The following is a 56,606-nucleotide window of genomic DNA, read 5'->3' on the forward strand; positions in this document are numbered from 1 at the left end:
AAAATGCAGCAATCTCCACTTCTTTTGGTTGCTAAAATAGGTCGTCTTATAGGAGTAAATGGGGGATTAAAGCTACATATTATGAGTGATTTTCCTTCAATTTTTGTTCCCAAAGCTTCTTTTCATACAAAATCTTTTGGCACACTTTGTATTCACTCTTTTCATTCTGCAAAGAATCTTGTGCAGTTTGAGGGATATATTTCACGCGAAAGTGCCGCTAAGCTTGTCCATTGTGAGCTTTATTCTACGCTTGAGGAAAGCAAGGCTATGTGTGAATTAAAAGAGGGCGAGTTTTTGTGGGAAGAAATCATAGGTGCGAATGTGTGCGATAGATTTGAAAATGGAGAGTTAAGGCTAGGTAAAATCAAAGACATAGAGCGCATTGGCACACTTGATTATCTTCTTGTGGAGACAGATTTGGCACTTGTAGATAAGGGTTTAAACAAACAATTCTTTATCCCAAACATTGAACATTTTGTACTTTCTCTTTCTCCTCAAAGTGTTTTTACGCGCAATGCTTTTGGTATTTTAGAACAGAGTTAAGTTATGAAATTTTCTTTTTTAACACTTTTTCCTGCACTTATAGAATCTTATTTTACAGATTCTATACTTAAAAGAGCACTTCAAAAGGAGCTTATTAGCGTGGAAGCACTGAATATTCGTGATTATGCCTGTGATAAATACCAAAAGGTTGATGAGCCACCAATTAGCGGTGGTGCAGGGCAAGTCCTAAGAGCCGATGTGCTAGGCAGAGCATTACAGACATTAAAAGATTCTCATATTATTTTTTTAAGTCCCTGTGGCAAGCCTTTTTGTCAAGATGATGCTTTGCGCTTGAGTCAGAAGAAACATATCACTTTTGTCTGTGGGCGATATGAGGGTTTTGATGAACGTTTGATAGAGCAATATGCCGATGAGGTAATGTGTGTGGGCGATTTTATCCTTACAGGAGGCGAATTACCCGCATTGATGTTGTGTGATAGTATTGCGCGGCATATTCAAGGTGTGCTTGGCAACGCAGATTCTTTGCTGGGGGAGAGTTTTGAGGATTACCTCCTTGAAGCGCCAAATTTTGCTAAAATTTTTAATCAAAAAACAAAATTTTCTGCTGTGCCTTCAGAGTATTCAAAGGGAAATCATAGTAAAATCTCGGACTTAAAAAAACGCTTAGCGATATGCAAGACAAAATATTTTAGACCAGATTTGTATCAAGCCTATCGTGTCTTTATTGAGCAGGAGCAATTAAACAAAAGGTTGTAAAATGAGGAATAGATATATTCAGAGTTTCCAAGAAGCACAAATTGGCAAGAAGCAAGTGCCACAATTTAAGGCGGGAGATACGCTTAGATTGGGGATTAAAATCCAAGAAGGCGATAAAACAAGAATCCAGCACTTTGAGGGCGTGTGCATTTCTATTCGTGGTAATGGGGTTGATAGGACTTTTACTACACGAAAAATGGGTGCAAATAACATAGGCGTAGAAAAGACTTTTCCGCTGTATAGCGAAAGCTTGGAGAATATAGAAGTATTGCGTATAGGGCGAGTTCGCCGAGCAAAACTTTATTATCTGCGCTCACGAAGAGGCAAAGCCGCTCGTATTAGGGAGCTTCGTAAGTAATTTTCTATAAGCCCATATCTAAACAAAGTCAGCAGTTTTGCTTTGGTTTTAGACAGAGCTGTGCAGATTCATTTATTAAAAATCCCACCATATTTCCCTTTTAGGTGGGGTATTGAGTTCATACACCTCGCCTATTTTTGGGACACTTATGGGCAAGCAATGTGTATCACAGAGAGAAATAAGATTTTTCAGTGGCTCATTCCACGCGTGGCTTCCTGCAGCAAATCGTCCATAGTGAATTGGCATAATCATTTTGGCTTTTAAATCAAGAGCAGTCTGAAAAACTTGAGGCGTAAAAGAATGTGAATATTGCCACGCGAGGTTATATTGTCCATTTTCTAAAATGGCTAAGTCAATAGAGCCAAATCTCTCTCCAATTTGTTTAAAATGCGTGTAATATCCTCCATCGCCACTTAAGAAAATCTTTTTGTCTTTTATGTCTAAAACATAAGAAGTCCAAAGTGTCCTATCCCATTGTATTCCCCTACCAGAGCTGTGTTGTGAGGGGGTAGAAGTGATTTTAATAGAAGGAGTGAGGTTGAGGCTTTGCCACCAATAGAGCTCTGTAATTTGAGTAAATGGCACACCCCAAAAGCGTAAATGAGAACCCACACCTAGCGGAACAATAAAGTGTTTGACTTTATCTTTAAGTGCCATTATTGTGGGATAATCTAAATGGTCGTAATGGTCGTGGGTAATCACAAGCGCATCAATACTCTCAAAATCATCGCTACTCCAAGAGACATTAGATTCAAAGGCACGATTAATCCAAGCTTTAGGCGAAGCATAGGAGCTAAAAACAGGATCAATAAGAATCTTAAAATATTCATCATTTATAAGGAGTGATGAATGCCCAAACCACACAACAGCAGGATTTTTTGTATAGAGGCTTTTAAAATCAGTTTTTATAAAAGGCAGAGGATATTTGGGCTTAGCATTTTTAGGTTTAAAAAGATAGAATCTAAGCACTTCCCACAAAGATGCGCGTTTGATATGGGGCATTTTGGGATTAAGGTTTGTAAAATAACCTTTTTTGTGTGTTTTTTCCCATTTAAAGTTGGGAGCTTTTGTAAAAGCTTGCATTTCTTGTAGAGAAGGGTTACAACCTTTTGCTAGATTCACAAATAATCTCCGCAATATTCAAAAATGTGCAAATGAATAAAGCTAAATTGCTGATGCTTACATTTGGCAGCAATGTGGCACTTGTGTGCTAAGAGGCAGATTCATATCTTTCCACGCATTTTGTCCGCCTATAAGACGATAAAGATGAGTATAGCCTAAATGTTTTGCCCATAATAATCCCAAATGCGCACTTCCCACAGGGGAGAATATATTTTCCCCACTATCGTAAAAAAGAATTTTTGCTTCTTTGTTCTCGCCTAAGAGTTTGATAAAATCTTCTTGCGCTCTCCCAAGTGCATCAGCTGTCCAATTCCAATCGCTCCCATCTTCATTGAGCGATGGACTTAAGGCAAATTCAAAATGTCGTGCTTCAGGGATAAGTCCGAGATTATAAATACCTCGTGGCAATGTGGCTATGATGATATATTCATCAAGGTGTGAAGAAAGTTCTTTTGGCGTAATAAGCTCATATCCTGAAGTATGCGCACGAGAGACAAGCGCGCGTGCATCTTCGGATATATTTGCTTGAGAATCTAATGTATGCGCTTTGGGTGTGTCATTTTGTATTGTTTGTCCTTGAAGGGCTGCAACTTCTTCTACAAGCTGTGTGTAATAAGTTTGTTTTTGTGAAGAATCTCCACAACCACTCAGATAAAAGCATAATGCGAGCAAGAGTATTTTTTTCATTTCTTCTCCTTTGTGTTTTAAGATTGCAAACCAAGTGCAATAAGTTCAGCATTAATTTTATCAAATTTTTCTTGTGCATTGCACAACGCACTTTGATTTTGTTCCATTATAGCCTTTGGAGCATTTTTTATAAAATTTTCATTACTAAGCATAGCTTGAAGTTTGGCGATTTCTTTTTCAAGTTTTTGACGCTGATTATGCAAGCGAGTGCTAATGGCTTGCAAATCAATCTCACCAAGTTGTATATAACATTCACAATGCTTACTTACATCTCCTACGCAGTCTTTGGGCTTTTGCTGTGTGATACAAAGGGTTTTGACTTTAGCAAGTTTGCATACAAACTGCTCAAGGAGTGAGTGTTCAAATGGCGCATTGAGTTTAACAAAGATACACTCAACACTTGTAGAGCCAAGCTCAAGCATTGCTTTTAGTCGGCGAATAGAAATAATGACATCTTGAATAATCTCAAATGTCTGCTCTAATTGCAAGTCTTGCTCATTTTTTTTCACAGCTTTTGGATAAGGAGCAATCATAATAGAATCACAAGTGTGTATATCGCTTGCATTGAGCGTATGCCAAAGCGCATCTGTGATAAAGGGCATATAAGGGTGTAGCAGTATAAGCGCAGCTTTAAAAATTGCTCCTAGTTCATAAATAGAATCTTTACTCGCTTTTGCAAGCTCAATACCCCAATCACAAAATTCACCCCACAAAAAACGATAAAGAATGCTTGCTCCATCATTAAAACGATAACTTTCAAGTGCTGCTCGGACTTCGTTTGTAGTAGTATGAAATCTTATAAGCATATATTGTCCAAGCGGTGTATTTATGTGCATATTGGTAATATCGCTAAAACCTTTTTCTAAAGCTTCCTTGCCGCCAATTTGTTCCAAATACATATGAAGGAAATTTGTAGCATTATAAAGTTTATTTGTGAAGTTTTTAGAAATTTCAAGAGATTGAGTGGAAAGCTTCACATCACGTCCTTGTGCGCATAAAATCGCTAGAGTGAAACGAAGTGTATCTGCTCCATAAGAGGATATAATATCCATAGGGTCAATAATATTGCCTTTACTTTTACTCATTTTTTGTCCATTTTCATCACGTACAAGCGCGTGAAGATAAACATCTTTAAAAGGTAGTGCGCCGAGTAAAGATTCTCCGCTTAAAATCATACGCGCTACCCAAAAGAATAAAATATCAAAACCTGTGATAAGTAATGAATTAGGGTAAAATTCTGCCAAAGCATTTGTATCCTCATCGCCCCAGCCCAAAGTGCTAAAAGCCCATAATCCAGAACTAAACCAAGTATCAAGCACATCTTCATCTTGCTTTGTGATAGTGGTTTGACATTGAGGGCAGATAGGATTATCAGATTCTGAAGCGACTTTATTACCGCATTCACAATACCATACAGGGATTCTATGCCCCCACCAAAGCTGACGCGAAATACACCAACCTTTAAGCTCTCTCATCCACGCATTATAATTATTAAGCCATTGTGCAGGATAAAATTGCAATTCCCCATTATTGACGCGTTTAATGGCATTATGTGCTATTTCTTTTTTGACAAACCATTGTTTGGAAATATAAGGTTCTACAATATTGCCGCAGCGATAGCATTTTCCAACTTGATTTGTATAGTCTTCTATTTTTTCTACAAAGCCATTTTCTTGTAATTTTTGGACAATAAGAGGACGAGATTCCAAACGTTCTCCTCCAGCAAATATTCCTGCATTTTCATTTAATATACCTTTTTCATCAAAAATTGTAATAAACGCAAGATGATGCCTTTTGCCTACTTCATAGTCATTTATATCGTGGGCAGGTGTTACTTTTACGCAACCACTCCCAAAGCTCATATCAACGTGAGAATCTGCAATAATAGGTATCTCACGCCCAAGTAATGGGAGAATCACACTTTTGCCAACAAGATGTTTATATCGTTCATCATTTGGATTGACCATTACGGCACTATCGCCAAAAAATGTTTCAGGGCGCGTGGTAGCTACGATAAGAGACTGAGCGCAATCTTTAATAGGATAGCGTAAATAATAAAGTTTGCCCTGATTTTGTTCATATTCTACCTCAATATCTGAAAGCGCACCATCATTTACGCACCAATTTACCATATAATTATCTTGCACGATGAAGCCTTGATTATACCAATGCACAAAAGCCTTTTTCACAGCTTTTTGCAATCCTGTATCCATCGTAAAACGCAAGCGCGACCACGCAGGAGTGATGCCAAGATGACGCATTTGATTGAGAATCTCTCCTCCACTTTTTTCTTTCCATTCCCATACTTTGGCTATAAATGCGTCTCTACCTAAAGATTCTTTATCTATGCCTTGTGCAAGCAGTTGTTTTTGCACAACATTTTGAGTAGCAATGCCTGCGTGGTCTAAACCGGGCTGATAGAGTGTTTTAAAACCATCCATTCTTTTAAATCTTGTGATAATATCTTGAAGAGTAAAAGTAAGTGCGTGCCCTATGTGAAGCACTCCTGTAACATTGGGCGGGGGCATCATAATACCAAAACATTGTGGTGTTGGACTTTGCCATAGGGATTTATTCCCCTCAATTTCAAAATAGCCTCTCTCCTCGCATATAGTATAGAATCTAGATTCTATATCTTGTGGATTATAGCCTTTTTTTTGCCCTTGCTTTTCTTGTGCTTTGAACTCCATAAAATGCCTTTTGGTATTTAATTTGCTTTATAAATGTATTATAATACCAAAATGCTAAAAATAAATGGAGGTGATTATGACTTATGAGCTAAAGATGCCAATTTTAGGGTTTGATGCGACAAAAATAGAGTTAGAAAAAATTGATGAGACTTTCAGCAAAATACGTGGTCTTGATGGGAAACAACCCTTTGAGATTACACTGATTAATCCTTTTTCATTGTGCGATTACGCTTTTACTATCCCAACAGCCGATGAACGATTACTTGACTTAGATGAGTCGCGAGGAGATAAGGTTGAGGTGTATTGTGTGGTTGTGCTTCAAAAACCTATTGAAAATTCGGTTGTGAATCTGATGGCACCTTTTGTATTTAATCCTGCAAATGCTTGCGCACTCCAAGTTACAACCTTGCCCGTAGCTGAATATCCTCAATTTAGCAAAGTTTTGCCTTTAAAAGAGTTTTTGTCAAAAGAGATTCTAGAAACACTCAATAGATAAATAGCCACTCTCTTATGCCGCTTTCCCAACTCAATGCTCAACAAGCAGAGGCAGCCACCGCATCAAGTGGGCATAATCTTATAATTGCTTCAGCTGGCACGGGTAAAACTGCTACGATTGTAGGGCGCATAGCTTATCTTTTACATCAGGGTTATGCACCACAAGATATTTTGCTTCTTACTTTTACCAATAAAGCAAGTAGCGAAATGATTACGCGTGTGGGGAAGATTTTTGGTGAAAATTTGGCAAAAAACATTGAATCTGGCACATTTCACGCTGTGGCTTATCGTTTTTTACGCGAACATCAGCATATCCATCTTAAAGCCCCCAAAGAACTTCAAATGCTTTTTAAAAGTCTCTATGATAAGAGAATCTTCGCAAATAATGATGTTAATCCTTATTCTGCACAATATCTTTATGAGAGCTATTCACTTTTTGTCAATTCTGCTTTTGGTGGAGGATTTGGAGAATGGATTATACAAAGAAATCCACAGCAAGAGCCCTATATTCCAATTTATGAAGATGCTTTGGCAAAATTTGGAGCACTTAAACGCCAACATCATTATGCGGATTATAATGATTTGCTTTTGCTCTATAGAGAAGCATTAAAAGAAAGGCAAAATGCACTTTTTAAAGAGGTGCTGTGCGATGAATATCAAGATACTAATCCCTTACAAGATTCTATTCTTGATGCACTTAATGCCCCAAGTCTGTTTTGTGTAGGGGATTATGACCAAAGTATTTATGCTTTTAATGGCGCGGATATAAGTATTATTAGCAGTTTTAGAGAGAAATATAAAGATGCGCGGGTTTTTACACTAAGTAAAAACTATCGTTCAAGCAAACATATTCTACATCTTGCAAATAAAGTTATCCAAAATAATGAGCGCATTTATCCCAAGCATTTAGAGGTGGTAAAACAAGGCGATTTTGCTCCACCTAAGTTGGTATGCTATGATGAGCTTTTTTTGCAGTATCAAGGGATTGCAAAGCGTATTGCTTCAAGTGGTTTTTCCTATGAGGATACAGCGATTATTTTTCGCAATAATTCAAGTGCCGATGGGATTGAGGCGAGCTTAAGGGAGCTGAATATACCTTCTAAACGCAAAGGAAGTGTAAGTTTTTTTGATACCAAAGAAGTTCGGCTTTTGCTTGATATTTGTTCTTTAGTGCATAATCCACGCGATATGATGGCGTATATTCATACATTAAGCTATGGTAAAGGCATAGGCGAAGCCATAGCAAAAGATATTTATGAAGCACTTTTTGCGCTAGGTGAGGGGAATTGCTTGAAAGGTATGTTTGAGCCAAATAGTGCAATAAAGGCATATAGGCAACGCAATAAAAATACACAACTGGGGCTTTTTGATGATTTTTTTATCTTAGAATCCCAAGCAAGATTCAATGAGTTTATCTCACCTCAATTTGCCTCTCATCTGATTTTGCAACACCCTAAGCTTAACAAACAAAGCGCAATATTTTTAAGTGATTTTTATGATATGCTTCATTCTATACATACATTGCGTAATCCAAAAATGCTTATTTTGCACATTATAAATGCAAAGTTTTTTCAAGATATTATGCGCACTCTTGCCCACACACGCGCAAAAAACAAAGATGGCAGCATTGATGAGGCGCGTTTAGAAAATGCTTTAGAATCTATTAAACGCAAAACTACTCTTTTGTCTGATTTATCAAAAAACTATGATGATTTGGGTAAGTTTTTAAATGCGATGATTCTAGGCTCAAGTGAGGCGATTGAGGGAAGCGGCGTGCATTTGTTGAGTGTGCATGCTGCAAAGGGATTAGAATTTCAAAATGTATATGTAGTGGATTTAATGGAGGGGCGATTTCCTAACCGCAAACTTATGAGTAAAGGTGGTAGCTTAGAAGAAGAGCGGCGGCTTTTTTATGTGGCAATCACGCGCGCAAAGGAGAATCTTGTGCTTTCTTTTGCCAAAAAAGATGCAATAAAAAATATAGATTATACTCCTTCCATATTTCTTTATGAGGGGGAATTGCTCCATAAAAATAGCGTGATTTAGTGTATGTTGCAGCTTTCAATAAGCTTTTTATGCTCTTGGAGTTCTTGTTCTTTTTTTATCTCATCTTGGGGGATAAGTTTGAAAGTTTGCTTCGCATTGTTGCAATCTTTAAGTTTATAATACCCCCACGCTAGAGAATCCAAATATGCAGGATTACGAGGGGAAATTTCAAGCGCTTTTTTGATATGTCCTACTCCTTCTTTGACATCAATTTCATAATCAATCATTAAATATCCCAAGAAATTTAAAAAAAAGCCCATATCGCTATTTTGTGAATTTTGCAATGAAGCATCAACGCGACTATCTTTGGGCGTATCTTTATGGGGAGTTTGCATTAATGTAAGAGCTTTTTGGAGATTTTGCGCTATGTTTTTTATTTGTTTTATATCTTGTTTGTTTTTTAGAGATTCAAAAATATAAATTTGTTCTAATGCAAAGAAGTAGGGATTATGATTTTCTTGATAGAGTATTCGCGCTTGTTTAGAGGCATTAAGATAATCTTTTTGTGCGATATAGAGTTCTAGGAGAATCTGTGGCTTAAATGGGAATTGTTTGGCAATTTGCGAGGCTTGTTTAAATTTTTTTTGATGAGCATAAATAAGAATAAGATTTTGTGCATTTTCAATAGTAGGATTTTTTTCAAAAGTGCTTTTGAAAATGTGCTCAATTTTTGCACTTTGAGAAAAACGAGTATAAATTTCAATGCTAAATTTACAAAAATTTCCTATGCAGCCATATTGTTCAATATGAGAATCCAATGCTTTGAGTGCTTGATTATTGTGCCCTTGCGTGAGATGCACAGCAACTATTTTTTGCAAAACATCTTGTGATTGAGTGCGTTCATATGCACGATTGAGGGCTATAAGAGATTCTTTAAAATCACCTTTTGAAGCATAGAGTGAGCCCAAAATATCATCTAAAAGAGGAGAATCTTCACTTTTAGCAATGATTTTCGCTTCCTCAAGTGCGCGCTCACTCAGCCCTAGTTTTAAGTAACAATCTAAAAATACCTTATGAATCACTAAATCTTTTGCGCCACCTTGTGCAATATATTCATTGGCAAAATCAAGTGTGGCAGAGGGATTATCAAGCGTAGAAGAAAGCAAGATAGCTTCTTTAAGGTATTCAAGTTTGCGTGTTTCCTCATATAATACAAGATACATATCACGCGCCTTAGCAAATTCGTTTTGTGCTTCAAATTCAATGGCTTCAAACAAATAGCTATCTTCATCAAATGCTCCATAGCTAAGTGTGGCACAACCAAAACACAATATAAATAAAGCAGTAAAAAAATATTTCATTTAATTCCTTTTTTAGTGCGTATGCCTTGGCATTCGTGCATAAGGATAGCAAGAGCGTCTTTATCAAGGGACTTATGTGCTTCCCAAAAAGGAAAATCGCGACATTGTTTAGGGCGATGCTTGTATATACTGCATTTTTTTGTATATGAATCAAAAAATATGCACGATAACGCACCATTATCGGCTTTTTCAATAAGTGAGAATCTATATCCTACTTTGCGCACATATGAACGCGTAAAAGCTTCAAAATCAAGTTCTAATGATGAGGCAATTTCTAGCATTTCATCAATATTCACAAATACATAACCACTCTCACCCGTGCAGCACTTTCCCCCGCAACTCTTGCAAGCGTGGGATTGAAATGTAAAAGGATAGTCTTTATTAATATTCATAGAAATTTTTTGTATCACTCTTAAAGATTTTATTGATATATTCTACTTGCGAATCTTTCACATTTTCTTTAAAGAAACGATTATTTTGTGCAATTTGCGAAGCTATGAGTTGTTCTACTCCTATGGCAGTAGAATAATTTACCCAATCATAGCGCAAATCTCCTCCTAATAGCGAAGCATACTCTACAAGATGCTGATTTTGATTGTTGATGATATTTGCAATAAATAAATTCTTGCGTTCGCTTTTTTGGATAAGCAGAAGGAGTGAAGGATTGAAATTAATCTGCGTGGAGAGAAGTTTATCTGGTTTTTGTTTAGAGAGGGCAAGTTGTGAGGCTATAAGTCCTGTTTTGACTACTGGGGTATTGAAAAATACAGCATTTCCACCAATAAATCGCCCGTATGTGCCAAGTTTTTGAGTAATAGTTGTGGCTGATTTAGCATCTATAACTTCTTCAAATATAACACGTTTGCTTTTGTTTTTCAAAATTTTTCCTAAATTACGCCCAATGAAGCTATTGTCATTATAAGTAGCAATAGATTTTCCTCCTGCGAGAGAGAGGAGAAGTTCAATTTGTGCTTCATAATCAATGCCTCCAAAGATAAGGTTTTTACTGATAACGCTGCTTTTAATTTGTTTTTTGTTGATAGTGGGGAGATAAGTGGGGAGGCTTATATTGAGATTAACAAATTCCTGCGCACCATTTTCTGTAAGGATAGCAATAACAAAATCATAATCATTTTGTGTAATTTGTGCGTAAGTATCGCGCAAGTTTGCCGCACTTTCATTGCCTGTATCAAAAATCTCAAATACAAAATCGTTTCCACGTGCCATAAGATAAGCCAAAATTGTATCAATGCTACTTGCAGAATAGCGCCCAATGATTTTTTTTGGCATTAAAAGGGCAAGTTTTATTTTGGCATTACCCTGCAATGTAGGAGGGAGCATTTGATGAAATATGCCCAAATCGCTTAAGACTTCTGAAAGTTTTGAGCGTAATTGGGTATTATTTGTTTGTGGGTCAAAAAAAGCGACAAATGAAAAAAATTGCCCCTTAGCAAAAAAGTCAAACAAGCACGAATTACTACATTTGCGTGTATCAATATTAATGATTTCTTGTTGGGGCAATGGAAGAGGGGAGATGATGTAGCTTTTGGCAAAAGTATTGAGGGCAAATAATGCAAAAAAACATATAAATGCGGTGAGTTTAAAACGAAAAGTTTGTATCATAGCTGTCCTTTTGCAATTAAAAAGTCATTATGTGCTTCTTTTTTTAAAGATGGATTGCGCACAAGTTCATTGAGTGAATGAGTAATTAAAAATTTTTTGTTATTGTGCCATAAAATTCTACTATGTTCCAAATGTTGCCCTAAAATATGTTCAGCAACTTGATTGCCGAGTAAAATACATACCTTTGGTGTAATTTTTTGCAGCTGCGTAAGGCAAAAACCCATACAAGAGAGTATATCGCTTTTATCAAGATAGGGATTATGTGTATCGCATTTTACAAGCGATAGAAGCGATATATGCCCCATTTGGAGTTTGAATACATTATGAATGATGTTTTGAAGCATAAGCGCGCTTTTGTTTTGGATAAATACTCCTTTTTCATCAACTAGAGGAATTTCGGTTATAAAACAAAGCTGACTTTGGGGATTTAAAATGCCAAAAGAGGGTTCTTTGCAATGTTTAATACGATTACATAATGAGCAATGTTTAATGATAGATTCTAAGTTATTTTTTAAAGCAGGTTGTGGTTGAGCAGGATTATAAAATGCGTTTGTGTATTGCTCACCACAAGATACGCGTTTGTAGAGTTGTTTGAGCGTAAGAAGTTTTAGAATCTGTGTTTTCATTGTTATATCCCTCCGCTTTATTTTATAATTGTTTAAGTTCTAAACTCACTGGACAATGGTCGCTACCAAAAATGTGAGGGTAAATATTTGCATCTTGAAGAGAAGGAGCAAGGGCACGGGAGCAGAGAAAATAATCAATTCGCCACCCTGTATTGTTTTCTCGTGCTTTGCCCATATAACTCCACCAACTATAAGCTCCTGTGAGCGTGGGATAAAAATGTCGGAAAGTATCAATAAACCCAGCATCTAAAAGCGCAGTCATTTTATTTCGTTCTTCATCTGTGAATCCTGCGTTGCGGCGATTTGTTTTTGGGTTTTTTAAGTCAATTTCTTGGTGGGCTACATTGAGGTCGCCACAAATAATAACGGGTTTATGTTTTTCAAGGTTTTTGACAAATGCTCTAAAGTCATCTTCCCACGCCATACGATAATCTAGTCGTTCCAATTCGCGTTTAGAATTAGGTGTATAGACATTGACAAGGTAGAAATGTGGATACTCTGCTGTAATAATGCGACCTTCTTTATCGTGATGAGTTATACCCATATCATAAGCGACATTAAGAGGTTTAGCTTTGCTTAAAATTATGACGCCTGAATACCCCTTTTTTTCTGCACTATTCCAATACTCCTCATAACCTTCAAAGCGGAATGTAGCTTGTTCTTTGCACATTTTAGATTCTTGAATACAAAATATATCAGCATTGATTTGATTAAAAAAATCCATAAAGCCTTTATTCATGCAGGCACGCAAACCATTGACATTCCACGAGATGAGTTTCAAAATTTATCCTTAAACAAAACTAATGGCGACCCTTGAAAGATTTGAACTTCCGTTTTCACCGAGAAAGGGTGATATCCTTGGCCAGCTAGATGAAAGGGTCAATAAAAGTATAGCAAACTTTATTTAAGATTTGCTACAATACATCTCCAATAGGGAAACCTTAAAATATTACATACAAGGGGAAGAATATGTGTATATGGCGACATATATTAATATGTGGAGCATTGCTTATGGCTTTAAGCGGCTGTTTTGGTGGTAAGATGGCACAGATAGAAACAACCACACCATCAAAGCAAAGTAATATACTTACTTTAAGTTTTGTGGGCGATAATGTGCTTGGAGATTATTATGGAAGCAATGGGGAGACACTTAATTGGTATTTTGAAAATAAAATAGGAAAAGATTATGGCTACTTTTTTGCAAAAGTCAAACATATTCTTGAAAATGATGATATGACATTGGCTAATCTTGAAGGACCACTTACTACATATAGTGGTGATAGATTGATTAAACCTTTTGCTTTTAAAGGCGATCCAAGTTATGTGAAGATTCTAAAAAAAGGAAGTGTAGAAGCTGTAAATATTGCAAATAATCACACACGTGATTATGGGATAAAAGGATTTGAAGATACACAAACACATCTAAAAAATGCACAGATTTTTTACAGCGGTGAGGGGATTTTAAGTATTTATGAAATCAAGGGTAAAAAAATCGGTATGGCAGGACATCGCGGTTGGAGTGTAGCTGTTAAAAAGCAAGTGAAAGAAGAGATTGCAGCATTGCGTCAAAAAGGTGCAGATATTGTGATTTTTACATTTCATTGGGGCGAAGAGCGGGAGCATTATCCTAATGCAACACAAAAAGAAATAGGCAGATTTGCCATTGATAATGGCGCAGATATTGTGATTGGACATCATCCGCACGTATTGCAGGGCATAGAAGAATATAAGGGTAAAAAAATTATTTATAGCTTAGGAAATTTCGTATATGGCGGAGCAAAAAATCCTGCCGATAAGGATAGTATTATTTATCAAGTGCGTTTTGTGTTTAATACTTCACCATCACAATTAGATGCTATGAGTAAAGATTTAATTTTTATAGAGAATAAAAAAGTGCGTCAAATAGGGAAAATGCCTCAATGGAGCGAATTGCATAGCTTTATCCCTGTGCGCATTAGTGGCGCAACATCATACAATAACTATCAACCTGTTGTCGCACAAGGTGAGGATAAAGAACGTATTATCAAGCGAATGAATACTTATAGCGCATCTTTAAGCCAATAGAATCTATTGTATCAGATTGATATGTTCTAAAATCTCTTGTGCGCCATTAGGTTTTATTTTGCTCATTAGCAGATGAGATTTTTCGCTGAATGCATTTTCTTGTTTTTGCAAAGATTCTATAAATGCAAGAACTTGTGGCACATTTAGTTCAGATTCTCTAAGGAGCAATCCTAATCCTTGTTTGGTAAAATATAGAGCATTATGGTATTGATGATCTTTTGCTGCATAAGGATAGGGGACAAATATCCCAATAAGCCCATTTGCGCTCATTTCCCATAAGCTTGAAGCGCCAGAGCGCGCAATGCAGACATCTGCTTTGTGTAAGCGTAATACAATTTCTTTATCAAAGGCAAAAATATCAACTTTATCTAATATGCCAAGATTCTCATAAGCTTTTTTGACGCGCTCAAAGTCTCTTTCTCCACATTGATGAGCGATGCTAATGCCTCTTTTTAATAATTCTGGCACGATTTGCAAGGCAAAGTCGTTAATGCCCTTTGCTCCTTGAGAACCACCCAAAAAGAGTAAATGCTCTACTTTTTCTCGTACTCGTGAGTGTGCAAAAAATTCATCACGTACAGGATAAGAGGTGCGAATAAAGTTTTTACTTTTGCTATCAAAGCTACCAAATATAGCTTTTGCAAAGGGTGTGAGAATCTCATTGAGTTTGCCTTTAATGGCATTTTGTTCGTGGATAAAAAATGGTATTTTGCATAAAATTGCCCCGATAGAAGCTCCTGCTGCACTAAATCCTCCTACACTGATAACGCATTGTATGTTGTGTTTTTTAAGAATCTTTGCTGCATTCCAAGCTGCTTTGAGCTGTTTAAAAATAGCTTTGATTTTGCCTATATATTTTTTATTTACAACTCCTGTTGAATCTAAAAAATAACAATGCGTAAAAAGAGGGCTATTTTCAAACCAAGCTCTATCTTGTCCTATTTGTGAGCCGATATAAATCGCTTGTTGATTATTTTTTTGGATTTGTTCTGCAAGTGCTTTGGCAATAGCTAAATGTCCGCCTGTTCCACCGCCTGTAATTGCAAACATACTATGCTCCTTCATAATGCCTATTTTGTGGTATTGTAGCATAAGTAGAGTGATATTTGGCAATATATAATGCTCTTTGTATTTAATGATTTGTGCCATAATATCAATTTGCCTCGCTTATTATTCACACATCTTGACACAAATTTTGATAAAGGGGAAAAATGGATAAGATTGTTACACGTTTTGCGCCTTCACCCACAGGATATTTGCATATTGGAGGCTTACGCACAGCATTGTTTAATTATCTTTATGCGCGGGCAAATGGAGGAAAGTTTTTGCTTCGCATTGAAGATACAGATTTGGCACGCAACTCTATGGAGGCGACAAAGGCGATTATAGAATCATTTAAGTGGGTGGGGTTAAACTATGATGGCGAAGTGGTGTATCAAAGCCAACGTTTTGAACTCTATAAAAAATATATTCAGCAGCTTTTGGAAAGCAAAAAAGCCTATTATTGTTATATGAGCAAAGAAGAACTAGATAAATTGCGCAAGGAGCAAGAAAAAAATAAGCAAACACCGCGTTATGATAATCGCTATCGCGATTTTACAGGCATACCTCCACAGGGAGTAGAGCCTGTGGTGCGAATAAAAGCCCCACTTGAGGGAAGTATAGAGTTTATAGATGGTATCAAAGGGCATATAAGTATTAATGCTAAAGAAATTGATGATTTTATCATTGCGCGTAGCGATGGCACGCCTACTTATAACTTTGTTGTAGCCGTAGATGACGCACTTATGGGTATTACAGATGTGATTCGTGGTGATGATCATTTGAGCAACACGCCAAAGCAGATTCTTATTTATAATGCACTCGGCTTCGCTTTGCCTAGATTTTTTCACGTGCCGATGATTCTCAATCCTCAAGGGAAAAAGCTAAGCAAACGAGATGGGGCAATGGGTGTAATGGATTATGCCAAAATGGGTTATTTGCCAGAGGCGATTTTGAATTTTCTTGTGCGGCTTGGTTGGAGTTATGGCGATAAAGAAATTTTTTCACTCCAAGAAATGCTTGAGCTTTTTAGTCCAAATGAGCTTAATAGCTCGCCAAGTGCATATAATGAAGACAAATTACTTTGGCTCAATCAGCATTATATGAAGCATACACCTAATGCTGTGCTTGAAGAGCTTTTAGGATATTTTGGGGTAGCGAAGTTATCAGAATCTAAACGCGAGATTCTCTATCCTGCACTCAAAGACCGATGTAATACATTGGCGAGTTTTGCACAGAGTTTTGTTGAAGTGATGAACGCACCTTGTAGCTATGATGAAAAAATGCGCTCAAAGCTTGATATAAATGCAACACAATGGCTTAATGAGCTGTGCGAGAATCTCAATGCAGCTTCGTGGGAGGATAATCCACACATCATTGAATCTTACTTGCATCAGTTTGCTTTGGAGCGTCAAATAAAAATAGGAAAGCTTATGCCGATATTACGTTGTGCTTTGTTGGGCAAAAGTGGAGGCATTGGTGTATGTGAGACTCTTGCTGTGCTTGGCATAGAAGAGAGCAAACACAGAATCCACGCATTTATAAGGTATCAAAATACTATTTGACACATTCATATAAAAGTTAAATAATACCTTGTTAAATGATTCCAAGCTTTATAATTGACGAAAAAATAAGTATGGAGTAAATTATGCTTCAAAGATATATTCTTATGAGCATCTGTATTTGTAATTTTGTTTTTGGAGGGTGGTTTTCCAAGCAGTGGAATATAAATAACCCACCAAGCCTTGAAGAAAGTCTCCAATCTTTGCTTAAAATAGATTGTCAAAAAGTGAATACCCTTAAAGGTATTACACCACATTCTCATTACAAAAACAAAGATGCGGTTTCACAATGTATAAAAGAGCAAAAATTTCTTAAAGCCATTATTAATGATGATGTGAGTGCTTATAAAAAAATACTTGATGCCAATGAGTGGAGCAGATATTTTTTATTTTATACAACTTATTCTCCACGCATTGAAATTACGCCTCTTATGGTATCTATTGTATTTGATTCTTCTAAAGTATTTAAGGCTATTCTTGCGGATTCTGGGCATATAGATATTCTCTCACAAAAAATATCTCCACGTTTTAATATTGATAGAATGATGTCTGATGATTATGCTTCTCTAGGAGCTTTTAAGCTGGGAAATAGAATCTATGATGTCAATGGTGTGAGCGCGCTTGATTTAAGCGCTATGTATCATCGCTATGATATGTTTTGGGAGTTACTCGCTCAAGGCGCAACTTATAATAATCCTAAATATCCACAAACTAATGGCATAGTTACTTTTGGAGATATAAATATTTTAGAGCTTATGTTGTATTTTGATGAGAAGTTTCTGAGCAATTTTGGCGGCGGTAATATATTGCATTTTGTTACGCGCGATGGAAATGTGGAGCTTTTAGAATATCTCGTTACGCAAAAAGATATGCCTATTGATGCTCTAAAAGCTGGAGAAACGCCGCTTGATGTTGCACTAAGTGGTAAAAACTTTCAGCGCAAACCTCAAATTCAAGCTGCGCAAAAACTCATTGAACTCGGAGCAAAAGTAAGTGAAGCAAATCAACATCGTTTAAATAAGCTTATGCAAAAAAAGTAAAAACAGCGTGTTAAAATGTCTTTGTAACACTTGCGCCAACGATAAGTGGAGCGAGAATCTGTGGTTTTTTGATACATAAAGTGATACGCGTTATTACATTAAATTGTGTTTTAAGTTCATCAATAACACCAAGAAGTGCAGATTCTAAAAGTTCATAAGCATTTATTTGGAGATGATGAGAAATCATCTCGCTTATAAGTGTATAATCAAGATATTGTTCTTGTTTATACATATAAGTAATATGTGCCTCTACAAGGAGTTGTTGGGGTGTATGTCGTTCATTTTCTAGCACTCCGATGATTGCTTCACAGAGGAGATTTTCAATATGTAGTGTGATGTGTTCCATTACAGCACTTTATTTTCCTCTCCATTAAAAAGTCGTTTAATATTAGGGATATGTGTATAGATGATAAATACTCCTATAAGCACTATGGGTGTGTGAGTATGAATTTGTTGAATAATAGATATGGAATCTGGAAGTGGCAAGACATAAGGAATGACAAAAGTTAATCCAATGCAGCCCAAAACACCTAAAAGTGAGGAAATAGAGGAGATTTTAAATACTTTTCCCACAATGCCCCATATAATCAAACCACAAATACTTTCACAGGGGATAAGCAATAAGACAGAACCAATCGCCGTAGCCACCCCCTTGCCTCCTTTAAAGCCTAGATAGGGGCTATAACAATGCCCTAAAATGGCTAAAAGAGCAATGCTCCATTGTGTTTCATAACTCACATCTAGGATTTTTGCCCCAAGCACGACAATTAAACCTTTTGTTGCATCAAGGATAATTGTTAAAATAGAGAGAATCTTTGCCTTGGGCTCATCAAGTGCTTTAACAGCACGATAGACATTTGTTGCGCCAATGCTTTTTGAGCCAATATCGCGAATATCCACTTTATAGAGGATTTTAACCAAAAGCCAACCAAAAGGGATTCCTCCAAATAAAAATGCTACGATATAAAAAATCATATTGATGTTTGATAACGTATAAAGCACACTTGATAGAAAACTCATAATATTCCTTCCTCTTGGTATGATTATGTAATTATAGCATTATTTGGTGATGAGTTGGATATTTGCATTCTCAAGTGTAGCAAACTCATCATCATAAAAATATATATTCTTTAGTCCCTCTTGCACAAGCTCCGTGCCTAGAATGCTTGCCATATGCCCAGAGTAGCACACAAGCACACATTTTTTATCGGGGTGTTTTTTTGCAAGCGCATAGACATCATAAGGATTGTTGAGCTGATGTGAATTATGGATATGACAAAGTTCATAATCTTCGGGGTAACGCATATCAATAATACAAAAACTTTCATCTAAATCAGCTGCATATACAGGTGTAGCGAGGCTTAAATTGTTTTTACCTTTGAGTTGCATAGTATCTCCTTTTGAAAAAGGCATTGTATTTTAAAATACATTAGAGAATCTTGATTATTTTAATTGAGGAGGAGCAATCTCAATGACCCTATTATCAAGAGGTTGCACATCTCTTGCATTATGGTGGAGGATTGCTTGAAACGCCATAATTTGTCTTTTGGAAGCTTGAGTGGGATTTTGAAATACTACCCATTGGACATTTTCGCTACAAGGTGGCGTGGTTAAGCTCCCATCAAAGGCGTAATATCCGCTTTGTTCAGGCAAAATGCCATTCATATCAAGTGTGCTAAAGGACTTGCTTTGATTTGTTTTTGTAGGCATAGAATCAATAATCTTTTGAAGTGAGGGATTTTCTTTTCCCTCTTCAAAAAGTGCTGCGATGACAAGAGTATCACCTTTTTTATTTTGATGCACGATGTGCATTTCCATTGGAAATATTTTGCCCTCAATCTGCATTTCAGAAGGAGTATGAAAATGCAGCTGCACGAGGGAATAGTGAATGTTTTTAAAACTCACTTCGCCACCATTTTGAAAATTAATTTGCACAGAGTGCCCATTGTTTGTAATATTTTTTGCTACTCCTTTTTCTGTTTTATATGCGAGAGTGAGGTAATTATCTGTGTTCATAGTGCGAGAGCGAGTGATATTGATAGGGGATTGGTGTTTGCCATTTTTGCAAAGGGTATAGTTTGGACTAAGAGAAGCCCATTTGTCTGGTCCATCATCTATATCATAGCCCCAGTGAGCTGCTTGTAAAACACTTGTTATCAAAAGTAATACAAATTGTTTTTTCATAGAAGTTCCTTAATGTGAGTTTTGCGGAGGAATTATAATGCGTGTGTTATATAAAAATGTAAATGAATAAAGATTTACTACGATTTATGCAATAAAAGCCCAGTATAGGCTTTTATTGAGAGGGATTTTGTAATTTGGGAATCTTAGGCGTCCTTAGTAGTCGTTGAAGTAGCCTTGCTTTCTGTTTTTGTGGGCTTGGTTACTATTTTGGCAGGAGTAGTTTTATTGAGTTTAGATTCACTCTTCACTTTTTCAGCCTTAGTTTCTTCTTTTGCAGTCTTTTCAAGTTTAGCTTTTTCTTTTAGTTCTTTTGTAGCTTTTTTTGCCTTTTTTTCGGCTTGTTTGGCTTCTTTAAGCTGTTTTTGAACCTCTTTTGTAGGGTCCATATCGTTGTTTGATTGACGTTGTGAATAAGCCCAAACAATGCTTGGATCTGGCAAAAGACACACAGCAGTTTGGTCTTTACCCTCATAATCAATTTTGCTTAAAATATCGCGTGCAATATTTAATCGTGCGCGTTTTTTATCATTGGTATTAACAATCGTCCAAGGGCAAATATGCGTATGTGTGCGGGCAAACATTTTTTCAAATGCTTCAGTGTATTGTTCCCACAAATCAAGAGATTTGCCATCAATAGGGCTTAGTTTCCACATTCTAAGAGGGTCAGTTTTGCGGCGTAAAATGCGGCGTTTTTGCTCATCTCGTCCAACATCAAGGAAATATTTAAAAATCATCGTGCCACTTGCTATAAGCATTTGTTCAAGATTAGAGACTTGCGTAATAAACTCTTTATATTGCTCCTGTGTGCAAAAATCCATTACTCTTTCTACTCCTGCGCGATTATACCAACTCCTATCATAAAAAACAATCTCTCCACCGCTTGGCAGTGTGGTAATATAGCGTTTGAAATACCATTCTGTTTTTTCTGTTTCAGTAGGTTTGTTTAGTGCTACTACACGGCAACCTCGTGGATTCATATGGCTTGTAAGAGCCTTGATTGTGCCACCCTTACCCGCTGCATCGCGCCCCTCCATAATGATGACGATTTTTTGGTTTGTGTCTTTTACCCAATTTTGTAGTTTAAGAAGTTCTATTTGAAGTTTTGTCAGCTCCTCAAGATAAAAATCCTCTTTCATACGCCCATTTTTGGATTTATAAATCTCCCGAATATTGCCCTCGCTTTCCGGTCTAATGACAATTTGTCTTTCTTGCTTTCCCATATTTACCCTCCTTTTGGTTTTAAATTCCTAGCATATTAGCATATTTTTTAAAAATATGCGGCAATATTAAGGCATTTTGTATTCAAGGAGTTACCAAATGAAGCCAAATTACACAAAAAAGAGCATAGATATATGCACAGATTTAGCCCAAAACGCACTTATTTTACTTCAAAACAAAGGATTAAAGGTGGGCATAGCAGAGAGCTGCACAGGTGGGCTTTTGAGCTATCATTTTACTGCACTTGATGGCGCTTCAGCGGTGCTTGATGGCGCGATGATAACTTATGCAAATGCTATCAAAGCCTCTTGGCTTGGTGTGAGTGAAGAGAATCTGAAACTCTATGGTGCGGTGAGTGAGCCTGTGGTGAGGGAGATGTGTGCAGGGATTCTCTTTCAAAGCAATGCAAATATAGCATTGGCGACAAGTGGTATCGCTGGTCCAAGTGGAGGGAGTGTTCAAAAGCCCATAGGAAGCGTGTATATCGGTGTGCAGCGCAAAGGAGAACAAGCACAAATAGAATATTGCCATTTTCAGGGTGATAGGCATTTGGTGCAATTTCAAAGCTGTGCTAAGGCACTTGAGATGTTAATCGCTCTGCTTCATTGCTCTTGACAAATTACGCCAAACTCATTATAATGTCGCTCCTTTGTGTCAAAGCATATAAGGGCATTAAGGAATAAAGGCAGATGACCCGTTAGCTCAGTTGGTAGAGCAATTCCCTTTTAAGGAATGGGCCGTTGGTTCGAATCCAACACGGGTCACCACCAAAGATAAAAGTGGCCCCGTCATCTAGCGGTTAGGATACCACCCTTTCACGGTGGCTACAGGGGTTCGAGTCCCCTCGGGGTCACCACTTTTATTTTTGTTCTTTTTTTAAGCTTCAGGTTTTGGTCGCTTAGCTCAGTTGGTAGAGCGCCACCCTTACAAGGTGGATGTCATAAGTTCGAGTCTTATAGCGACCACCATTTTGTTTTAGAATCTGCTTATATTCAAATTATGGAGCGGTAGTTCAGCTGGTTAGAATACCTGCCTGTCACGCAGGGGGTCGCGGGTTCGAGCCCCGTCCGCTCCGCCACTTTTTCTACGCTTTTTGTTGGCTTTTTTGGATTCAAAAATAAAACTCCAAATTATATCTTTTCAATAATATGATTCAGTTCTTGTGTTTTGTGTTTATAGCTTGTGAGCGTCCTCTCAAGCGTTTCAAGGGATTTTGGACTGATGTATTCTAGGAGTTCTACAATATGGCTGTATTTGGCAAAAATGGGATTTTGCAGATAAAATTTGCGCAAGATTCTCTTAGAATCTTCACTAAAAAGCTCCTGTTCATATACACCGAGTGCATCAGCGATAAAAGGCAACATATCGGCTTTTAAATCAATATTGCCATTGAGATAAGCATAAATGCTTGAGATTGTAGGGCTCTCTCCTGTTTTATTTGCGCGCAAACCTAAGTCAATCAAGCGATGTGCAAGCTCTTTTTTACTTAGGTTTTTCTCTTTCAAAATCTCATTTATTCTCTCTACAACTTTCATTGCTTACTCTTACATTTATAAATATTCAATAATTCTAATCAATAAATTATTGAAAAAGAGTAATTTAAGTATTGATTTCATATAATTTTGCTCATTTTTAAACAAAGGAGACATAAATATGAACTTTATAGTTGCATATTTGTTTAAATTTTCTACCAATTTTTTGGGGAATAGCGGGAATGATGTTGAACATAAATTGCGTTCAGCTAAACAGATAGATGTTATTCTAAGAGCATTCGTTTTGGCATTGGTTTTGTCTATAGTTGCTGGTATTGTTACTACTATTTTTTCAAGTGAAAGCGAATTTGTAAAGAATATTGGGATTTCTGAGGTGAAAGCAGGAATTATAGGTGGAGTTATGTTTTTAATCATATCCTATTTTATAATTTATCGCATTTTTAAGAATTATTGCCTAAAAGGTTCGGCTTGTCCGCAATGTGGCGAGAGTTTCTGCACAGAAATAATAAATGAAAAAACACTTACAGAAAGTATAGCGAGAGAAAAAAATAACTCTGGAAATGGTTATAAAAATTACCGAGTAGGACGCAAACTTGTTGGACTAGAATGTCAAAAGTGTAACTTTAAAAGTGAAGTTGAAGTTCGGTTTAAAGAAGAAGCATAACACCCAAAAGGAATAAATTTACTCTTAATCTATATGAAATCTAAGGAGAAGACAATGCTTACGAGAACAGCATTATTTGTAGCTGCAGCAATTTTTGTAGGATGTGGAGGTGGAGATAGCACAGATTACTCCAAATTAGATAAAAATAAAGAACCTTTTTTTAAGGATTTTATTAATGAACCAGTTAAAGATGGGGAGTTATTTGCCTATTATCCAGCACCTTATAAGGATAGTCAGTTAGTGTGTAATAATGACTTGGCGACTGAAGCACTAAGGAGGCAAAATATTCCTTTTATTCAAATATTCAAATATTTAGATGAAGAATCTAAACGAGAAGGGACTCTAGTTGGAATACCAATGTCTTATAATTTTTACAAATATCCTGAAGTTAAAAGAGCATTTGCTACTCCTCTTAGAGTCACTAAACAAGGGTCTGGCTATGTCAGAAATAATAATACTGATAAAGGCATTAAAATAAATAGGGAATACTTTAGTATTGATGCTTTAGAAAAGCGCGCACAAGTTCATCAAAAATCAAGTATTACTTATGTAAATAAGTTTATCAAAGACAAGCCAGAAGCAGAGTGTCGCATAGTGGAATAAAAGCAATGACAAAACTACATCAAAGGAGCAAAAATGAAATACACTTACGACATTGACAAACGATTTAATGGCAAGAAGCTTTATGAGTATCGGTTTGAGGATTCTTACTATAAAAGCGATAGGTTGATGAAAGAGGGTGGCAGGAAGTTTAAGGGCTTTTATGATACTCTTTCACGCCATATTTTTGACATTAACCTTCAGATTAGAGAAAAAGCACACGAAACTTACCCTATTGCGAGAAACGAGCGTAGCAATTCCGCTACTATCGCTATGGCACTCTCTTTGCAGACGCCTTATGTCATTAGCGAGTATGGATTTGGCTGTAAAGATGTGGATTTACACCCAGATACAGATGACACAGATGATAGAAAAAAGCAGCAGAGACGCTCTATTGACTTTTGGTGTGCGACAGAGGATTTTAAGCTTGAGATGTGGATAGAATCTAAGCATTGTTGGATCAATGTGAGCAAAAATCTGAATGCGAAATGGGAGTTTGATGTAAGAAACAAAAAACGCATACAAGACGCATTAAAGCAACTTCGCGATATTAATGCTTTAATAGAGAGTGGCAAGGCGGTTGAAGGCGTGAGAGTCGCACTTATAAGTGTCAATATCTTTTGTAAAAAAGAGCAACTTGTAGAGGATTTGAGTGAGTTAGATTCTATCCCGCGCGATGTGGCGAGTATGCTAGAATCCCAAGCGAGAGAATATCTCAAGCAAGATGTGGGTGTGCTTGTGAGCGCCCTTGATTTACGCCCGAGCATTAAGACAGATAAGCAAGACACTTATCATATTTATAGTGCGGAATATCTCCCCTATGTCCTACTTGGTGCAATCGTGTTGCCTTAAAAAGCGTATAGAATCTCATCTAAACTAAAATAAACGCAACAAGGTATAACAGAACCACAAACTATAAAGGAGCAAACAATGCAAAAACTAATCTTAACTTTAGGGCTAATTGGAGTGCTGTTCATTAACTTGAAAGCTGATGAGGTAGAGTGGGAGACTATAACTATGGACAAGGTAGATGGCTCTTATGGAACAGGAACTAATTATGTCTGCCCCTTACCTGTTAAAAGTTTGTTAAAGGACTCTTTATACGACACAGGGAGAAGTAGTGGTGCGATAGAAGTGTTAGTCTATGAATCTGGTAAATATGCAATATCGGATAAACCTATAACAGCTATGGCTAAAGAAGTTGAAGCTTACGGGTATGTTCAAAAGTTTAAAAAACTAGATGAGAAAATAGGACAAGAATTTATAGAATATGCGAAAAAGCTTAGAGCAGTGAAGTTTAAAATAGCCCAAGATGTTTGTGTGAGCGAGTCTAAAACGAGATATGATTATAAAGGTGATGTAGGGGTTTATACATTCTTTGAGCAACCAAAGAAAACCCTAGACGAGTTTTTTAAAACCATTGACTCCTACTTTGAATAACAACAAAGGAGAATTGTTTTCATACAATCCAACATCTTTTTTGGCACGATAATTTTGATGATGACTTTGCAGGCAAAATACATAAGGGCTAAACCAATGGCGATATAATCCTTATGCGCCTTTTGTATGCCTTTTAGCTCTTGTGCAAAAAGTGGCGTTTGCAGTGCTATATCCCACCATTGCTTATAATATGGGTGGAAGAAAACAAGCTTGTTGTGAGATGTGATATGTTCTTTTGGGCTTTTCCAAGGCTTTGCACACGCATTATAATGAGCGATTTTGGTAAGTGGCAAAATCTCAAAGTAGTCTTTTGTGTAATCTTGGCTAAGCTTGTTGTTATCAAGGTGGCACAGGAAGTGCATTGCTAGTCCATATTCTGGGGGTAAAATCTTTATCTTGCCATTGAGGGCGACATTGAGCGCATCTTGGTCAGCGCACAAGGGCACATACGCTTTCAAAAATGCCAAGCATTGAGATTCTATATTATTCGCGCGATAGAGTGGCATATTTAAGAGCATAAGCCCCGAACAAAAATAATAAGGTATATGGGCTTTCCCTATATCAAATCCCACAGAATCTTTATGCGCGCTTGTAGATTCTAAAATAAAGCTCTCATCGCGCAAAATATTATTTGCAGGATATGCTTCATTTACCCCCGCGATACACTCTCCTAAATCAATCGCAAAAAGTTCTCGCACATCGCATAAAACAAGCATATCCACATCTAAATAAAGGCATTTTGCCACATCTTGTGGGATATATTGTGAAAGTATAAGGCGATAGTAGGCGCAGTAGTTTTGCTCCTTTTCAAATCCCCATTTAGGGACGCCCACAAAGGCACTTTCATCAACAAAATGAATGTGAATCTCACAAGGATAAGTCAAAGAGAGTTGTTTTTGTAAGGTTTGAAGTTTGTCTTGGCACTCTTGGGAGAGTGCATTGCTTAGGATATGAAAGATATAGCCCTCGCTCTCCTGATGTTGTGGGCTTTGATAGTTTTCACTTTGCCCCCCCCCCCATATAATCTCTAAAAGCTTTGCTTGTATCTGTGTGTTTAATGATACTCGTTAAAAGAACGCTTAAGTATTTGATATAGTTTTCATCGCTGCTAAAGACAATGTGAAACATTATTTTTTCCCTCCCTCTATGTATTCCTCATAACTGCCACGAAAATCAATAATCTTAGCCCCTTTATTATCAGAATCTGCAATAATTTCAATGATTCTATTCGCATACGCGTCAATAAGCTCTCTATCGTGGCTTACACAAATCACATTTCCGCTGAATTTATAGAGCGCCTCGCCAAGCGCGATAATGGATTCTAAATCTAAATGATTTGTCGGCTCATCAAGCACTAAGAAATTCCCTCCCTCAAGCATAAGTTTGCTGAGCACCATTCTATGTTTTTCACCTCCACTAAGCGCATTTATAGGCTTTTCTTGCTCCTCTCCACTAAAAAGCATTCGCCCAAGCGCATTGCGTATCTCACCACTCTCTTTTTTCTTATCAAAGCCTCTAAGCCACTCATATAGGCTCTCCTCTCCTTTTATCTCCTCACTCACATTTTGCGGGAAGTAGCCTCTTTGTGTAGTTGCACCCCATTTGATTGTGCCACTATCTGGCGCGAGCTCCTCTACTAGAATCTTGCACAATGTAGATTTGCCTACGCCATTCGCGCCGATGATAGCGATTTTATCACCGGGCAAGATTTTAAGATTCACATTTTTTAGCACACACAAATCGCCATAACTCTTTGAAATATTTTCGCACTCTAGGGCTTCGTTGCCAATGGAGCGATTTGGTTTAAAAACAATGCTTGGGTCTCGCCTTGAGCTGACTGCGAGACTTTGAATATCAAGTTTTTCAAGTTGTTTTTGTCGGCTGGTGGCTTGTTTTGCTTTGCTCGCATTTGCCGAAAATCGTGCGATAAAAGATTCTAACTCCTCTTTTTCCTTAAGCTTTTTGTTGCGCTCCATTTCTTGTTGCTTAGCAAGTAAAGTACTTGCGATATACCAATCATCATAATTACCGCTAAATTCACGCACAGAGCCAAAATCCATATCTAAAATATGAGTGCAAACGCTATTTAAAAAGTGCCTATCGTGGCTGATGACTACAAGTGTGCCATCGTGTCGCTTTAGATTCTCTTCTAGCCACGCGATAGAATGCAAATCAAGGTTGTTTGTCGGCTCATCAAGGAGTAAAATATCTGGCTTTGGGAAAAGTACTTGTGCAAGGAGAATCTTAAATTTATCCCCACCTGTGAGCGTTTTCATTAGTTCATTATGCACAGCACTTTCAAAGCCCAAGTCCTCTAAAATTTTCTCTATTATCACATCACATTCATACATTGGGTCTTCTTCGGCACATATCATTTCTAGCTCACCGAGCTCTTCATTGACTTTTTCATCGCTTAAATCACCATTTTCATAGAGGTATTCTTTGCGCTTGATTGCATCATAAAGGCGTTGATTGCCAATAAGGACAGCATCTTTTAGGCTTAGCTCCTCAAAAGCGTATTGGTCTTGCCCCAATACACCCATTTTTAAACCTTTTTCAATCACAATTTCTCCACTGCTTGCTTCATATGCACCGCAGAGAATCTTAAGCAATGTGGATTTACCCGCGCCATTTGCGCCAATAAGCCCATATCGTTTGTGTGCATCAAGCTTGATATTGACATTTTCAAAAAGCTTTTTTGTCGCATAGCGCATTGAAAGGTTGATAGTTTGAAGCATAACATTCCTTTTAAAACTTTGGATTAATTTTAAAAAATGATTCTACACTAGATTTTATAAGATAAAAGTTAGAGTAATTTTTAAGTTAAAACACTTTATAATTTGTGCTTTTATTGTTGGAGACATAACTTTTAGGAGGAATTAGATGCAAAATAACACTCAAAATTACAGAATCAAGCGCTATATTGTGTATAGTATAGCAACTTTATTCTTGTTGATATTTCCTTTCATTCAAATCAATGGGAATCAACTTTTTTTGCTTTCATTTGACCATAAGCAATTACATCTTATGGGGGTGGTATTTGATATGCAAGAGCTTTATCTTATGCCATTTTTGCTTATCCTTATGTTTGTGGGAATCTTTTTTATGACTACTCTTGCAGGGCGTATTTGGTGTGGCTGGGCGTGTCCGCAGACAATTTTTCGTGTGCTGTATAGGGATTTATTGCAGACAAAGATTTTTGGTTTGCGCAAAAAGATTTCTAATAAACAAGAAAAAATGGACTTAAGCACCTTTGGCAATAAAATTAAAGCAGTTTTAGCATTTTTGATTATCGCTGTACTTTGCCTTGTGGCATCAGCGAATTTGATGTTTTTCTTTACGCCTCCGAGTGATTTTTTTGCCTATATAAGCGACCCGCTCAATCATCAGATATTACTTGGATTTTGGCTTGGATTTGGGCTATTTTTTATCCTAGATATTGCTTATATACAAGAAAATTTTTGTATTTATATGTGTCCATATTGTCGTGTGCAAAGTGTGCTTTATGATAATGATACGCTTATGGCTCTTTATAATTATAAACGCGGTGGGGCAGTGTATGATACAAAAGGTATGAAGTTTGCGCTTGCACCCCAAAAGCAAGATTCAAATAATGAATGCACAAATTGTCTTGCTTGTGTGAGAGTTTGCCCTACGCATATTGATATTAGAAAGGGTATGCAGCTTGAATGTATCAACTGCCTTGAATGTGCCGATGCTTGTGCAAAAGTAATGGGCAAGCTTGGCAAAGCCTCACTTGTGATATGGAAATCTTCAGCTTCGCTTGATAATGCGCTCAAGGTGCGTTTCTTGCGATTTAGGACAATTGGCTATGTAATAATCCTAGCTCTTGTGTTTGCACTTCTTCTTTTTATGAGCACCACCAAAGAGAGTATGTTGCTTAATATCAACCGCACATCAGAGCTTTATGAGGTAAGAAGTCATCATATCGTGGATAATCACTATACGATGCTCTTTCACAATACAGATGTAAATGACCACGAAATGTATTTTGAAGTGTTTGATGTCAAAGGGAATGATATTGCTCATTCATTAAAGATTATTACGCCAAAAGCACCATTTAAAGTCAAAGCAGGCAAAAAGGAGAAAAAGGTTGTAACACTCCGCACAGATGAGATTTTGCAAAAAGGCAGTTATGATATTATTATCCGCGCTTTTGCTACAGATGATAAAGAGCGTATTTTTGTTGAACGCAAAACAAATTTTGTTTATCCAAATGAGAAAATGCTCAAAGAGTAGATTCTGTGGTTTAGCTTAAGGAGCAAAGCTTTTTTAACCCTTATGGAAAATTTTTTGCTTCGTTAGTAAATTGTGGTAGAATACCACTTCAATTTTCAATTACAAGGAGAAAATAATGGGACTTTATGATAGAAATTACACTAATGGAGCGCAGTTTGCAAATGAAGCAGTAGCAGAGCGCGATAGTGCATTAGTAAATTTTGTAAAGACAACTTACAAATTTTTTGGTGCGAGTTTGTTTTTTGCTTTCATTGGGGCAATGATTGGGTTTTACAATCTTCAACTCGTGTTTGAAAATCGTATGTTGATTTTCATTGCTGAAATTGCTGCACTTTTTGGTTTGATGTTTTCACGTTCTAAGCCGGGCTTAAATATTGCTATGCTTTTTATCTTTACCACGCTTACAGGTTTAGCGATTACGCCTCTTGTAGCAATGGTAGCATTTAAAGCGGGTGCTGGTGCAGTGGCTATGGCATTTGCGATGACTACAATTATTTTTGGTGTTATGAGCATTTTTGGTATTAAAACATCAAAAGATTTAGCAAATATGGGCAAAATGCTCTTTATCGCTTTGATTGTTGTAGTTGTGTGCTCACTTGTAAATATGTTTCTTGGAAGCTCTATGTTTCAAGTGCTGATTTCTGGTGCGGCAGCAATACTCTTTAGCTTGTATGTAGCTTATGATACACAAAACATTATTCGCGGACTTTATGCAAGCCCTGTTGATGCAGCAATTAGCCTTTATTTAGATTTTTACAATATTTTTGTAAGCTTACTTTCGCTTATTGGTTTAGCAAATCGCGACTAAAGGTTGCCACAATGGAGATTGGTAGAGTTATAGATGCTAATCTCAATCGTTTAAAAGAGGGTATCCGAGTGATTGAGGATACTCTCCGTTATTTTCATAATGATGTTTTGCTCTCCACATCATTAAAGAATCTCCGACATCATATAAAAATCTCTTCACACATTTCTTTGCTTTCTTATCGTAATGTAAGTGGCGATGTAGCAAAAGGAAGTATGCCTGATGAATTGCAACGCGAGAATCTTGCCCATTTAGTTATGGCAAATTTTAAACGAGCTCAAGAAAGCGCACGGGTTTTGGAGGAATATACTAAACTTGCTCCACATTTTGGCGATACTGCTGATTTTAAAAAGCTAAGATACGAGCTTTATGAGATTGAGAAAACATACTTTGAACGATATGGCACAAAGGAATAAGCTAGGGGGTATTGTTGTGGATTTGCTCTCTAAGTCGTGCTTCTAATGCTTTTTCTTCTAAATGTGTAATATGCGCAAATTGTGTGCGATTAAAGGTGCGTTGGCGTTTTGCAAGTTGGCAAGTATGAAAAAAAATTTGCTCTTCTAGTTGATGTAAAGATGTGATTTTGCCTTGTAAAAAATTAACACATTCTTCTGTGCCAATAGCTCTTAGTGCAGGAGCTTGCGCTCCATAAGATTCTAAGATGGTTTTGACTTCCTCCACAATGCCTTGTGCAATCATCATTTTTGTGCGTTTTGCAATGCGTTTTCTTAGCTCCTCGCGTTCGCGTTCAAGGGAAAAAATTTCAATATCATAACCTAAAGGTTGCTTTTTATGTGTCGCAAAATATACGCTAGGAGGCATATTTGTGGCTTTAAAAAGTGCAAGGGCTTTGCAGATTCTATAAGTATCTGTGGGAGTGATACTTTGGGCATACGCTTTATCAATTTGCACTAATTGTGCATATTGTGTGGTTATATTTCCTAGACTTTTTGCCCAAGTTTCGTGCTCTTCAAGGGGAGGTATAGGGCTTAATCCTTCAATAATACTTTTAAGGAAAAAGCTACTTCCTCCTACGATAAGAAGAGGTTTGTGTGCGCAATGAGTCTTTATGTGGGCAATGGCTTGTAACAAAAGCTCCCTAAAAATCATCGCATTGCTTTTTTGATATGGCTCTAGGATATTAAGCGCATAATAATGCACTTGTGATTGTTCCAAAGGCGTAGGCTTAGCCGAGGCAATATCAATATATTTATAAATACTTAGAGAATCAAGGCTGAAAATTTCGCAATTTTGCTCCATTGCTATGCGGTGAGCAAGAGCACTCTTGCCACTGCCACTTGAACCAAGCACTGCAATGATTTTCATATATCAACGTTTATGCTTACTTGTCTAATATATCATAATAGGCGGTGAGAAATACTTTATTTCCTGTGCCATCAAATTTCCTAAGATTCAATCGCTCTAGGGCAAGCTCTATTGCATTGATAACCCATACACTTTCATTAAGCGGGATAAGTCCCATTTGATTAATGCGCATAATGCTTGTTTTAAGCTTATCTTGCCCTCCTGCTACATTGAGCGAAAATTCATTTTTGAGAATCTTACGCAATGGTGCTGCATTGACTTCATCATAAATAGTATTCATCGCAAGGGCAGGATTTTTAGGATAAATCCTAAGCCCTAAAGATTCTAAAGCTTTGTGTGTGGCAAGACTTCGTGCTTTGGTTTGCGCATAGACTTGTTGTATATTGCCATTAATAAGTTCAAAATATCGTGTTAAGCCTGTGATAATTGTCGTAGGTGCAGTCCAAGCAGTCGTATTTTGGCTTTGATTTTTGAGTTCGGTTTTGAGGTTGAAATAAAAGCCAACATTGCGCTTATTTGCTAACTCTATGCCATATTGAGATAAGCCAATAATGCTTAAACCCGGCGGGAGCATAAAGGCTTTTTGTGAGCCACCAATGAGTGCGTCAATATGTGTAGTATCAATTTCTTCCACGCCCATTGCAGTAATAGCATCTACCACCACCACTATGTGCGGATTATAAGCCTTGATAGCTTTTGCAATTTCCTCCACAGGGTGGCGCAATCCTCCTGCGGATTCACACATTTGAATACAAAAACAATCAATTTCACTCTCTTCATTGAGCACTTTAAGCACACTCTCTACGCTTACAGGCGTGTCCCAATCATTAATAATTTCGCGATAGGGGATATGAGCGCTCGCAGCAATTTTACCAAAGCGCTCACCAAATTTGCCACTATTGATACTGAGCATTTTCTTTTGAGTAAAAGTGCATACACACGCCTCCATAGCGCCACTTCCACTACTTGCAAGCATAAGCACCTCGGGCATTTTTAAAAGCTCTAATAACCCTGCTCTTGCTTTAGCAAAAATACTTTCAAACTCGGGTGTGCGATGATGCAGTGTAGGCTCACTCATAGCCTTGCGTATGGATTCTGGCACAGGTGTAGGACCGGGCGTAAAAAGTAGCATAATTACTCCTTGAATACTTTATATAAAAACAAAAGCGCATTATACTTTGAAATACCTTTACTTCACTTTGACTTTTAATTATTTTATAAGCAATGGTTGTCCTGCCCTAAAATCCTTTTTTGCCCTCTTGCCAAGTATTTTACTCAAATATCGTGGGTGCGCTCCACCATTAGGACGCAATACACAAAGATTTTTATGTGTGAATTTCTCACCTTTTTGAATATCTGCACTTACCCAAATACTTCGTGCAAATTGTCGCCTTTTTTTCATAGTATCTGCAGGAATTTGTGGGTTTTTCTGTCCTAATGCTAAGGCACTATTGCGCACTTGCTCTACCATAAGTTTAAACTCTTCTTTATTCATACTAAAAGCACTATCTACCCCACCAAGACTAGAATCAAGAATAAAATGCTTCTCAATCATACTTGCCCCTAAACTCGTAGCAATAATAGGACAAAGTGTCCCAAGCGTATGATCAGATAATCCATACTTTATGTTATATGTTTTGTAAGTTTTGCCAAGTTGTGGCATAGCGCGTAAATTTGCAGATTCTAATGGGGCAGGATATTCGCTTATGCAATGAAGCAAAGTAATGTCTTTACAGCCGTATTTATGGCAAATCTCAAGCGCACTCTTAATCTCTTTGTGTGTGGCTACACCTGTGGAGATGATGATAGGCTTTTTTGTTTTGGCAATGGCTTCTATGAGTTCATAGTGCATTACTTCAAAGCTTGCTACTTTGTATATCGGGCATTGTAAGGATTCTAAAAATGCGACACCTTTGGGTGAAAAAGGTGAGCTAAAAATCAATAGTCCTAACTCTTGTGCGAGTGAAAAAAGCTCTTTGTGCCATTCCCAAGGCGTTTGAGCTTCCTTATAGAGTTCATAAAGATTGCGCTTATCCCAGAGTGTGCCTCCACTGATACAAAAATGAGGCTCATTTGATTGCAGCGTAAGACACTCGGGCGTGTAGGTTTGTAGCTTTACGCCATCAGCACCACATTGTGCAATCGCGCGAATAGAATCTTTAGCAATTTCTAAGCTTTGATTATGATTTGCACTCAATTCAGCGATAATAAGAGGAGTATGGGATTTGGCAATATGCTTTGATGGGCTCATTTTCGCTCCTTATACATTAATATGACATCATAATATCGTCTTTGACCTTTGTCCTTTTGAGCGATGAAATCGCGCAACACGCCCTCATATACATAGCCCATACGCTCATAGAAGTTGCGAGCTTTGCTGTTATGACTTAGCACTTCAAGGTGCAAAGTATGAAGTGCTAAGTGTTCAAAGGCTTGAGATTCTAAGAATCTTAAAATTGTGCGTCCTTTAAAGGCTTTGGCGCAATTAGGATTGGTATAAATACCTATAAAAGCGTGTTTATGGCTAAGATTAATACGAGTAAGTGAGCCTACCCCGATACATTCATTTGCTTCATAACAAAGCCAATATCGCCTTGAAGTGTCATTTTTAAGTTTTTCTATAAAATCAAAATGCGCTTGTGATGAGATATGCTCACTATACATCCATTGGGCAATTTGAGGGTGATTGCGCATTTTAAGGACAAGTTCGCATTCTTCTTGTGTGAGTTGGGTGAAATCTTTTGTTACAAGCGTTTGGTTATGAGAATCTGCTATGAGCGAATCTTGAGCCGCTAAAGTATTGATAAGATTATACAGTGCAAGAGGGAGCTTTGAGCCCAAAGAGAGTGAGTTAAGGGTATTGTGAATGGACAACATATCTTTTGGCACAAGCCTAATAAGGTGCGTGAGTGAATCTTTAGGATTTTTGGCTTGGAGGATAGCGCCTTTTTGTGCCCATTGCGTTATTTGGAGATGTTGATTTGAGGCAGCTTCTATAATAATACAAGGCACTTTAAGTGCGAGAAGTTCAAGCATAGTGCCACCACCTGCGCTTATGGCAATATCACATTGCTGCGCTTTGGTGAGGAAATCATAAGGATTTAAGTTGCGATAAATACAAATGAGTGGATTTGATGAGTCTTGCAAGTTTTGGGGTAGGTGCAAAGTATGCGTATATCCACCACCTAAGATAATATGAAAACGCTTTTGCTTCAGATGTGGGTGTGTTAAAATTAGCGTAGAGAGGCTATCTACAAAATTTTGCACAAGATTATCCTTATCCACGCCGCCAAAGGTAACAAACACATCTTTTAATTCATTTGTGTTTTTATGCTCGCATTGAGGCTTTGAATCTGCACAGGCAAAAGGGAGAATAAGATATTCCTCGCCGCACCAAAATTGCTCATTTTGAGGAAATGCCTCTTTGGCATTAGGAGCGGGATTAAGAATATAGCTTGTGGGTGGATACACATCTCTAAAGGCATCATCAAGGCATATGAGTGCTTTTGATTGATTATCTAGGCGATGATAAAACCACTCTTGTGCCTCATAACTATCCACAATGGCAACATCAAGCATTTGAGGTTGGGTAGAGAGCCACTCGTAATTTTTGGATTCTATGTGTATTTGCAATGGAGGTAAGAGCGTCTCAAGCGCAGGAGGGACAAAATCGCCACGATTATGCAAAGTGATAGAATCCACTTGAGGAATACGCCCACACAGAGCGATAAGCTTCAAACAGCGATAAAAATGCCCCAACCCATACGCGCTTCCGCTCTCGCAAAATATATCAATACGCATTTATCCCCTTTAGCCAAAATTTTGAATGATGTAGCAAAGTTGATTCCATAAATAATAAGGAGTGCAAAAAAAAAGTGTGATGAAAGAATGGATTGAGGGTTATTTTGATGAGTTCAGTAGGTGTGATGTGGGTAGATTGCGTGAATCAATGGATTTAATGAGTGATTGTATCTCTTCATTATACATCTCTTGCGTGTAGATTCGCTCTCGCATTTTAAATCCTGCTTCAATAATGGCAAAAAGTTCGGGCTTGGTGTATTTCCACCTCTGCAAAGTGCGCGTGGTAATGCGCAAGATTCTCGCCTTATCTTGTTGTGTGTATTTCATTAGAGTTCCTTGTTTTACTTTTAGGCGAATTAAATAAAACTTTCTCTTGATTCCAAATTACGAAAATAATTCGTATATAAATAGTAATTTAAGAAAATATATCGTATTATTGCAAATCTATTTTTTACAAAAGGAGAATTTTGTGGATTCTAATACAATACTAATGAGTGTGCAGGATAAGCTGCCAAAGGATTTGCTTGAGCAACAACAACTTAAAGAGCGGCTTGATAAGCTTGATGAAAAAGGTTGTAATGACTTTATGGCAAAGATTCCATTGCTTGGATTAAAAAATCCTACATCAGTTTTTTGGTTAGGGAGCTTTGTATTTGGAAATTTAGGTGTTGGTCGCTTTATGATTGGTGATAAAATTTTAGGTGAGGTAAGATTAGCCATTACGATTCTTGGATTCATTTTTAGTGTTCTTGCAGAGGATTCTGATTCAATGGTTTTAAAAGGATTAGGCTCTTGGTGTCTGCTTATTACTTTGATTTGGTGGGTTGCGGATTTATTTTTAGTGGGCAAAAAATTAAGAAAGCAAAACTTAAATATATTGCTTTCTAACTTGCCTTGAGAGGAACTATTATGAATGATAAAGCAATGATGATGATTGCTACTTGGGCAGATAAACTCCCAGATAATGCAGCGTTGATTTTACAAGAGCGACTTGAAAAACTCCCAGAAGAAAAGCTCTCTAGCCTTAGTCTTATCCAGCTTAAAAATCCTGTGGTAGGGCTTGTTTTAGGATTATTTCTAGGGATTTTAGGTGCGGATAGATTCTATAAAGGAGATATTGTCTTGGGTATAGTGAAACTTTTGTTGTGTTGGGCAACCCTTTATATTTGGGCGATAGTGGATTTGGTTTTAGTGTGGAAGGGCATTAAGCAAGATAATCTGAATAAGATTTCCAATCAGCTAATGATGCTTGGTATATAAAAATAAAAGGAGAAAAAATGAAAAAAATTGTTACTTTGATAGGAAGTGTAGTGTTGCTAGGTTTGTTGAGTGGGTGTGGGAATGATTTTAAATGTGATAACAAAAATTATGCAGAGCAGGCTCTTAATCTCTTACTTTTTGAGAATGCAAAAGGAGGCGAGGATAAATATATCACGCTCAAAAGTTTAGGTTTTGAAGTAGGTGAGATTACCCTAATGGAACTTGATAAAGATAAAAAATCAAGTATTTGTAAGGCGAAAATTTCAAATACCCATCTCAAAACAGCTTTTGAAAAAATCCAGCAAGCGCGAAGTGGTAAGGATATTACAAAAGGTTTGGATAAAGAAGCACAAGAAAGAATGAATGCCTTTGCTGCGGCGACAAATGATTTTGGCGCACCTTTGGTAATGGAAGAACTCTATCAATCTATCAAGGGTGATAGAAAACAAGATGAGATTTTAAGCACTCCTCAAGATTTTATAACGCTATATGGAATAGCTAAGGTTGCTGTGAAACTATTTGAAAATGGATTAGCATATAGAACTTTTGATAATGGCAATGGCGATTTAATGATAGAGGCTAATTTTGCTGAATAAGGAATAGCTGTGCGTTATTGGATATGTGTATGTAGGGAAGAAAACTACCCTTACAAAACAGAAGTATATGGTGAGGAGCGGGAATGGTGGAAATATTGGGAGGATAGTGAGGAAAATAGAAAATATCCTTTATGTTTTGAGATTATGCGTGAGGGCGATAAAGTGCTATGCTATGAAGCCACAACGCATATTTTTAAAGCTGTGCTTGAAGTTAAAGATAAGTTTGAAAACAATCAAAAAATGACACTTGCTTTTGAACGCAAAGTTGGAGTATCTTTGGAGACGATTACCGATGAGAAGCATTATCCGCAGATTCTTAAATTTAATGCTGATAAATATTCACCTTTTAGTGAGAATAAAAGCAATTTGCTTTTTGGGACATTTTTTGCCACGACAAAAGAGCAGTTTGAATATATTTGTTCATTGGCATAAATGATTGCTTGAGATTCTATAAACCCCTTGTAGAATATTGTAGCTTATACTTCATCTCTGCGAGGGTCCAATCCTCAAGCGTATCAATGTCTTGGACTTGGCTATTTGGCACGATTATAGTGCTTGAGTGTGGTGCAAATATGGGGAGATTCTCTCTCCACGCCTCCACACGCCCCCAATAAAACTGCCCCGCATCGTGATAGACTTGCGCTAAATCTTGTGAGCGCGTGAGATAATGTTGAGGAAAAAGCATTTCTATCTCATCATTTGCGATACAAAAGCTCCGATAAGGATTGTAATCATACGCCACAGCGCAAAAAGCAAAAAGCTTATGCGGATTTTCTATCAAAGCATTCAATCCAAGAGCGAGCGTTTCTTGAGTGAGCAAAGGCGCAGTAGGGTAAATCACGCAGAGTAAATCCTCTTTGTGTAAATTCAACACATCTATCGCGTGTTGTGCCACAGGAGCAGTGGGAGTGAAATCATCGCTTAGCTCTTTTGGGCGCATAAAAGGCACTTTTGCTCCATATTCGCGCGCTACTTGTGCGATTTGCATAGAATCTGTGCTCACTATCACTTCATCAAAAAGTGCAGATTCTAAAGCAGTGCTAATAGGATAGGCGATGATAGGTTTGCCACAAAAGGATTTGATATTTTTATTTGGTATCCTTTTGCTGCCACCGCGAGCGGGGATAAGGGCGATTTTTTTCACGCACTCACCAAATCTAAAAAGGATACAAAGATTCTATGCCATCGCTCACAGGTTTTTTATGATTTGTATCGCTGATAGGTCCGAGCGAAGTGTAGGCGATTTTGGCATTAGCGATATGTTTGCTTTGCACGACATTATCTTTGTTAATATCAAATGAACGCACCACTCCGCTTAACTCAAGTATTTGCTTTTCGCCATCTACAAGCACTTCACGCCGTCCGTGTATAAAGTAGGTGTTATTATCAAGCACCTTCACGATTCTCGCTGTAATCGTAGCATTGAGTGCTTCACTGCGCGTTTGCGCCCCACCACCTTGAAAGTTAGAAGTATTATTTGCCTTAGTGAGGTTATAAGCGGCTTGGTCATTGAGTTCAGAGACGATTTGCTTTTGCTCCTCATTATTGCCTGTATATTCTATGGAGGGTGGTGTTACATTCCCTCCGCTTGCGCCATTATAGTTTTTATTTGTTGTGAAATTTGCATTTGCATTTTCAGAAATGACAACGGTTATAAGGTCATCAGGCTTCATTGCGCGCCTATCAGAAAAAAGAGGCTTATCTCCACTGCCAAAAAGGCTTCCTGCGCGTGGCAATTCAGGTATGTCATTATCTGCAGATTCTCGCTCTTCTACCCAATCAGGAGCATTAAAATCAATACTAGGTTCAAAGGCAAGGCTTTTGTTTGGAAAAATTGCGATACATAAGATTAAGATACCAAGGAGAGACATTCCTAAACTTCGTGTGAGCATTTTACAATCCTTTGTAAGAGTTACAAGCTCTTAAGCAAAGGCTATTCCATTATTTTATTCTCATACTTTGCATTCAATTTGCATTAAAACAACAAGCTTTTGCTACAATAGCTTTTTGGTTGTGTAAAGGAGCGTGTGAATGAAGCAAAACATTACCCAAGGCATTTTAGCAATGCTTATTTCATCTTTTCTTTTTGCCCTTATGAGTGCGGAGGCAAAGATTCTCTCAGATGCTATCCCACCTATGGAGGTTGCATTTTTTCGCTCATTTGTGATGATTCTCCTTTTGCTTCCATTGCTTGTGAATAAACCTATGAAGTCCCCAAAACATAAAAGTGGCGGTTGGTGGATTCTTATGGTGCGTGCGGGTGCTGGAGGACTTAGCTTTGTGGCACTTTTTTATAATATTGCTACTATTTCTCTAGGCACAGCGAGCGCTTTTGCCCAAAGTATGCCTTTATATGTCGTAGTGCTTTCAATGATATTTTTAAAAGAGCATTTTAATATAGGTGTGATTCTCTCTACTATTATAGGTTTTGTGGGGATTTTGCTTATATGTAATCCTTCTTTGAATGACTTAGAAATGTTAAATATTCTCTTTGGTATTTTCGGTGCGCTCTCTATGGCAGTTGCATTTTTGAATCTTCGCGCACTCAAGGATTATTTTCATTCGTGGGTAATTGTATTTTCCACAGGAGTAGCGATGAGCGTTATGGCATTGCTCTTAAGCTGGTGTAATGTGCCCTATTTTGATGAAAAATGGACAATGCCTAGTGGGATAGAGTGGCTACATATTGCGTTACTTGGTTTTTTTGGCACTTTGGGACAGCATTATCTCACAAAGGCTTATATGATTGCACCTGCTGGAATTGTTGCTCCTATTGATTATACGCGTTTAATGTTTTCTGTGATTTTAGGTGTAATGTTAGGCGATGCCTTGCCAAATCTCCCCACAAGCATTGGTATCGTGCTTATTATCCTTTCTGGTGTTGGCGTAGGATTGCCCGTGTTTTTAGCAGATATGAGGCGATTAAGAAGATATAGACGTATTTCAAGTTCTCTTAACGCAAGGCACGATACAATCCGCAATACAGAGGGAAAATCTCATAATAAAACGAAGGATATATGATGAAAAAGCAAATATATGAAAAGGTCATCAAAGCCAAGCAACGTTTAGAAAATGTGATTATCCCCTCACCTTTAAGTTACGCACCTATGCTCTCTGTCTTGGCTCAAGCAGATATTTATCTTAAAAAAGAGAATCTGCAGCTTACAGGGGCGTTTAAGATTCGCGGAGCGTTTAATAAAATCGCTTCTTTGGTTGAGCAATCTGCTCATTCACAAATACAGGGCGTTATCGCTGCAAGCGCTGGGAATCACGCACAGGGTGTTGCCTATGCAGCAAAGCATTTTGGCATAAAAGCTGTGATTGTAATGCCTGAAGCCACTCCTTTGCTTAAGGTAAGCGCGACAAAGGCTCTTGGAGCGGAGGTTGTATTGAGTGGAGATAGTTATGATGAAGCCTATGCCAAAGCTTTGCAAATTGCTAAAGAACGACATTTAGTGTTTATTCACCCTTTTGCTGATGAGGAAGTGATTGCAGGGCAGGGGAGTATCGCGCTTGAAATGATACAAGAATGCAAGGACTTAAATATGGTAGTTGTGCCTATTGGTGGAGGAGGTTTGATTAGCGGTATAGGGAGTGTGTATAAACAGCTCTGCCCAAATGTAAGGGTTATAGGTGTAGTGGCAAGTGGAGCTGATGCGATGAAGCGCTCTTTTGAAAGTGGGAGTATTCAAAAGATAGAATCTGTGCGAAGCATTGCCGATGGTATTGCTGTGCGTGATGTGAATGAGGAAAATTTCGCACTTGTGCAAGAATGTGTTGATGAGATAGTGAGCGTAGATGATGAAGAAATTGCAAATGCTATTTTATTTTTGATTGAAAAGCAAAAACTTGTTGTTGAGGGTGCGGGAGCGGCGAGTGTGGCAAGTATTTTGCATAAAAAGTTTGCGCTCAACAAACAAGATAAAGTCGCGCTTGTGCTTAGCGGAGGAAACATTGATATTACTTTGCTTAATGTTATTATTGAAAAAGGTTTGTTGAAATCTAATCGGAAGATGAAGCTTGAAGTCGTGCTCATAGATAAACCCGGTAGTTTGCAAGGGCTAACAAATATTTTGAGCAAAGTAGATGCAAATATCGTGCAAATTGAATATGATAGGACTTCTGTTATGCTTAAATATGGCGATGCACTTGTAACAATGGCATTAGAGACAAAAAATGAAGAACACAAAGCGCTCATTCGTGAGCAACTTCAACATTATGGCTATCACTTTAATGAAATTAATTAGGTAAAACAATGGTCAAAGAGATTTGGGGGAGATATAGAGATTCTAATTTGCGCACAAATGTGCTTTTTTGTGTAATTTTAGGCATAAATGTTGTTGTGTTATTTCTCTTGTGCGGTGATATGAGTATCCATTATAAAGAAGCTTTTGGTGTATTTTACTCTCAAGATTTGGCTTTTATCATTGCGCGCTTTTGCCTTAATCTTTTTGGACAGAATGATTATGCTTTGCGTTTGCCTTTTATTCTTATTCATATGGGGAATATGTTTCTTTTATATAAGATTTCTAGAATCTATCTCAAAAAGCCTCGTGATGCATTGGTTGTAATACTCATTTATGCGCTTTTGCCCGGAGTAATGTTTAGCGCACTTTTTGTTTTAAAGAGTGGCTTGATTATTTTTGTGGCACTTTTATGCTGTTATTATCAGATGAGATTCCAGAAAATGCCCTATGTCGTGATGTTTGTTGCAATGTTTTTAGATGGAAGCTTTGCAATTTTATTTTTTGCCCTCTTTTTTTATGCGCTGAAAAATAAAAATACCTTAGGAATGATTCTCTGTTTGCTTTTTTTTGCTTTGAATATGTATTTGTTAGGGCTTGATGTTTCAGGTATTCCACGCAATTATTTTTTGTCAAATTTGGGCAATATGGCTTTGTTTTTTTCGCCTTTGCTACTCATATATTATATCTACACGCTTTATAATGCTCTAAGAAAGCAAAATAATGTGCTTGTAGATATTGGCGCAGCTTCAATGTTTTTTGTTGTGTTGCTTTCATTAAGGCAAGATGTGGAGCTTGAGACACTTTTTCCTATGAGTGTGGTAGCTCTTCCTGTGGCAGTAAAGCAGTTTTTTTCAGATATGAGGGTGCGTTTGCCTTCATTTAGGGTGAGTTATGTGCGGCGATTTGTAGTGATTTTGGCATTGCTTTTTATTCAAACCTCCGCAATTTATGGTAATAAAATATTTTATCTCTTCGGTATGGAAAATCATTTTGCAAGTTCGTATTATATTAGCAAAGAGGTAGCGCACTTGCTCAAACAAAAAGGTATAGAGGCAATTAAAACAAGTAATCGCAAATTAGAGCTTGCTTTGCGATTTTACGGTATAAAAGGAAGCGATGAGCCTTATTTAATGCCTGTGGATAATCTCAATGAAAGTTATGAAAATGAAATCCCTGTGGTATATTTAGGGAAAAAGGTCGCATCGTTTGTGGTAGTGCCTTCTGTGCAAAGTCGTCCTGTTACTACTGCACAATCACGTCTTAAGCAAAAAATAGAATCGGCAAAATTACAATCAAGTCAGCCCAAAGATGAAGAATGAAACTCTTTGAATTTGCTATTGCTTTAGGTATGCTCATAGTGCTTTTTTCATTTGTGCAGATTCGGAGCAATCATTCTTTGGAAATAGCTTATAGCACACTTATTTCTCATCTTAAAATGCTTCAGCTTTTCGCTTTGAGCGATGATAATGCGTTTATACAGGCTCAAGATTCACGAGATATGCTCCGATTGTATCCCTCTGTTGATGCAAATGCACTTGTAGCACAACATCGCAATGCTATGTGGCAGATACAATTTCATTTGGGTAGAATCTATACTACACATAGTTATAGCCTTTATATTGATACGCCAAGAAACGCGCCTACTACGCATTTTGATAGTCGTCCGATGGCAGGAGATATTATCCTTAAAGATATGGATAGAAAATGCTTGAGTGCATATAATAATACCAATACTGCACAAGAATGTAAAAACAATGCGCTTGCAGAGATACGATTGGGAGAGCGTTTTGGGATAGAGAATATTCTTATAGAATCTGATAATTTTTGTAAAGAGCGTGAGAGTGCAAGAATTTATTTTGATAGGAGAGGTGTGCCTTATTGTGGGAAAATCCCTACTGCTTTGCGCTCACCATTTAAGATTACTTTGCTTAAAGGGAGTGGGTATAAGAGTCTTTGTATATTGCCACAGAGTGGTATGATGAGCACAAAATGTTAGAATTTATATTTTACGCAAAGATTATAGGCTAAAGTGGTGGACGCGCAGAGGATCGAACTCTGGACCCACTGATTAAGAGTCAGTTGCTCTACCAGCTGAGCTACACGTCCTTTATGCTATGCTTAAGCTCTAGCAAGGCGCGATTATACACAAATGAATTTTAGTTTTTGATTAAATTTTTAGAGTCCTTGACATTTAGAGCATTTGACAAATAATCTCATATCGTGGCTAATGAGTTTTGCGCCAAATTGTTGTGCAATATCAAGTTGCAAACGTTCAATATCTGCATCTACAAACTCTACAATATCGCCACAAGTGAGACAAATAATGTGGTCGTGATGTTCTTTTGCAGCAATTTCATAACGTCTCCCACTTTTATCAGCCTCAAGAGCAGTGATAAATCCTTCTTTTTCAAGGAAGCTTAAGATTCTATATACTGATGAAATACTCGCATTTTTATCAGTTGTTTTGATAATATGAGTAATTTCTTCAGGGCTAAGATGTGTGCCACTTTTATACAACACCGCAATGATTTCTTCACGTTGCTTAGAGTTTTTAAGCCCACCTTTTCTAATAGAATCTCTTAGTCGTTCAAGTATAGAATCTAGCGTTTCCACACGATGATTTGCATTCATATTCATATATGCTCCTTAGCTGTGCTTTTGTGATTCTTATTTTTACAAGATTATAGCAATAAAATACACAAAAATGCAAATAAGAAAGCTTATCATTAAGATTTTTCTCTCTTTTGTTGCCATAAAATATACAAAATTACAACATAAAGCAAGGCTTTATGACGATTTATAGATAAAGACAGCACTTATTTATTGTAAAAATACTATAATGTGCATGTTTATTTAAATTCATTGAAAATACTAAGGAGAAAGAATGTTTGGTTCCAGCAAAGCACTACAACGGCAAATAATGGAAAGAGATGCGCACATTGCAGAAATCACAAAAGAGCTTGAAACTTATAAAATGCTTGTAGGCTTTTCACAAGTAGAAGCAATTATTGGGATAAAAGATGAGGAAATTGTTTATAAAAATGATGTTGCCTCAAAAATAGAGAGTCTTGATATTTTAAAATCCCAATTAAAAGAACATATAGATAGTATAAGTCATATTCGTGATGAATATAGTGTAACAAGCGCACGCGTTGGTGATATTGTGTATTATTCACTTGTATTACTTAATCATTTGACAAATAATAGAACAGGCACAAACCTTTTTAATATTTATACAAAGAGTCTCAAAGGAGGCATAACAGGCACACAAGAATCACTACAAAATGTGCTTATAGAGTCAAATGATGTAACCAAACATTCGGTTAAGGCTGCAGAATCTGCTGAAGATGGATTAGGTATGAGCACTGCTGCATTGGAGCAAATTGAAACTTTGTATGAAAAAATGCAAGCAGCTTCGCAACTTGTAGATTCTCTTACGCAGCGCAGTAACGAAATTACAAGCGTTATTTCACTTATTGATGATATTGCCGAACAGACAAATTTGCTCGCGCTTAATGCAGCTATTGAAGCGGCACGTGCAGGAGAGCACGGCAGAGGATTTGCAGTTGTTGCAGATGAGGTGCGAAAACTCGCAGAAAAAACACAAAAAGCTACAAAAGAAATAGCAGTTGTTGTAAAATCAATGCAGCAAGAGGCAAATGATATTCAAACAAGCACAGAAGAGACAAATGAAGCCACAGATAATGTGCGTGAGGGAGTTGTAAAACTTCACGGAGTAATTAATAACCTCAAGATAGGTAGCCTTGTTACAAAGCACAGCACATTAAATTTGAGCAATAGAATCTTTTGTGTTTTGGCAAAACTTGACCACGTTGTGTATAAAAATAATCTTTATTCCTATATATTTGGTTTGTCTGATAGCTTTAATTGCGTGGATCATCATAATTGCCGATTGGGTAAATGGTATTATGAAGGTGATGGTAAAACGACATTTGCCAATACGCAAGGTTACAAAGCTCTTGAATCTTATCACGCAGGTGTGCATACAGAAGCTATTTCTTTGGCTCAAACTTTTGCTGATACAGCTCAATCTTGCCCTAAGAGCTTTATTGATAGTAAGATTGTGGCAATGGAGGAAAATTCTAATGGTGTTATGGATTCCATTCTTGAAATGTATAATGAAAAACGTATAGAAGTATTTAATGAAATTGAACGACTTGAGAGCAAAATGGAAGAAGATAGGAAGAACCCACAAGTGAGCATTCAGCGGACAGAATCTCACGCAGAAGTTCAAAAAAATGATGAGTCCCCAAATAAAGAGGATTTAGGAGATTAGCAAAGCAATGTGGCATAAAATAAAGCATAGTCTTTTTGTCATAGCTATTATTTTTGGAATAGGAGCAGGAGCTTACCTTATTAAACTTTTTTATGAAGTAGAATCTGAAGTGAGTAAAATTACAAATTATCAATTTGCGCTTGCTTCACAGATAGTTGATAGGAAAGATAGACTTATCGCAAATGTTTTTACTGATGAAAATTTTAGATTCTATGCGACTTTTGATGAGATTCCACCGCGCGTGATTGAAGCATTGCTTGCAGTTGAAGACACACTTTTTTTTGAACATATAGGCATAAATCCCGATGCAATTTCGCGTGCTATGCTTAAGAATATTAAAAGTATGCGCTATGTAGAGGGAGGGAGCACACTCACGCAGCAGCTTATTAAAAATATCGCACTGAGCCCAGAAAAAACACTTAAACGCAAAATCACAGAGGCAATGCTTGCTATTCATATTGAGCGGCATTTGAGTAAAGAAAAAATTTTGGAACTCTATCTTAATCGCATTTCATTTGGGCATAGTTATCACGGCATCAAAACAGCGGCTTTAGGGTATTTTCACAAGAGTTTAAATGAACTTACATTAAAAGAAATTTGTATGCTTGTAGGACTTCCTAAAGCACCAAGTTTTTATGATCCTACAAAAAATAAAGAATATTCAATGGCACGCGCTAATGACATTATTGATAGACTTTATGATATTGGTTGGATATCCACGGAAGAGTATGAAAATGCAAGTAAAGAAGTGCCAGAAGTCTTTAATCAAACACTTACGCAAAATGTTGCACCTTATGTTGTTGATGAGGTATTGCGTGAGTTGGCTCATATTGAAGATTTAAAAACAGGTGGATATTATATCAGGCTTAAAATTGATTTAGATTATCAGTTTGCAGCGCAGGAAGCAATGGTGTATGGTTATAATGAAATCAGTAAACGTCTTCACGAACGTTATCCTAAAATGTTTGAAAATGGCGATTTGAATGATGACACACTTAATGGCGCAATCGTTGTTACAGATACACATACAGGCGATATTTTAGCAATGGTGGGTGGTATAGATTATGCAAAAACAAAGTTTAATCGCGCTACCCAAGCTAAAAGGCAGCTTGGTAGTTCTATAAAGCCTTTTATTTATCAGAGTGCATTTGATAAAGGAGATTCCCCAGCGACTTTCGTTCCTGATGTGCCGCGCAAATTTACAACCAGAGGTGCAGCAGAAGCTGCATCTGAAGCCACGCAAGAAGAGACAGAATCTAAAGTATGGAGTCCTTCAAACTATACAAGTAAATTTCACGGATTTATGACACTTAAAGATGCCTTGCGAACATCAAGCAATCTTGCCACAATTAATCTTGTGGATCAAAATATTGGTTTTAATAAACTTTATGCTTCACTCAAGCAAGATGGTTTTGAAAATCTCCCAGAGAATATGTCTATTGTGCTTGGCAGTTTTGAGCTCTCACCGCTTGAAGTTGCACAGCAATATTCAATGTTTTCAAATTATGGCACGATTCTTAAGCCTATGCTCATAGAATCTACGATTAATAAAAGTGGTGAAAATGTATATAGCTCACCCGAACAAACGCGTCATATCACTACTGCTGCTCAAGCGTTTTTGACTATTGATATTTTGCGTGATGTTGTGAATCGCGGCACAGGTTCAAGGGCGCGTATGGTTGGCTTAGAAGTTGCGGGGAAAACAGGCACATCAAATCGCAATGTTGATGCGTGGTTTTGTGGATTCACTCCTGATGTTCAAGCGATTGTTTGGTATGGACGTGATGATAATACGCCTATAGGACCTCACGAATCTGGTGGTATAGTTGCTCCCCCAGCATTTGCATATTTTTTCTCCAAAGTTTTAACCTTTGACCCGGGTATCTCAAGACGTTTTAAAGTGCCAGAGGGTGTGGGGCTCAAGACTCTTGATTATGGAGATTTTTATTTTACAGACAATTCACCATTACCAACTAAAAGACCAGTCGTTGATATTGAAGAGGAATTGTTGTTTTAGTTAGAATCTTAAATCCATTTTTTACTTAAACTAGCTACAATATCGTAAATCTAAAAAAGGATAATTTGATGAGACTAAAACTTCAGCACGCGCCTTATATCGCTAATAAAATCAGTATTGATTTAGGCAATTCTCAATATATCACACTTCTTGCACCTATTCAAAATATTGCCCAAAGCGCACTTGAATGCCTCCAAGAAAATATCCAAAAAGAGCTTGCTATTGATGAAAGAGTGCGTGAGATTCTTGAAGAAAGGAGTGATGAAATTGAAGATTTTGGTATGGACGAACGAGAGCTCTTTAGAATGTGTAAGCGTCAGGTAGCAAATGAACAAAATTTTTATCTTGGGTGGGAAGAGCGTTGCAGTGATATATCCCATCAGATTCTCAATAGTTTGGATACTCATAAACTTATTGCATTTAATGTATCCGAAACTCTTATTAAAAATATTATTTTTAAGGCAATTAATGAATATTCTAAAATCTATGATAAAGCCGAAGAAGTAGTCATTGAAAAGCTTAAAAAATATAAACGAAAGCTTATTTATGGAACAGAGGAATATGAGATTGTCTTTAGCAAACTTTATGAGGAAGAATTACGCAAACGAGGACTTTTATGAGCATTCTTAAAGAGGTATATCTATATTTTGCTAATGGATTATTCTTTAAGGCACAAAGTTTTGGCAGTGAGGGGACTTTTGTAGGTGAAGTTGTATTTAATACTTCTATGAGTGGCTATCAAGAAGTGATTACTGACCCAAGTTATACAGGGCAGTTTATTGTTTTGAGTATGCCAGAGATTGGCATTGTAGGCGCAAATAATCAAGATAGAGAATCTAGCCGTGCTGCTTGCACAGGCGTTATTGTTTCTTCATACAATGATTTTACCTCTAACTTCCGCTCCGAGCAAAGTCTTAGTGCATATCTGAAAGAACATAATATTATGGGTATATGTGGTGTAGATACGCGTGGTTTAATTAAAATGCTCACTATACAAGGCGCGATGATGATGATAGCTTCTACTGAACTTACCCAAGAATGTGAGCTCAAAGCACATTTAGAGCACACACCTCCTATCCAAGATATACATTTTATTAAAGAAATATCTACAAAAGCATCTTACGCACATACAGATTCTATATTTGACTTTGCGCATTTTGACTATGGCACACCCCCACACTTTAGGGCAAAAGTTATTGCAATTGATTTTGGTGCGAAACGTAATATCCTCAATGAGCTTATAGCGGTGGGACTAGAAGTAGAGGTTATGCCTCATAATTTTAGCGCAGCGGACATTTTGTCGCGTTTTAAAGCGGGCGAGATTCAAGGAGTTTTCTTATCTAATGGACCCGGCGACCCTTTGGTGCTGCACAATGAGATTGAGCAAATTAAGCAGCTTATTCAATCAGATGTGCCTGTTTTTGGTATTTGTCTAGGACATCAACTTCTTTCTATTGCGCACGGCTATCCTACATACAAGCTCAAGTTTGGTCATCACGGAAGCAATCACCCTATCAAGAATCTCCAAAGTGGTGCAGTAGAGATTACTGCGCAAAATCATAATTATTGTGTGCCAGAATCTATTGCGCAAATTGCTACTATCACACATCGCAATTTATTTGATGGCACGATTGAAGGTGTGCGCTACAAAGATAAACCTATATTTTCAGTGCAACATCACCCAGAGGCAAGTCCGGGACCAAGAGAGGCACGTATGCTTTTTGAAGAATTTGCCAAACTCTGTTGTGCGCGCAAATAATGTTTTTATGCCAATAAGCTATTAATAAGTTCTATAACATCTATATATTGTGAGAGTAAAATGATGAGAATAACGCTTGGAGCGATAACACAAATAATCTTATGCCATATTTCAAAAAGTATGTTGCCTAAATAGGGTGTCCAATGTCTCACATATGATTTTTTAATGCCCCAGCCTAAAAAAGTAAGTGTAATAAGCATACCTATGGGCATTAGAAATGATGAAGTAATACATTCAATCGTATCAAAAAGTCTTTTGCCAAATATGCTTGGGAGAGCTATCTCATCATTTGCCCATAAAATAATCAAAAAGCCAAGAATAAAAACCCCAAGACTTAATACATAAGAAGCTTTTGCTTGAGAGAAAGCCCATTTATCTCGCAAGATACTCACACACGGCTCAAGCATAGAGATTGTGGAAGTAATTCCTGCAAAAAGTATGGCTATGAAAAAGAGTACGCTGATTATTTTACCACTCTCGCCTAAAGTCTGAAATGCTAATGGAAGCGAAACAAGCAAAAGTCCGGGACCTTGACTTGGCTGTCCTTGAAAATGATAAATAAAAGTAAAAATCATCAATCCAGCTATAATGGAGACAATAATGCCACTTATCACCACCCATAAAGCACTTTTAAGGAGATTTTCATTGTGTTGCGCACTTGCTGCATATACGGCGATTGTGCCTACTCCAAGTGAGAGTGAGAAAAATACCTGCCCTAGAGAATCTAAGATTGTTTTTGTGCTTATATTATGAGGTTGGAAAGCAAACATAAAATGCCACGCTTTGTTAAATTCTGGCAAAGTCATCGCATACAATAAAAGCCCGATAAATATTAAAAATAAAAGAGGCATAAGTATAAAATTAAGTTGTTCAATCCCACGTTTAATCCCGCGCGCCACGATAAAAGCAGTAAGAGTGATGATAATCCCAAAACAAAGCGTTTGATATAGCAGAGAATGAGATTTTATCTCGTCAAAAATAGCTTTTGCTTGATGAAGATTATTTGGAAGATGAAAACTCACAAAGAGTAAATAATATATAATCCAGCCTAGCACAACTGCGTAAAAGCTTAGTATCATAGGACCTGCTATGGCATTTAGTCCAAGCCACATCAGTGATTTATGTGAATCCTTATCAATGGAGTTAGGTTCATTTTGTGCAGTATTTAAAGGAAGAGAGTTGAATGTCTTAAGCACGACATAATTATCCATAGGGTTGCTCCGTGCTTTATTACCAAGCAGCATTTCAGCCAAAAGCATAGGCACTCCAATACATATTGAAAGGATAAGATATAAGATGACAAACGCACTTCCACCATTTTCTCCAGCCATATAGGGGAATCTCCATATATGCCCTAGCCCAATAGAGCTTCCTAAAGTGGCTAAAATAAAACCTATCTTACTAAAATTATTCATTTATTCCCTTTTGTTGCTTTTATGATGATATGACAAAGTTACACATTCTAGCTAAAATAGAGAATCTTACAATGCTTTGTAGTGAGGATTGTCTGTGTTTATCTACTTTGGTGCAATTTTTGCTACAATTTAAGCGCAGATATAAGGACTTGAGGAGTATTGTATGGACATATATCGTGTAAGGGTGTATTTTGAAGATACAGATTGTGGGCGTATAGTTTATCATACAAATTATATTAAATATTGTGAGCGTGCGCGCAGCGAATTATTTTTCGCACAAGGAGCGCAACCTTTTGAGAATCAAAGTGCTTTTGTGCTTAAAAAGCTTGAAGCAGATTTTCTTGCAAGTGCGCGTTTGGGCGATATGCTTGAGGTAAGAAGTGCCATAGCACAATTTAAAAATGTATCTGTGGTGTTAGAGCAGGATATTTATAGAATCTATAATGCACTCAAAGGCGAAGAATGCGAGGAGCTTATCTTCAAGGCATATATTACGCTTGCTTTTGTTGATGTTGAGCGTGGGAAACCTTGCAAGATTCCCCCATCAATGCATAAGATTTTAAGCAAATTGCAGGAGTAAAAATGAATTTAGACTTGCACAAGCCTCATATTTCTTATCCTTGTCAATGGGAATATCGTATTATCGGAGAAAGTGAGGAGAGATTAAAACATTTAATTTTTGAGCTAATGCCACGCGAATATGAATTGCATTTTGGCAAGACCTCTGCACAGGGACGATTTGTGAGTTTATATGTGAAACTTGAGGTCCAAAGCGAAGAAGAACGCAATAGCATTTTTATGAGCCTGAAAAAAAGTAAAGAAGTAAAGATGATTCTTTAAAGGTAGAGAAAATGCGTTTTGGTAAAATTGCCTATCTTAATCTTTTGCCTTTTGATGTATTTATTAAGAAATATCCCATATCGTGGGGATTTAAGAAATTTTTACAACTCAAAAAATCATATCCTGCGCGCTTGAATAAAGATTTTCTTATGCGGCGTATTGATGCGGGGTTTATTTCTTCAATTGCTGGATATTATTCTATGCGTAAGAATCAGACTACAAAAGCGGGAATCATCTCTAAAGGAGCAGTGTGGAGCGTGATAGCACTCCCAAAAGCAAATAAAGATGATTATCAATCAGCCTCTTCTAATGCATTAGCCAAAGTATTGGGCATTAATGGAGAGATTCTTATTGGCGATAAGGCATTGCGCTATAAACTTCAAGGGGGAATCTGTGTGGATTTGGGGGAGAAGTGGTGGGAGAAGCACCATTTAGGCTTTTGCTTTGGGCGATTATGCTTTAATAAAAATGCACGATTTTATACACATCTCGCAAAATGTTTTGTGGGGGCACGCATAAAGATACCCCATTATATTTTGCAAGATAAATCTACGCAAAGTGGCGTAAAGCAAAAGGATATTTTGGCATATTTGGAGCATATACATTATTGTATAGGTAAAAAGGAGGAATTAGCTTTGAGGCGGTTTTATACAAGTTTGCGTTTAAAAAATATTAAAAAACCTGCGCGTTTTTAGGGGATTTGGTTATCACTTCTTAGCTATAATCAAAGCCTCTTAATTTACCATAGAAAGGTAGAGTGTGAAAAAAACTCTGATTATTGCACAAGGCAGAATTGCAAAAATTTTTCTTGATACAATTTTAGATAAATATTTTAGCAATGACTATTATGTTGTTGTGTCCAAAGATATGTGCTTTATCCGAGATAGAGTGCCAAGTTCCTTTGAATTTCACACTTTTGATTATACATCTGCATATAGAATCTCACAGATAATGAGCAATGAGATTGCTAATGTTTTTCTTATCCTTGATGATGAAAATGAGATTCTAAGCACCTATGAGTTGCTTCGTGGGATTAATAACAAAGTGCGCATTGTTATTTCGCTTAGATTAGAGAGACACACTCAAGCTATGCAAGATGATAAGAATCTTATTATTCTTAATGAAGAGATGATTATCACAAATAAATTTATTGAGCGATTGCCAAATATCCCGCTTATTCCACGTAGTTTTGGTTTGGGGCAAGGTGAGATAATGGAGGTTGGTATCCCCACAGGAAGTATTTTTGCCTATCGGCATATAGGCTCTATTCAGCAAAAAAAATGGCGCATTGTAGGCATATATAGACAAGGAGAACTCCTTTTAAGCTCACATTCTTTGATTATTCAACCCAACGATAGTCTTCTTATCGCAGGAGATCCAAAAGTGCTTAATAATGTGTATATACAGATTAAAAGTGATATAGGGCAGTTCCCTGTGCCATTTGGACGCGATATATTTTTGTATTTGGATATGTCTCTTTCAAACAAACATAGAATCTGGAATGATGTGCAAAATGCACTTTTTTTAAATAATAGCCTCAAAAACAATAAGCTTTTTATTTATATCCTTAATCCCTCTCATTTTGAATTGCTTGATAGTATTAAAGCTTTAGAATCTAAAAGCGTTGAGGTAAAAATAGATTATACAAATGCGAGTTTTATTCAACGAATTGCTCAAGATGCACAAAAACGTTTTGGACTTATTATTATCAACCAAGATATTTTTGCTTCGCGTAAAAATCGTAGAGTGCTTTTTGAACTCTCAATCCCTGTATTCAAAACAGGTTGGGAGCATATAAGTGAGTGTAAGAAAAGTTTTGTTATGTTAAGTGAAAATATGGGAAATACCGAAAATGTTGCCTCTGTTGTTTTTGATATTTCTAAGCAGTTAGATTTAGAAGTTGATGTGTATGATTATGATACTGATGCGTCCTACCATAGTGATATGGTGCAAAGTTATGAAGACCTTTCGCGTATTTTTGAACGCAAGATGAATATTATCCAAACAGATTCTAAGAATCCTATTTTATATTTACGAGATAGCTTTGTGCCTTATTTATGTTTTGTGCCATTTGAACGCAATATTTCAAAAACGAAGACTTTTTCTTTTATTTCCATAGATGTGTATAAAATTGTCTCAATGAATGATAAAAATCCTCAAATTTTTATCCCTCTTCCCAAAGAACTGAAATAAGGACATTTATGAGCGAAACATTGCATATTCAAACTGCTACTTCAGATTATCCTATTCATATAGGCACACTTCCGCATATAGAATATGCTCACAAGGTATTGCTTGTCTCAAATCCTAAAGTCGCAGGACTGCATCTTAAGTATGTTTTAGAGCGTATTAAAGCCCCTGAAGTATATGTGTGTATTGTGCCCGATGGTGAGCAATATAAGGATATGAAAAGTATAGAATCTATCCTTGAATGCGCATTTACTCATAGGCTTGATAGAAAGTCTTTAATGATAGCACTTGGTGGTGGTGTAATAGGTGATATGGTGGGTTTTGCGAGTGGTATTTATCAGAGAGGGATTGATTTTATACAAATCCCCACGACTTTACTTGCGCAGGTTGATGCTTCTGTTGGCGGGAAGAGTGGTATTAATAATGTCTTTGGAAAGAATCTTATCGGGCTTTTTCACCAACCAAAAGCAGTATATATTGACCCATTTATGCTCTCCACACTTTCAAAACGCGAGTTTGGAGCAGGAGTAGCTGAAATAATCAAAATGGCAGTGTGTTTTGACAAAGCTTTTTTTACATTGCTTGAAAAGCAGATTCTAAGTATAAACGATATTGACTTTCTCACTTCTGCCATAGCCAAAAGTGTAGCAATTAAAGCACAAGTAGTGAGTGCTGATGAAAAAGAACAGGGCATTCGCGCTGCGCTTAATTATGGACATACTTTTGGACATATTGTTGAGAATCTTACGCAATATTCGCAATTTTTGCACGGCGAAGCAGTCAGCATAGGTATGTGTATGGCAAATACTCTTTCTTGTAAGCTTGGACTTTTGAGCCAAAAGCAAAAAGATGCGATAACCGCTCTTTTGAAACGCTATGATTTGCCCACATACTTTTATATTCGCGATACACAAGATTTTTATGAGAAATTTTATTTAGATAAAAAAAGCATTGATTCTCGCGTTATGTTTGTGCTACCTTCTGGGATTGGTAATGTGAGTTTGCGCAATGATGTGCCAAAAGCCGATGTGCTTGATGTTTTATCATCTTTTAGTAAGGATAGGAGTAGGTGAAACATATTTATTGTATAACTTTGATAATCCCCTTAATGAGTTGCATATTCTTTACTTCGGCTATTGCCAAAGATAATGCGAAAATTTCTGCTATACAAACAGAGCTTCAAAGTCTTGAAAATAAGCTTGATGAGAGCCATAATGCTTGGCTAAAGCATTATACGAGTTTAGAAAATTATAATGAACTTACAAATGAGATGAATGCACTTGAGAAAGAGATTCAATCCTATACACACACTGCTCCCCCTCATTCGCTCACACAACGTTTTGAAACACTCAAACGTCAGCAAGAACTCCTTAGAGATTATGCCCAACACCCTTATGGAGCGCTTTTAGAAGTTAAACATATTGATGAAGTGCCACAAATTACGAATCCTTTTTTGATTCTCGCCGGTTATTCATTTATCAAGCAGCTCAAAGAACAGCAAAGCATACTCAACACAAACAAAGAAAGCCTCCATTTTTTGCTTGATGTAATGAGGGAAAAATATGTGCTTTTAAATACACTTGCCGAAGAAGATAAATCTGTTGAGGTTGCTAAGCAGATTGCTCGCACTCAAAGTATGCTTGAAGAGCTAGAGGGCACACAAAAAATCCTAGAAACCTCAATAGATATTTATAATCAAGAATCTGGTAGCACAATCAATAAGCTTACCCATCAAATCAAAAGTCAATTTTTTAAAATTATTTATATTGGCGTAACAATTCTTATCACAATTCTTTTGGCTTTTTTGCTTAAACTTGCTTTGAGGAAGTATATCCTTGATACAGATAGAATCTACACTGCAAGCAAAGTCATTAATTACATCAATATTAGCATCATTGTTTTGATTTTACTTTTTGCCTATATGGAAAATGTTACTTATCTGGTTGCAGTTGTGGGGTTTGCTTCAGCTGGTTTGGCTATTGCTATGAAAGATTTGTTTATGAGTGTGCTTGGGTGGTTTGTGATTGTGCTAGGGGGCAGTGTGCATGTAGGCGATAGAGTGCGTGTGTGTAAAGATAATAGTGTATATGTGGGCGATGTGCTTGATATTTCCGTGCTTAGAATCACACTTTTTGAAGATGTAACACTTACAAGCTATATGACAAATCGCAGAGCAGGACGCATTATTTTTGTGCCTAATAATTATATTTTTACAATGATGTTTGCTAATTATACACACGCAGGATTAAAAACCGTGTGGGATGGCATAGACTTTAGCA

The 56,606-nt window shown here is 37.1% G+C and carries 61 protein-coding genes, 6 tRNA genes and 1 pseudogene (1 of these 68 only partly in view); 39 read left to right on the top strand and 29 right to left on the bottom strand.

Annotated features, from left to right (window positions below; translation table 11 throughout):
* Window positions 1–3: 3 nt before the first annotated feature.
* From rimM to rplS, 3 genes are read left to right on the top strand one after another with little or no spacing between them, the layout of a single operon-like run.
* On the top strand, window positions 4–543 hold the full coding sequence (gene rimM, locus OQH61_RS03795; RefSeq protein ID WP_266025967.1) for a ribosome maturation factor RimM: 540 nt from the start codon (window positions 4–6) through the stop codon (window positions 541–543).
* Window positions 544–546: 3 nt separating this feature from the next.
* A complete protein-coding gene (gene trmD, locus OQH61_RS03800) occupies window positions 547–1,260 on the top strand; it encodes a tRNA (guanosine(37)-N1)-methyltransferase TrmD (protein ID WP_266025968.1) in 714 nt (237 codons plus the stop codon).
* A gap of 1 nt (window position 1,261) precedes the next feature.
* The gene (gene rplS / locus OQH61_RS03805; protein ID WP_266025969.1) at window positions 1,262–1,618 is read left to right on the top strand and encodes a 50S ribosomal protein L19; all 357 of its coding nucleotides are present in this window, start codon (window positions 1,262–1,264) and stop codon (window positions 1,616–1,618) included.
* A 75-nt stretch (window positions 1,619–1,693) separates the two neighbouring features.
* Here the strand turns inward: rplS and OQH61_RS03810 are convergent, their stop codons facing one another.
* From OQH61_RS03810 to OQH61_RS03820, 3 genes are read right to left on the bottom strand one after another with little or no spacing between them, the layout of a single operon-like run.
* Entirely contained in the window at window positions 1,694–2,740 is a 1,047-nt protein-coding gene (locus tag OQH61_RS03810; protein ID WP_266025970.1) for an MBL fold metallo-hydrolase, read from the bottom strand.
* A 57-nt stretch (window positions 2,741–2,797) separates the two neighbouring features.
* Complete coding sequence (locus OQH61_RS03815) at window positions 2,798–3,427, bottom strand: rhodanese-like domain-containing protein (protein ID WP_266025971.1); 630 nt, start codon at window positions 3,425–3,427, stop codon at window positions 2,798–2,800.
* Window positions 3,428–3,444: 17 nt separating this feature from the next.
* Window positions 3,445–6,117, bottom strand: coding sequence for a valine--tRNA ligase (locus tag OQH61_RS03820; protein ID WP_266025972.1), 2,673 nt, complete (start codon window positions 6,115–6,117; stop codon window positions 3,445–3,447).
* Window positions 6,118–6,193: 76 nt separating this feature from the next.
* Here OQH61_RS03820 and fliW point away from each other — a divergent pair, with 76 nt between their 5' ends.
* Entirely contained in the window at window positions 6,194–6,613 is a 420-nt protein-coding gene (gene fliW, locus OQH61_RS03825) for a flagellar assembly protein FliW (RefSeq protein WP_011115772.1), read from the top strand.
* Window positions 6,614–6,627: 14 nt separating this feature from the next.
* Entirely contained in the window at window positions 6,628–8,658 is a 2,031-nt protein-coding gene (locus OQH61_RS03830) for an ATP-dependent helicase (protein WP_266025974.1), read from the top strand.
* Here the strand turns inward: OQH61_RS03830 and OQH61_RS03835 are convergent.
* The 6 genes from OQH61_RS03835 to OQH61_RS03860 form a co-directional block, all read right to left on the bottom strand.
* Window positions 8,655–9,959 (bottom strand): ATP-dependent nuclease, encoded by a 1,305-nt coding sequence (locus tag OQH61_RS03835; RefSeq protein WP_266025975.1) that lies wholly within the window; start codon window positions 9,957–9,959, stop codon window positions 8,655–8,657. The two genes, OQH61_RS03830 and OQH61_RS03835, sit on opposite strands and share 4 nt — an antisense overlap.
* Entirely contained in the window at window positions 9,956–10,351 is a 396-nt protein-coding gene (locus OQH61_RS03840; protein WP_266025976.1) for a YkgJ family cysteine cluster protein, read from the bottom strand. Before OQH61_RS03840 ends, OQH61_RS03835 begins: the two co-directional genes overlap by 4 nt.
* The gene (locus OQH61_RS03845; protein ID WP_266025977.1) at window positions 10,341–11,582 is read right to left on the bottom strand and encodes a hypothetical protein; all 1,242 of its coding nucleotides are present in this window, start codon (window positions 11,580–11,582) and stop codon (window positions 10,341–10,343) included. Before OQH61_RS03845 ends, OQH61_RS03840 begins: the two co-directional genes overlap by 11 nt.
* Window positions 11,579–12,208 (bottom strand): uracil-DNA glycosylase family protein, encoded by a 630-nt coding sequence (locus tag OQH61_RS03850; RefSeq protein ID WP_266025978.1) that lies wholly within the window; start codon window positions 12,206–12,208, stop codon window positions 11,579–11,581. Before OQH61_RS03850 ends, OQH61_RS03845 begins: the two co-directional genes overlap by 4 nt.
* Window positions 12,209–12,230: 22 nt before the next feature.
* Complete coding sequence (locus tag OQH61_RS03855) at window positions 12,231–12,989, bottom strand: exodeoxyribonuclease III (protein ID WP_266025979.1); 759 nt, start codon at window positions 12,987–12,989, stop codon at window positions 12,231–12,233.
* A 23-nt stretch (window positions 12,990–13,012) separates the two neighbouring features.
* A tRNA-Glu gene (locus OQH61_RS03860) sits at window positions 13,013–13,089 on the bottom strand.
* Between the two features lie 88 nt (window positions 13,090–13,177).
* Here OQH61_RS03860 and OQH61_RS03865 point away from each other — a divergent pair.
* Window positions 13,178–14,272, top strand: coding sequence for a CapA family protein (locus tag OQH61_RS03865; protein WP_266025980.1), 1,095 nt, complete (start codon window positions 13,178–13,180; stop codon window positions 14,270–14,272).
* 3 nt (window positions 14,273–14,275) lie between these two features.
* On the opposite strand, the gene murG is transcribed toward OQH61_RS03865, so the two are convergent.
* Window positions 14,276–15,337 carry an undecaprenyldiphospho-muramoylpentapeptide beta-N-acetylglucosaminyltransferase gene (gene murG / locus OQH61_RS03870; RefSeq protein WP_266026136.1) on the bottom strand — a complete coding sequence of 354 codons (1,062 nt, stop codon included), beginning with the start codon at window positions 15,335–15,337 and terminating at the stop codon, window positions 14,276–14,278.
* A gap of 146 nt (window positions 15,338–15,483) precedes the next feature.
* Between murG and gltX the strand changes: the two genes are divergently transcribed.
* Window positions 15,484–16,878: a glutamate--tRNA ligase gene (gltX, locus tag OQH61_RS03875; protein WP_266025981.1), complete on the top strand. Its 1,395-nt coding sequence runs from the start codon at window positions 15,484–15,486 to the stop codon at window positions 16,876–16,878.
* A gap of 83 nt (window positions 16,879–16,961) precedes the next feature.
* Complete coding sequence (locus OQH61_RS03880; RefSeq protein ID WP_266025982.1) at window positions 16,962–17,915, top strand: ankyrin repeat domain-containing protein; 954 nt, start codon at window positions 16,962–16,964, stop codon at window positions 17,913–17,915.
* 10 nt (window positions 17,916–17,925) lie between these two features.
* On the opposite strand, the gene OQH61_RS03885 is transcribed toward OQH61_RS03880, so the two are convergent.
* The 5 genes from OQH61_RS03885 to ppk2 all read right to left on the bottom strand — a co-directional run bounded on the left by OQH61_RS03885 (window position 17,926) and on the right by ppk2 (window position 21,319).
* A complete protein-coding gene (locus OQH61_RS03885) occupies window positions 17,926–18,261 on the bottom strand; it encodes a dihydroneopterin aldolase (RefSeq protein ID WP_266025983.1) in 336 nt (111 codons plus the stop codon).
* Window positions 18,261–18,935: a glycerol-3-phosphate 1-O-acyltransferase PlsY gene (plsY, locus tag OQH61_RS03890; protein ID WP_266025984.1), complete on the bottom strand. Its 675-nt coding sequence runs from the start codon at window positions 18,933–18,935 to the stop codon at window positions 18,261–18,263. Before plsY ends, OQH61_RS03885 begins: the two co-directional genes overlap by 1 nt.
* Window positions 18,936–18,974: 39 nt before the next feature.
* Window positions 18,975–19,304, bottom strand: a complete 330-nt coding sequence (locus tag OQH61_RS03895) for a rhodanese-like domain-containing protein (RefSeq protein ID WP_266025985.1) — start codon at window positions 19,302–19,304, stop codon at window positions 18,975–18,977.
* A gap of 54 nt (window positions 19,305–19,358) precedes the next feature.
* Window positions 19,359–20,099 carry a carbonic anhydrase gene (locus OQH61_RS03900; RefSeq protein ID WP_266025986.1) on the bottom strand — a complete coding sequence of 247 codons (741 nt, stop codon included), beginning with the start codon at window positions 20,097–20,099 and terminating at the stop codon, window positions 19,359–19,361.
* A 143-nt stretch (window positions 20,100–20,242) separates the two neighbouring features.
* Window positions 20,243–21,319 carry a polyphosphate kinase 2 gene (ppk2, locus tag OQH61_RS03905; protein ID WP_266025987.1) on the bottom strand — a complete coding sequence of 359 codons (1,077 nt, stop codon included), beginning with the start codon at window positions 21,317–21,319 and terminating at the stop codon, window positions 20,243–20,245.
* Window positions 21,320–21,416: 97 nt separating this feature from the next.
* Between ppk2 and OQH61_RS03910 the strand changes: the two genes are divergently transcribed.
* The 5 genes from OQH61_RS03910 to OQH61_RS03930 all read left to right on the top strand — a co-directional run bounded on the left by OQH61_RS03910 (window position 21,417) and on the right by OQH61_RS03930 (window position 22,395).
* Window positions 21,417–21,932, top strand: a complete 516-nt coding sequence (locus tag OQH61_RS03910; RefSeq protein ID WP_266025988.1) for a CinA family protein — start codon at window positions 21,417–21,419, stop codon at window positions 21,930–21,932.
* A 76-nt stretch (window positions 21,933–22,008) separates the two neighbouring features.
* Window positions 22,009–22,084: transfer RNA gene (locus OQH61_RS03915), tRNA-Lys, on the top strand.
* A 14-nt stretch (window positions 22,085–22,098) separates the two neighbouring features.
* Window positions 22,099–22,173, top strand: a tRNA-Glu gene (locus OQH61_RS03920).
* Window positions 22,174–22,209: 36 nt separating this feature from the next.
* Window positions 22,210–22,285, top strand: a tRNA-Val gene (locus OQH61_RS03925).
* Window positions 22,286–22,318: 33 nt separating this feature from the next.
* Window positions 22,319–22,395 (top strand) — tRNA-Asp (locus OQH61_RS03930).
* 52 nt (window positions 22,396–22,447) lie between these two features.
* Here OQH61_RS03930 and OQH61_RS03935 read toward each other — a convergent pair.
* Window positions 22,448–22,852 (bottom strand): helix-turn-helix domain-containing protein, encoded by a 405-nt coding sequence (locus OQH61_RS03935; protein ID WP_266025989.1) that lies wholly within the window; start codon window positions 22,850–22,852, stop codon window positions 22,448–22,450.
* Window positions 22,853–22,970: 118 nt separating this feature from the next.
* Here OQH61_RS03935 and OQH61_RS03940 point away from each other — a divergent pair, with 118 nt between their 5' ends.
* From OQH61_RS03940 to OQH61_RS03955, 4 genes are all read left to right on the top strand, one after another.
* Window positions 22,971–23,474 (top strand): hypothetical protein, encoded by a 504-nt coding sequence (locus OQH61_RS03940; RefSeq protein ID WP_266025990.1) that lies wholly within the window; start codon window positions 22,971–22,973, stop codon window positions 23,472–23,474.
* 54 nt (window positions 23,475–23,528) lie between these two features.
* The gene (locus tag OQH61_RS03945) at window positions 23,529–24,077 is read left to right on the top strand and encodes a hypothetical protein (RefSeq protein ID WP_266025991.1); all 549 of its coding nucleotides are present in this window, start codon (window positions 23,529–23,531) and stop codon (window positions 24,075–24,077) included.
* Window positions 24,078–24,110: 33 nt separating this feature from the next.
* Window positions 24,111–24,926 (top strand): hypothetical protein, encoded by an 816-nt coding sequence (locus OQH61_RS03950; protein ID WP_266025992.1) that lies wholly within the window; start codon window positions 24,111–24,113, stop codon window positions 24,924–24,926.
* A gap of 78 nt (window positions 24,927–25,004) precedes the next feature.
* Window positions 25,005–25,514, top strand: coding sequence for a hypothetical protein (locus OQH61_RS03955; protein WP_266025993.1), 510 nt, complete (start codon window positions 25,005–25,007; stop codon window positions 25,512–25,514).
* On the opposite strand, the gene OQH61_RS03960 is transcribed toward OQH61_RS03955, so the two are convergent.
* From OQH61_RS03960 to OQH61_RS03970, 3 genes are read right to left on the bottom strand one after another with little or no spacing between them, the layout of a single operon-like run.
* A complete protein-coding gene (locus tag OQH61_RS03960) occupies window positions 25,502–26,560 on the bottom strand; it encodes a glycosyltransferase family 8 protein (RefSeq protein ID WP_323054031.1) in 1,059 nt (352 codons plus the stop codon). The two genes, OQH61_RS03955 and OQH61_RS03960, sit on opposite strands and share 13 nt — an antisense overlap.
* On the bottom strand, window positions 26,514–26,642 hold the full coding sequence (locus tag OQH61_RS03965; protein ID WP_266025994.1) for a hypothetical protein: 129 nt from the start codon (window positions 26,640–26,642) through the stop codon (window positions 26,514–26,516). The genes OQH61_RS03960 and OQH61_RS03965 overlap by 47 nt, the downstream gene beginning before the upstream one ends.
* On the bottom strand, window positions 26,642–28,252 hold the full coding sequence (locus OQH61_RS03970; protein WP_266025995.1) for an ABC-F family ATP-binding cassette domain-containing protein: 1,611 nt from the start codon (window positions 28,250–28,252) through the stop codon (window positions 26,642–26,644). Before OQH61_RS03970 ends, OQH61_RS03965 begins: the two co-directional genes overlap by 1 nt.
* A gap of 145 nt (window positions 28,253–28,397) precedes the next feature.
* On the opposite strand from OQH61_RS03970, the gene ccoG reads away from it, so the two are divergent.
* The 3 genes from ccoG (at window position 28,398) to OQH61_RS03985 (ending at window position 30,995) form a co-directional block, all read left to right on the top strand.
* A complete protein-coding gene (gene ccoG, locus OQH61_RS03975; protein WP_266025996.1) occupies window positions 28,398–29,774 on the top strand; it encodes a cytochrome c oxidase accessory protein CcoG in 1,377 nt (458 codons plus the stop codon).
* A 115-nt stretch (window positions 29,775–29,889) separates the two neighbouring features.
* The gene (locus tag OQH61_RS03980; RefSeq protein ID WP_266025997.1) at window positions 29,890–30,582 is read left to right on the top strand and encodes a Bax inhibitor-1/YccA family protein; all 693 of its coding nucleotides are present in this window, start codon (window positions 29,890–29,892) and stop codon (window positions 30,580–30,582) included.
* Between the two features lie 11 nt (window positions 30,583–30,593).
* Window positions 30,594–30,995, top strand: a complete 402-nt coding sequence (locus tag OQH61_RS03985) for a thiamine-phosphate pyrophosphorylase (protein WP_266025998.1) — start codon at window positions 30,594–30,596, stop codon at window positions 30,993–30,995.
* A gap of 1 nt (window position 30,996) precedes the next feature.
* On the opposite strand, the gene miaA is transcribed toward OQH61_RS03985, so the two are convergent.
* From miaA to OQH61_RS04010, 5 genes are all read right to left on the bottom strand, one after another.
* On the bottom strand, window positions 30,997–31,905 hold the full coding sequence (miaA, locus tag OQH61_RS03990) for a tRNA (adenosine(37)-N6)-dimethylallyltransferase MiaA (protein WP_266025999.1): 909 nt from the start codon (window positions 31,903–31,905) through the stop codon (window positions 30,997–30,999).
* A 16-nt stretch (window positions 31,906–31,921) separates the two neighbouring features.
* Window positions 31,922–33,037: a pyridoxal-phosphate-dependent aminotransferase family protein gene (locus OQH61_RS03995; protein WP_266026001.1), complete on the bottom strand. Its 1,116-nt coding sequence runs from the start codon at window positions 33,035–33,037 to the stop codon at window positions 31,922–31,924.
* Window positions 33,038–33,115: 78 nt separating this feature from the next.
* Entirely contained in the window at window positions 33,116–34,156 is a 1,041-nt protein-coding gene (pseI, locus tag OQH61_RS04000; RefSeq protein ID WP_266026002.1) for a pseudaminic acid synthase, read from the bottom strand.
* Window positions 34,153–35,706, bottom strand: a complete 1,554-nt coding sequence (pseH, locus tag OQH61_RS04005) for a UDP-4-amino-4,6-dideoxy-N-acetyl-beta-L-altrosamine N-acetyltransferase (protein ID WP_266026003.1) — start codon at window positions 35,704–35,706, stop codon at window positions 34,153–34,155. Before pseH ends, pseI begins: the two co-directional genes overlap by 4 nt.
* 99 nt (window positions 35,707–35,805) lie before the next feature.
* On the bottom strand, window positions 35,806–36,033 hold the full coding sequence (locus OQH61_RS04010; RefSeq protein ID WP_266026004.1) for a hypothetical protein: 228 nt from the start codon (window positions 36,031–36,033) through the stop codon (window positions 35,806–35,808).
* A gap of 142 nt (window positions 36,034–36,175) precedes the next feature.
* On the opposite strand from OQH61_RS04010, the gene OQH61_RS04015 reads away from it, so the two are divergent.
* From OQH61_RS04015 to OQH61_RS04030, 4 genes are read left to right on the top strand one after another with little or no spacing between them, the layout of a single operon-like run.
* Window positions 36,176–36,604, top strand: coding sequence for a hypothetical protein (locus OQH61_RS04015; RefSeq protein ID WP_266026005.1), 429 nt, complete (start codon window positions 36,176–36,178; stop codon window positions 36,602–36,604).
* A gap of 11 nt (window positions 36,605–36,615) precedes the next feature.
* Window positions 36,616–36,966 (top strand): TM2 domain-containing protein, encoded by a 351-nt coding sequence (locus tag OQH61_RS04020; RefSeq protein WP_266026006.1) that lies wholly within the window; start codon window positions 36,616–36,618, stop codon window positions 36,964–36,966.
* Between the two features lie 17 nt (window positions 36,967–36,983).
* The gene (locus OQH61_RS04025; protein WP_266026007.1) at window positions 36,984–37,562 is read left to right on the top strand and encodes a hypothetical protein; all 579 of its coding nucleotides are present in this window, start codon (window positions 36,984–36,986) and stop codon (window positions 37,560–37,562) included.
* A 9-nt stretch (window positions 37,563–37,571) separates the two neighbouring features.
* Window positions 37,572–37,994: a hypothetical protein gene (locus OQH61_RS04030; protein ID WP_266026008.1), complete on the top strand. Its 423-nt coding sequence runs from the start codon at window positions 37,572–37,574 to the stop codon at window positions 37,992–37,994.
* 16 nt (window positions 37,995–38,010) lie between these two features.
* On the opposite strand, the gene pseF is transcribed toward OQH61_RS04030, so the two are convergent.
* Together pseF and flgH are read right to left on the bottom strand one after the other, a co-directional pair.
* Window positions 38,011–38,706, bottom strand: coding sequence for a pseudaminic acid cytidylyltransferase (gene pseF, locus OQH61_RS04035; RefSeq protein ID WP_266026009.1), 696 nt, complete (start codon window positions 38,704–38,706; stop codon window positions 38,011–38,013).
* A 13-nt stretch (window positions 38,707–38,719) separates the two neighbouring features.
* A complete protein-coding gene (flgH, locus tag OQH61_RS04040) occupies window positions 38,720–39,433 on the bottom strand; it encodes a flagellar basal body L-ring protein FlgH (RefSeq protein WP_266026138.1) in 714 nt (237 codons plus the stop codon).
* A gap of 160 nt (window positions 39,434–39,593) precedes the next feature.
* Here flgH and OQH61_RS04045 point away from each other — a divergent pair, with 160 nt between their 5' ends.
* Genes OQH61_RS04045 through OQH61_RS04060 form a run of 4 tightly spaced genes read left to right on the top strand, consistent with a single transcriptional unit; the run spans window position 39,594 to window position 43,805 of the window.
* Window positions 39,594–40,583 carry a DMT family transporter gene (locus OQH61_RS04045; RefSeq protein WP_266026010.1) on the top strand — a complete coding sequence of 330 codons (990 nt, stop codon included), beginning with the start codon at window positions 39,594–39,596 and terminating at the stop codon, window positions 40,581–40,583.
* Complete coding sequence (ilvA, locus tag OQH61_RS04050) at window positions 40,583–41,809, top strand: threonine ammonia-lyase (protein ID WP_323054024.1); 1,227 nt, start codon at window positions 40,583–40,585, stop codon at window positions 41,807–41,809. Before OQH61_RS04045 ends, ilvA begins: the two co-directional genes overlap by 1 nt.
* A gap of 8 nt (window positions 41,810–41,817) precedes the next feature.
* Complete coding sequence (locus OQH61_RS04055; protein ID WP_266026013.1) at window positions 41,818–43,128, top strand: glycosyltransferase family 39 protein; 1,311 nt, start codon at window positions 41,818–41,820, stop codon at window positions 43,126–43,128.
* Window positions 43,125–43,805: a hypothetical protein gene (locus OQH61_RS04060; protein WP_266026015.1), complete on the top strand. Its 681-nt coding sequence runs from the start codon at window positions 43,125–43,127 to the stop codon at window positions 43,803–43,805. The genes OQH61_RS04055 and OQH61_RS04060 overlap by 4 nt, the downstream gene beginning before the upstream one ends.
* A 34-nt stretch (window positions 43,806–43,839) precedes the next feature.
* On the opposite strand, the gene OQH61_RS04065 is transcribed toward OQH61_RS04060, so the two are convergent.
* Together OQH61_RS04065 and OQH61_RS04070 are read right to left on the bottom strand one after the other, a co-directional pair.
* A tRNA-Lys gene (locus OQH61_RS04065) sits at window positions 43,840–43,915 on the bottom strand.
* Window positions 43,916–43,984: 69 nt separating this feature from the next.
* Window positions 43,985–44,440: a transcriptional repressor gene (locus OQH61_RS04070; protein ID WP_266026139.1), complete on the bottom strand. Its 456-nt coding sequence runs from the start codon at window positions 44,438–44,440 to the stop codon at window positions 43,985–43,987.
* Between the two features lie 772 nt (window positions 44,441–45,212).
* Between OQH61_RS04070 and OQH61_RS09570 the strand changes: the two are divergent.
* From OQH61_RS09570 to carA, 5 genes and pseudogenes are all read left to right on the top strand, one after another.
* A pseudogene (locus tag OQH61_RS09570) lies at window positions 45,213–45,470 on the top strand (methyl-accepting chemotaxis protein); the annotation flags it as partial.
* Complete coding sequence (locus tag OQH61_RS09575) at window positions 45,453–46,106, top strand: CZB domain-containing protein (protein ID WP_416232490.1); 654 nt, start codon at window positions 45,453–45,455, stop codon at window positions 46,104–46,106. The pseudogene OQH61_RS09570 and the gene OQH61_RS09575, both read left to right, overlap by 18 nt.
* Before the next feature lie 7 nt (window positions 46,107–46,113).
* A complete protein-coding gene (locus tag OQH61_RS04080; RefSeq protein ID WP_266026017.1) occupies window positions 46,114–48,123 on the top strand; it encodes a transglycosylase domain-containing protein in 2,010 nt (669 codons plus the stop codon).
* A 68-nt stretch (window positions 48,124–48,191) separates the two neighbouring features.
* Window positions 48,192–48,743 (top strand): DUF507 family protein, encoded by a 552-nt coding sequence (locus OQH61_RS04085; protein ID WP_266026018.1) that lies wholly within the window; start codon window positions 48,192–48,194, stop codon window positions 48,741–48,743.
* A complete protein-coding gene (gene carA, locus OQH61_RS04090; protein ID WP_266026019.1) occupies window positions 48,740–49,882 on the top strand; it encodes a glutamine-hydrolyzing carbamoyl-phosphate synthase small subunit in 1,143 nt (380 codons plus the stop codon). The genes OQH61_RS04085 and carA overlap by 4 nt, the downstream gene beginning before the upstream one ends.
* A gap of 5 nt (window positions 49,883–49,887) precedes the next feature.
* Here carA and OQH61_RS04095 read toward each other — a convergent pair whose 3' ends face one another.
* Window positions 49,888–51,297, bottom strand: coding sequence for a sodium-dependent transporter (locus OQH61_RS04095; protein ID WP_266026020.1), 1,410 nt, complete (start codon window positions 51,295–51,297; stop codon window positions 49,888–49,890).
* Window positions 51,298–51,460: 163 nt separating this feature from the next.
* Between OQH61_RS04095 and OQH61_RS04100 the strand changes: the two genes are divergently transcribed.
* The 6 genes from OQH61_RS04100 to OQH61_RS04125 form a co-directional block, all read left to right on the top strand.
* Window positions 51,461–51,877, top strand: coding sequence for an acyl-CoA thioesterase (locus OQH61_RS04100; RefSeq protein WP_266026021.1), 417 nt, complete (start codon window positions 51,461–51,463; stop codon window positions 51,875–51,877).
* 2 nt (window positions 51,878–51,879) lie between these two features.
* The gene (locus OQH61_RS04105) at window positions 51,880–52,137 is read left to right on the top strand and encodes a DUF493 domain-containing protein (RefSeq protein ID WP_266026022.1); all 258 of its coding nucleotides are present in this window, start codon (window positions 51,880–51,882) and stop codon (window positions 52,135–52,137) included.
* 11 nt (window positions 52,138–52,148) lie between these two features.
* Window positions 52,149–52,832, top strand: a complete 684-nt coding sequence (locus OQH61_RS04110) for an MqnA/MqnD/SBP family protein (RefSeq protein WP_266026023.1) — start codon at window positions 52,149–52,151, stop codon at window positions 52,830–52,832.
* A gap of 64 nt (window positions 52,833–52,896) precedes the next feature.
* On the top strand, window positions 52,897–54,330 hold the full coding sequence (locus OQH61_RS04115) for a COG3400 family protein (RefSeq protein WP_266026024.1): 1,434 nt from the start codon (window positions 52,897–52,899) through the stop codon (window positions 54,328–54,330).
* Between the two features lie 8 nt (window positions 54,331–54,338).
* Window positions 54,339–55,400, top strand: a complete 1,062-nt coding sequence (aroB, locus tag OQH61_RS04120; protein WP_266026025.1) for a 3-dehydroquinate synthase — start codon at window positions 54,339–54,341, stop codon at window positions 55,398–55,400.
* A 35-nt stretch (window positions 55,401–55,435) separates the two neighbouring features.
* Window positions 55,436–56,606, top strand: the 5' portion of a protein-coding gene (locus OQH61_RS04125) for a mechanosensitive ion channel domain-containing protein (protein ID WP_416232491.1). The gene runs 413 nt beyond the window's last position; the window shows 1,171 of its 1,584 coding nt (coding positions 1–1,171); the start codon lies at window positions 55,436–55,438; the stop codon falls past the right edge of the window.

Origin of the sequence: Helicobacter sp. MIT 21-1697 (assembly GCF_026241255.1) — a bacterium.
GTDB lineage: Bacteria > Campylobacterota > Campylobacteria > Campylobacterales > Helicobacteraceae > Helicobacter_C.

Coding starts and splice junctions, on each gene's coding strand:
- OQH61_RS04060 (WP_266026015.1), top strand. CDS start 43,125: ATGAAACTCTTTGAATTTGCTATTGCTTTAGGTATGCTCATAGTGCTT.
- OQH61_RS03865 (WP_266025980.1), top strand. CDS start 13,178: ATGTGTATATGGCGACATATATTAATATGTGGAGCATTGCTTATGGCT.
- OQH61_RS03900 (WP_266025986.1), bottom strand. CDS start 20,099: ATGAAAAAACAATTTGTATTACTTTTGATAACAAGTGTTTTACAAGCA.
- OQH61_RS04025 (WP_266026007.1), top strand. CDS start 36,984: ATGAAAAAAATTGTTACTTTGATAGGAAGTGTAGTGTTGCTAGGTTTG.
- trmD (WP_266025968.1), top strand. CDS start 547: ATGAAATTTTCTTTTTTAACACTTTTTCCTGCACTTATAGAATCTTAT.
- OQH61_RS03895 (WP_266025985.1), bottom strand. CDS start 19,304: ATGCAACTCAAAGGTAAAAACAATTTAAGCCTCGCTACACCTGTATAT.
- OQH61_RS03815 (WP_266025971.1), bottom strand. CDS start 3,427: ATGAAAAAAATACTCTTGCTCGCATTATGCTTTTATCTGAGTGGTTGT.
- OQH61_RS03995 (WP_266026001.1), bottom strand. CDS start 33,037: ATGCTACTTTTTACGCCCGGTCCTACACCTGTGCCAGAATCCATACGC.
- flgH (WP_266026138.1), bottom strand. CDS start 39,433: ATGTCTCTCCTTGGTATCTTAATCTTATGTATCGCAATTTTTCCAAAC.
- OQH61_RS03950 (WP_266025992.1), top strand. CDS start 24,111: ATGAAATACACTTACGACATTGACAAACGATTTAATGGCAAGAAGCTT.
- rimM (WP_266025967.1), top strand. CDS start 4: ATGCAGCAATCTCCACTTCTTTTGGTTGCTAAAATAGGTCGTCTTATA.
- ilvA (WP_323054024.1), top strand. CDS start 40,583: ATGAAAAAGCAAATATATGAAAAGGTCATCAAAGCCAAGCAACGTTTA.
- OQH61_RS03945 (WP_266025991.1), top strand. CDS start 23,529: ATGCTTACGAGAACAGCATTATTTGTAGCTGCAGCAATTTTTGTAGGA.
- OQH61_RS03835 (WP_266025975.1), bottom strand. CDS start 9,959: ATGAAATATTTTTTTACTGCTTTATTTATATTGTGTTTTGGTTGTGCC.
- OQH61_RS04105 (WP_266026022.1), top strand. CDS start 51,880: ATGAATTTAGACTTGCACAAGCCTCATATTTCTTATCCTTGTCAATGG.
- ppk2 (WP_266025987.1), bottom strand. CDS start 21,319: ATGGGAAAGCAAGAAAGACAAATTGTCATTAGACCGGAAAGCGAGGGC.
- aroB (WP_266026025.1), top strand. CDS start 54,339: ATGAGCGAAACATTGCATATTCAAACTGCTACTTCAGATTATCCTATT.
- fliW (WP_011115772.1), top strand. CDS start 6,194: ATGACTTATGAGCTAAAGATGCCAATTTTAGGGTTTGATGCGACAAAA.
- OQH61_RS04095 (WP_266026020.1), bottom strand. CDS start 51,297: ATGAATAATTTTAGTAAGATAGGTTTTATTTTAGCCACTTTAGGAAGC.
- OQH61_RS03820 (WP_266025972.1), bottom strand. CDS start 6,117: ATGGAGTTCAAAGCACAAGAAAAGCAAGGGCAAAAAAAAGGCTATAAT.
- OQH61_RS03955 (WP_266025993.1), top strand. CDS start 25,005: ATGCAAAAACTAATCTTAACTTTAGGGCTAATTGGAGTGCTGTTCATT.
- OQH61_RS03910 (WP_266025988.1), top strand. CDS start 21,417: ATGAAGCCAAATTACACAAAAAAGAGCATAGATATATGCACAGATTTA.
- gltX (WP_266025981.1), top strand. CDS start 15,484: ATGGATAAGATTGTTACACGTTTTGCGCCTTCACCCACAGGATATTTG.
- OQH61_RS03885 (WP_266025983.1), bottom strand. CDS start 18,261: ATGGAACACATCACACTACATATTGAAAATCTCCTCTGTGAAGCAATC.
- OQH61_RS04020 (WP_266026006.1), top strand. CDS start 36,616: ATGAATGATAAAGCAATGATGATGATTGCTACTTGGGCAGATAAACTC.
- OQH61_RS03935 (WP_266025989.1), bottom strand. CDS start 22,852: ATGAAAGTTGTAGAGAGAATAAATGAGATTTTGAAAGAGAAAAACCTA.
- plsY (WP_266025984.1), bottom strand. CDS start 18,935: ATGAGTTTTCTATCAAGTGTGCTTTATACGTTATCAAACATCAATATG.
- OQH61_RS03970 (WP_266025995.1), bottom strand. CDS start 28,252: ATGCTTCAAACTATCAACCTTTCAATGCGCTATGCGACAAAAAAGCTT.
- OQH61_RS03940 (WP_266025990.1), top strand. CDS start 22,971: ATGAACTTTATAGTTGCATATTTGTTTAAATTTTCTACCAATTTTTTG.
- ccoG (WP_266025996.1), top strand. CDS start 28,398: ATGCAAAATAACACTCAAAATTACAGAATCAAGCGCTATATTGTGTAT.
- OQH61_RS09575 (WP_416232490.1), top strand. CDS start 45,453: ATGCAGCAAGAGGCAAATGATATTCAAACAAGCACAGAAGAGACAAAT.
- OQH61_RS04045 (WP_266026010.1), top strand. CDS start 39,594: ATGAAGCAAAACATTACCCAAGGCATTTTAGCAATGCTTATTTCATCT.
- carA (WP_266026019.1), top strand. CDS start 48,740: ATGAGCATTCTTAAAGAGGTATATCTATATTTTGCTAATGGATTATTC.
- OQH61_RS03980 (WP_266025997.1), top strand. CDS start 29,890: ATGGGACTTTATGATAGAAATTACACTAATGGAGCGCAGTTTGCAAAT.
- murG (WP_266026136.1), bottom strand. CDS start 15,337: ATGAAGGAGCATAGTATGTTTGCAATTACAGGCGGTGGAACAGGCGGA.
- rplS (WP_266025969.1), top strand. CDS start 1,262: ATGAGGAATAGATATATTCAGAGTTTCCAAGAAGCACAAATTGGCAAG.
- OQH61_RS04085 (WP_266026018.1), top strand. CDS start 48,192: ATGAGACTAAAACTTCAGCACGCGCCTTATATCGCTAATAAAATCAGT.
- OQH61_RS03880 (WP_266025982.1), top strand. CDS start 16,962: ATGCTTCAAAGATATATTCTTATGAGCATCTGTATTTGTAATTTTGTT.
- OQH61_RS03850 (WP_266025978.1), bottom strand. CDS start 12,208: ATGAAAACACAGATTCTAAAACTTCTTACGCTCAAACAACTCTACAAA.
- OQH61_RS04070 (WP_266026139.1), bottom strand. CDS start 44,440: ATGAATGCAAATCATCGTGTGGAAACGCTAGATTCTATACTTGAACGA.
- OQH61_RS03830 (WP_266025974.1), top strand. CDS start 6,628: ATGCCGCTTTCCCAACTCAATGCTCAACAAGCAGAGGCAGCCACCGCA.
- OQH61_RS04100 (WP_266026021.1), top strand. CDS start 51,461: ATGGACATATATCGTGTAAGGGTGTATTTTGAAGATACAGATTGTGGG.
- OQH61_RS04055 (WP_266026013.1), top strand. CDS start 41,818: ATGGTCAAAGAGATTTGGGGGAGATATAGAGATTCTAATTTGCGCACA.
- pseH (WP_266026003.1), bottom strand. CDS start 35,706: ATGCGTATTGATATATTTTGCGAGAGCGGAAGCGCGTATGGGTTGGGG.
- OQH61_RS03965 (WP_266025994.1), bottom strand. CDS start 26,642: ATGTTTCACATTGTCTTTAGCAGCGATGAAAACTATATCAAATACTTA.
- OQH61_RS04110 (WP_266026023.1), top strand. CDS start 52,149: ATGCGTTTTGGTAAAATTGCCTATCTTAATCTTTTGCCTTTTGATGTA.
- OQH61_RS03845 (WP_266025977.1), bottom strand. CDS start 11,582: ATGATACAAACTTTTCGTTTTAAACTCACCGCATTTATATGTTTTTTT.
- OQH61_RS03840 (WP_266025976.1), bottom strand. CDS start 10,351: ATGAATATTAATAAAGACTATCCTTTTACATTTCAATCCCACGCTTGC.
- miaA (WP_266025999.1), bottom strand. CDS start 31,905: ATGAAAATCATTGCAGTGCTTGGTTCAAGTGGCAGTGGCAAGAGTGCT.
- OQH61_RS04080 (WP_266026017.1), top strand. CDS start 46,114: ATGTGGCATAAAATAAAGCATAGTCTTTTTGTCATAGCTATTATTTTT.
- pseI (WP_266026002.1), bottom strand. CDS start 34,156: ATGAGCCCATCAAAGCATATTGCCAAATCCCATACTCCTCTTATTATC.
- OQH61_RS04010 (WP_266026004.1), bottom strand. CDS start 36,033: ATGAAATACACACAACAAGATAAGGCGAGAATCTTGCGCATTACCACG.
- OQH61_RS03985 (WP_266025998.1), top strand. CDS start 30,594: ATGGAGATTGGTAGAGTTATAGATGCTAATCTCAATCGTTTAAAAGAG.